Below are 57671 nucleotides of genomic sequence, written 5' to 3' on the forward strand. Positions count from 1 at the left end.
CGTATAAATAACATAAAATCTTTTTCAAGGCATCCTTTGGATGTCTGTTTTGTCATGCCTATTTTTAATAGATAAATTTTTTTCAACTTTTTTAATTTTACCTATTGACTTTTAATAGTTAGTCTTTTCGTCATTTTATCATAAGACGGATTTCCGGTCAATATGTTCCGAAAAATGTTAAAACAAATTTCATGGAACCGATAAAAATACGACAGCGCAATGCGCTGTCGTATTTTTCATCTGATTTTTAAGCGATATTAAAGTCCGCTATCCATGTATCTTTCAACGATCTGGTCAATAGATTTAAGAGCCTTGGACTCGTTCTTTGCGTACATAGAAGCGAAGTCCTTGGAGCCGGCAGTGAACAGATTGATGAAGCCGTTGTAGTATCCGCCCCAGTCATTGATGAAGCCAAGGTCGTATACACGGTTTGCGAAGATGATATCAAGCATCTCGGAAGAGCCGTCATCATAACGCAGGAACTTAGTGGTAAGAGAGGTGTCGTAGTAAGCCTTACGGAGAGTGTACTTGGACTCTGCGCAAAGGGCTTCCATGATAATACTGTTTCTCTCGGAATCGGTGATGGTAAGAGGAACGGAAATCATACAAGTGGTAGAGTGAACTACGCTGTAGTAATCCTTCTGGTCCTTATCATACTTAGGATGAGGAATAAGACCGAAGTCGGTATCCATTTCACGGAGTCTCTCAGCAAGCTGAAGAACTTCGCTCATGAACAGACCGCGTCCGCGCTCGAAAACTTCCTGAACGTCGGCAGGCTGCTGACCGCAGAATGCAATCTTGGAGTTAACGCTGCAGATTTCATCTATGTAGTTAACAATCTGGGACATCTTGGGGGTGTTCATGGTAAGTTCGGGGATATCATCGGAATTCTTGGTAGCAATCTGCTCGCCGAAGCCGTAGAAGAAGCCCATAGGAGCAAATGTGGTGGAAACCATACCGAAGGTATCTTCCTTGGTGTACAGACCGTCACCGTTGGTATCATCGGTAACTTCCTTGATCATTTCAATCTGCTTGTCGATGGTCCATTCGTTATTCTTAACAAGATCGAAGGGATTTTCAAGACCGTAGTCATCAATCATCTTCTTGTTGAAGAACTGAACCCAGGTAGCATCCTTATCCATGATCTGCATATCACCTACGATAAGGAAGTGAGCATCTGCAACGGAAAGAGATTCATAAGAGTTGTTATCCCACCAGGGCTTGGTAGGATCAAGGTATTCCATTTCATCCAGACGGTAGAGGTAACCGTTCTGAGCGAGAGTCATCTGGCTTCCGGAGGGAATAACGATAAGGTCGTATTCATCAAGACCGGATGCAATACTCTTTCTGGCAAGGTCAACCGCATTGGAAGCGGCAACTTCGCTGATTTCTATCTTGAGAAGCTCTTCAACAGCCTTATTTCTGGTAAAAACGCTGTCGTTGATGGGGTCTTCGTTAAGCTCTTCTGCGTACATATCTCTTACTGCCCACTCGTTGTTGGGGTCGTAAGAAAGGATTCTGAAGTTGTAGCCTTCAAAATCGGACTCGGGAATGTCGGGGTAAATTCTTTCTTCAGCATCGGCGTTAACCTGCTTGTCGTCGCCATTTGCGTTGGTAGGATTGGAAGTTGTGCCGGGTCTGGTTACCTGCTGGGGCTGCTGCTCGCCGCAGGAAACTACAAAAGGAACTATCATAGCAAACATCAGTACTACTGCCAAAACCTTGACTAAATTCTTGTTCATAGCTTTTTTGTTCGGTAAATCCGAACTCCTTTCTGAAAATTTTTATTCGCACAGCGCAAACTGTGCCACAAATCTCTAACATTATACAATAAATTCGAAAAATAAACAATGCATATATTGCACATATTTCCCGATAGAGTTTCGTGCACTTTTGACAAAGCTCTTCATTTATTGTCAATGCTTGCTGAAAAAGAGTCGGTACTCCCCCTTTCCGGTAATGTTGGTTCTACATAAATGATATTACAAAACTAAAATAAAATCAACCTGAAATTTTTAACTTTTATCACATATGTTGGTTTTTTTCGTAAATATATTGACATATATCTCTTATTCTAGTATAATATAAGAATAAACCAACACGGAGAAATTCACAATGAACACAACAACCGAAATATTCGACACCACCCTGCGAGACGGCGCACAGGCATCGGGTATCTCCTTTACCACCCGGGATAAAATTAAAATAATATCGCTTTTGGATGACTTTGGCGTTGATTTCATTGAAGCCGGAAACCCATCGGTAAATCCGAAGGATGCCGAGCTTTTTGAGCTTATTTCCGGCATGAAAATGAAAAATGCAAAAATATGCGCCTTCACCTCCACCTGTAAGCCGGGTGAAAATGCGAGTCAGTGTGAATCGCTTATAAAAACTGCCGCTCTGGACGTGGTATACGTTTCCATAGTGGGAAAAAGCTCTTCGTTCCATGTGGAAAACGTGCTTCGTACAGACCGCGAGGAAAACCTGAGAATAATACGCGACAGCATTTCTTACCTCATTTCCCACGGTAAAAAGGTTATATTTTACGCAGAACACTTTTTTGACGGCATAAAAAACGACTCTGATTATACCCTCCGTGTCATCACCACAGCAGCAAATGCAGGATGCGACTGCATCGTTCTGTGCGATACCAACGGCGGTACATTGCCCCACGACATTGCAGTCACAGTCGCAACAGCAAGCAGACTTACAGACTGCAAGCTGGGTATACACTGTCACAACGACTCGGGAATGGCGGTTGCCTCCACCGTAAGTGCCATGAGTGCAGGTGCAACTCAACTTCACGGAACCTTTCTGGGCATAGGTGAACGTTGCGGAAACACTGCGCTCACTACTCTGATTCCCACCGTGTTTTACAAAATGAATGTGCCTCTCACCTGTGCGGACAAAATCCCGCAGATGTACGATACGGCGCGTAAAATAGCGGATATCTCAAACATAACCATTGACAATGCATCACCTTACATAGGTGCATACGCATTTACACATAAGGCAGGAATGCACATCGACGCTGTTATGAAGGATGCCGCAAGCTTTGAACATATAAATCCGGTACTTGTCGGCAACAGCCGTCACAAAGTGATTTCGGAGTTTTCAGGCAAAAGCACACTATACGAGAGATTTTCCGAAATATCCCCCGGAATTACCAAAGATGCACCTCAGATAGCAAGCGCTCTGGCGAAAATAAAGCAATATGAGCACGAGGGCTACCATTACGAAAATGCGGATGCTTCGCTTGACCTGCTTATACTTGAAGAATTGGGAAAAAGAAAAAAGTTTTTTGAGCTTAAAAACTTCAAGCTGGTACTCAGCGAGCCTGATATTCAACGCGGAAGCGATTCAAAAGCTGCGGTACTTATGAAAATTGCCGTTGGCGATGCCGAGGAAATAACCGCTGCCGAGGGAAACGGTCCTGTGGATGCAATGGATGCCGCACTGAGAAAGGCACTCAGGCATTTTTATCCCTCTCTTTCCAAAATGCGTCTTATCGACTACAAGGTACGTGTACTGGATTCGGACGCCACTGCCGGCGCGAGGGTACGGGTTCTTATCGAATCCGGCGACACAGAGCATTCCTGGCATACAGTAGGGGTTTCCACCGATATTATGGAAGCAAGCTGGAAAGCACTAATCGATTCTGTTGAATACAAACTTTCCATTGACGAAAAAATAATTTTACCAAGATAAAACACTTATGAGGAGAACAATATGAACGTACTTGTCACCGGCGGAATGGGTTACATCGGATCTCACACCTGCGTTGAGCTTATCAACGAAAAACACACACCAATAATTATAGACAACCTGTCAAACTCCAAGCCGGAGGTCCTTGACAAAATCCAAATGATAACGGGAGTAAAGCCCGCATTTTACGAAGGCGATGTTGCAAACGAGGCTTTGCTTGAAAAGATATTTACAGAGAATAAAATAGACGCGGTAATACATTTTGCGGGCTACAAAGCAGTCGGTGAATCCGTACTGAAGCCTGTTATGTATTATCAGAACAACATCGGCTGCACTCTTGTACTGTGCAATGTGATGGCAAAATACGGGTGCAAAAATATAGTTTTCTCTTCTTCCGCCACTGTTTACGGCGTACCCAAATCGGTCCCCATAACAGAGGATATGGAGCTTCATTCAACCAGTCCTTACGGAAGAACCAAGCTAATGATAGAAGAAATACTGCGTGATGTATATGTTTCCGACAACGAGTGGAACATTGTTCTTCTGCGATACTTCAACCCTATCGGCGCACATTCCTCGGGACTTATAGGCGAAGAGCCCCAGGGTATCCCGAACAATCTCATGCCTTACATTATGAAGGTTGCCGTGGGCGAACTCCCGCATCTTAATGTATTCGGCAACGATTACGACACTCACGACGGCACGGGTGTGCGCGACTACATCCATGTAGTGGACCTTGCAAAAGGTCATCTGAGAGCGCTGGAGCACCTTGATGGTGCAAAGGCATACAATCTCGGAACCGGCATCGGTTACAGTGTTCTTGACATTGTAAAAGCTTTTGAAAAGGTAAACGGCATAAAGATTCCTTATGAAATAAAAGAACGCCGTCCGGGAGACATTTCGGAATACTACGCAAATCCCGAAAAAGCTCTGAAGGAGCTTAACTGGAAAGCAGAGCTTACCATTGAAGACATGTGCTCCAGTGTATGGAAATATGCACAGAACTATATAAAGGGCTGATTATGATAAAACTGCGCGGTTTTTTAAAGCCATACCTCAGGGAATGTATCATAGGGCCTGTATTCAAGCTGGCGGAAGCGGTTTTCGAACTGCTTCTGCCTACCATTATGGCTTACATGGTCAATAACGGAGTTGAAAAAAACGACAGCGGGTATATAATACGCTGCGGTATAATTATGCTGGTGATGGCGGTGCTGGGCTTCGGGTGTTCCTGTGTGTGCCAGTATTTTGCCGCACGTGCTTCACAGGGATTCGGTACAGACCTCAGGAATGCAATGTTTTGCCACATAGGTACACTTTCAAGCTCGCAAACCGATAATTTCGGTACTTCCTCACTTTCTTCCCGGCTTGTAACAGATGTAAACAATCTTCAGACCGGTGTAAATATGATGATACGTCTGGCCATACGCGCACCATTCATCTGCATCGGCTCGGTAATTATGGCGATGTTTCTAAACATGCGCCTCGCGCTCATTCTTCTGGCACTTATCCCTATATTTGCACTTATGCTTTTACTGATAGTAAAATTCAGTTCTCCGCTTTACACATCGGTACTTAAAACACTGGATGACATGACCTCAAAAGTGCGCGAAAACCTGTTGGGAATAAGAGTTATAAGTGCATTCTGTACCTTTGAAAGAGAAAAAAATGCTTTCGAGGACATAAACAATCATTACACAAGAGAGCTTAATCGCGTGGGACGCATTTCGGCACTTCTTTCACCATTCACAACCGTAATTGTCAACTTCGCCATAATGGTGGTTTTGTGGCGTGGCGGTCTCATGCTCACCGGCGGAGATTTTCTTATCGGAGACATTGTAGCTTTCGTAAACTATGCTTCGCAAATACTGCTTGCCATGATAGTGGTTTCAAACCTCATCGGCATCTTTACCCGCGCCGCCGCGAGTGCAGTGCGCGTGCGTGAAATTCTGAACACCGTAAATGAGCTTACTCACGGCAATATAATACCTCAGCACAACGAAGTGGCAGTCGAAATGGAAAATGTTTCATTTTCCTACAACAAAGGCGCCGACACTGCGGTCAAGGACATAAGTCTGAAAATTTCAAGCGGAGAGCAAATAGGCATAATAGGCGGTACGGGAAGCGGAAAGACAACACTTATCCGTCTCATGATGTACGATTACGCCGCCGACACCGGCACAGTCAAGGTGATGGGAGAAAGAGTCGAATCCATCGATGAAAACAAGCTTTGTGACATCATCTCCTGTGTCCCCCAGAAAACCTCTCTTATCAGCGGGACGATAAAAAGCAATATCGGCATGGGCAAGGCGCTTTCGGATGAAGAAATAAAAAAAGCATGCCGGATTGCTCAGATAGACAGCTATATTGAATCCCTGCCGCAAAAATACGATACTCCCGTATTGAGAGACGGCAAAAACTTTTCGGGCGGTCAACGTCAGCGTCTTGCCATTGCAAGAGCTGTTGCAAAAGAATCAGACATTCTCATTCTTGACGACAGTGCAAGTGCGCTGGATTTCAAAACAGAAAAAAAACTGCGCGACGCCATCAGGGACTCCTTTGATAACAAAACAGTAATTATCGTTTCACAACGTGTTTCCTCCATACGTCACTGTGACAGAATCATGGTTATGGCAGACGGGGAAATTGTGGGTACAGGAAATCACAAAGAGCTGTTTAATAACTGCGAAATGTACCGCAGTATTTGCTTCCATCAGCTTTCCGCAAACGAATTGGAGGTGCTGAAACAATGAAAAATCGATTGCTTCCGCTTGTTTTTTCCTCCAAGCTGACCATAGCATTTATATTCATTCTTGCTGTGATTTCGGTAGTCACTTCCCTTTTGGGACCGTATTTTATAAGTGCGTCGGTGGACTGTATAGACCCTGCACTGAATCCCGTCACTGATTATGGCGGGTTATATAAAAATCTGGCTTTTATAGGCATTTCTTATGTTGCTAATGCCGCTTCTCTGTGGTTTTTAAATGTACTGTCAAACAAAACCGCGTATAACGTTTCTCTTTCGCTGAGAAACAGAATGTTTGACAAGCTGAGACGGCTTCCGCTGAGTTTTTACGACCGTACGCCGCACGGAAACACTCTTTCCAGGTTTACTTCTGACGCTGATGCTTTGGCAAACGGGCTTGTGCAATGCTTTTCGGTACTGATAAGCGGTATTATAACCATTATCGGAGCCGTTATTATAATGCTGAAAATCGACATTTTTATGGCGTTGGTTGTTATTTTCTCTGCGCCGCTTGCTTACTTTGTCGCCCGCTTTGTAACGCTCAGGACCAAATCCTATTTCAAGGAGCAGGTAGAGCTTGCAGGTGAACTGAACGGATACTCGGAGGAAATGATTTCAAACAAGAGAATACTTAATGCTTTTTCCTCTTATGACAGTGCCGTACTTCGATACAAAGAGAAGAACGCCATGCTATATAAAGCCGGCGTTAATGCACTGTTTTTCTCCTCGCTTGCCAACCCTTCCACCCGTCTTGTGAACAATATTTCGTATGCGGTTGTGGGAATACTGGGCTGTTTTGCAATTCTTAACGGCTCGGACACAGTAAGCGTGGGTGTGCTTTCAGGATTTCTCATTTACGCAAACATTTTTGCAAAACCTTTCAACGAAATAACCGGGGTTATAACCAACTTTCAAGAGGCTCTTGCCTGCTCCGACAGGATTTTCACACTGCTTGAAAGCGATGAAATATCAGACGAGTCGCTCATAAAAGCCGCTCCCGCGGAATTTGCGGGAGAGGTGGAATTCAAAAATGTCAGCTTTTCTTACTCTGCCGACAAGCCTCTGATAAAGAATTTCAATCTCAAGGTTTCCCCCGGTATGCGCTGTGCCATCGTGGGTGGAACAGGTGCGGGTAAAACAACACTTGTGAATCTGCTTATGCGTTTTTATGATGTGAACGATGGCGATATCCTCATAGACAACCAAAGCATTTATTCCATGACACGCGATTCGCTTCGTTCCAATTTCGGCATGGTACTTCAGGACAGTGTGCTTTTTGAGGGTACAATTGCACAGAATATAGCTTACGGCAATCCCGATGCGGATCCGGAAGCGATTAAGAACGCCGCCAAAAGAAGCGGTGCGCACAGCTTTATCAGACGTCTGGAGCTGGGCTATGACACTCCCGTAAGCGAAAGCGCAAAAAACCTTTCAGAGGGGCAAAAGCAGCTTCTTGCAATCACAAGAGTCATGCTTTTCAATCCTGAAATTCTCATTCTTGACGAAGCTACAAGTTCCGTTGACACAGTTACCGAAACACATATCCAGCGTGCGTTCGACGAAATAACCAAGAACAAAACAAGCTTCATAATTGCCCACCGGCTTTCCACGATACGAGATGCAGACATAATTCTTGTCATGCAGAACGGAAATGTAGTAGAAAGCGGAAAGCACGACGAGCTTTTGCGAAAGAACGGAATTTATCACTCGCTTTACCATGCGCAATTTGACGATTCGCAGATATAACCAGAAAACGAGGTAATACAAGTGGATTCCATCACCCAAACAGATTTTCTTATACTCGATTTTATACACAACAACCTGACCTGTCGTTTTTTTGACCTTTTGCTGACTTTTTTCACACATCTGGGAAACGGCGGGATTATATGGTTCATAGCGGGATTTGCGCTTATCTTGTCAAAAAAATACAGAAAAAGCGGTATTACCATGCTATGTGCCATGGCATTCGGTTTTCTGACGGGAAATATGATACTAAAAAATCTTATTGCCCGTCCGCGCCCCTGCTGGATAAATACGGATGTTTTATTGCTTATAGAAAACCCCTCCGACTACTCCTTTCCGTCGGGGCACACACTTTCATCCGTTATATGTGCCACAGTGCTCACCTTGACCGACCGAAAATTCGGATTTGCTGCCATACCCGCAGCACTTCTCATTGCTTTTTCAAGGCTGTATCTGTATGTCCATTTTCCCAGTGACGTGGTATTCTCGGTGGTGTACGGAATATGCATAGGCATTGTTGCCTGTCGTATTGCAGGTAAATTTTTCGGTTGTAAAAGCAATTGACACAAACGAACAAATGTGGTAAAATTATAAGATAAACCATTCCACAAGAAAGGCGGTTGTTATGAAGGACGATTTCTGGGATATTGACAAGCTTCTCCCGCGCAAGCCCCATTATCAAAATTCACCGCCAAGAACTCACGAAAGCACCGGTTCACCCGATCCGGTACTTATAAGAAACGGAAAAAGCAACGATAAATCGGTTTCGCTGGATGATATTTTAAAAACTGTTCTTCCTCCCGCAAACAAGACCGAAATCGATTATTCCTCGAAAAGCTCGGTAATTCTGGGGGCCGTGGTAAGCGACATTGCAAATTCATATTCATACAGCAACGATTTTTCGGGTAACGCGCACAGAGTACACATGCAATCTCCAAATAAACAGGCGGATTTTGTTCCTTTCTTCTCGTATATGCCTCAGTACTCAGATCTTTCAGCCATGCAGTATCAAAGATATCTATGGTGGAGAGAATGCGCCAGAAAAAACGAATACCTGCAAACAGATGTGTCGTATATTTTCTTGTACATTTATGAACTCATCTCGCTGGACGACGTTATCAAGCCCGAAAACGTGCTTAGTGCCATCATTTCGTTGTGGGTTGCTTATTATCAAAAGCACACAGAGCTGAATAAATACCTGTGCGACTGGATAACGGATTACGCTATCATTCATAATATACGCATTCCCTTTGAAATGCTGGAAAAAGTAATCCCCTACGCAGAAACAAAGCAGCAATCCATACTTTTCAACATGTATCTGTTTGACTATGTTTTGAGCGATATCGGGCATCTTACAGACGATAACATTTCGCTTGTGTGCAAAGTACTTTCCAATTACAGCCCTTACAAAAGCAAAAGCTATGAAATCGAGGAATACAGAAAAATATTTGACGGATGTATAAAAGCAATATTCCATAAGCTGTTTGAAATAGGTTTTTTCACACCAGACGGCAATTATCTTCATAAAAGCGAGTTGAAAGTAACCCGTTCATCGTACCTGGGCGCAGTTTGTTCGGCAAACACAAAAAAGAATATGGCAATCACTTACTATCCTTTCATTTCCAACGAGCTTATACGTACTTCGTTTTCAAATATAATAAAACACACCGAAAACAAAATACGTGCGTCTCTCGGCATGAGAAACAGGCTTCCGAATATCATTCTTGCCGACGAAATACGCGGTGTTATCGACAGCTTTATGGAGCTTAATTATCCTGTCATTTCAAAAACAAAGGCCGCGATTGAAAAAAAGACCGCACCGCCGCGTGAAATCAAAAAAATAGAAGTAAACCTGGCCAAAGCCAAACGAATAGAAGACATTTCTTGGCAAACCACCGAAAAGCTGACCGACGGATTGATCAGGGAAGATGACGAAACCGCAATCCCCATCATCGAGGCATCTGTACCAACGGAATCCGTAAACAGCGAACAAAACGATTTTCCGTCCGCTCTTACAGAGTGTGAAAAAGCAATATTGCATCTCATACTGAATAACGCTGCACCGAGTGAAACGGAAAAAGCCGCACGTAATGCAGGGCTTCTTGCAGATGCGGTCATTGACAGTATAAACGAAAAAGCACTTGAATATATCGGGGACACCGTAATCGACCCATCGGATTACACAGTAATACCAGAATATATTGACGAATTATCAGCTTTCAACATATGAAAGGAAACCATAATGTCTGAAAAGAATATACCTATCAAAATCCCAAAAAGAATACTCGGTACTGTTCTGAACTCTGCCGCCGCAGGTGTCGTTCCGCGTTTCGGACTTGAGTACATGGCAATCGGCAGAAATGACGAAGTAACCGCTCTGTTGGGCGGACTTGAAAACGTTGCGGACGGCATGGGCGACTGTCGGTTTATAATAGGAAAATACGGAAGCGGCAAAAGCTTTCTTATAGGACTTATACGCTGTAACGCACTTGAAAAAGGCTTTGTTACCGCAGATACCGACCTTTCTCCCGAGCGACGTTTTATCGGAACAAGAGGTCAAGGAATTGCCACTTACCGCGAGCTTATGAAGAATCTTGCCTGCAAGACCTCTCCCGACGGCGGAGCTCTTCCCGTAATACTCACAAAATGGCTGTCGGCGCTTCAAGCGGAAACGGTTACAAAAGACGGCATTTCACAGGATGACCCTGCGTTCACCCTTACAATGGACAAAAAAATAATGGAGGTTGCCGCTTCTCTTGAAGGTCTTGTTAACGGCTTTGATTTTGCAAGCGTGCTTTCCATATACTACCGTGCCGTAAAAAGCGGTGACGATGAAAAGAAATCCTGCGCCCTGCGCTGGCTGAGAGGTGAATACTCCAACAAGCTCGAGGTGCGCGGTACGCTGGGTATAAACTCCCTTATCGACGACTCCAACTGGTATGATTACGTCAAGCTTTTTGCCGTGTTCTTCCGTAAAATAGGATACAAAGGCTTTGTTGTTTTCTTTGACGAGTGTGTCAATCTTTATAAAATCCCTCACAAAATGTCACGTGAAAACAATTACGAAAAAATCCTTTCCATGTTCAACGATACCCTCCAGGGCAAAGCGGAAGGGCTCGGGCTGATTCTGGGTGGCACACCTCAGTTTTTGGAAGACGAGCGCCGCGGACTTTTCAGCTACGATGCGCTTAAATCCCGTCTTTCGGGAAGCCGTGTAGCCAAGGGAAATTATAAAAACTTTATGGGACCGGTTATATACCTTGACCGTCTCAGCGATGATGAGCTTTACGCACTTATTATGCGTATGCTCATACTGCACAAGCAGTATTACGCATGGGAACCTGAGATTGCGGACAGTGAGATACTTGAATTCTTACAGCTTTGTTTCAATAAAATGGGTGCTGACACACTGCTCACTCCACGTGAAATAATACGTGATTTTCTGGGTGTCCTCAACATTATGTACCAAAACAGCGGTGTCACCTTCTCCAAAGTCATTTCCGACGGCAATGTAACTCTGAAAAGCGATGCAGAATCCGGAGACGATGATGATATATTTGATTTGGGCAGTATTGAAATATGAATTATCGTGAAAAAGCCGCACGAGTCTATAACTCCTTTTCTCCTTTTATTCGTGATTTCATATACCGAAATGAATGGGACACCATACGCGAGGTACAGATAGAAGCTGCAGATGTCATTTTTTCAACAGAAAACAATCTGCTCATATGCTCATCCACGGCTTCGGGAAAAACAGAAGCGGCATTTTTCCCCATTTTGTCCCATATGTATGACAATCCCCCATCGTCGGTGGGCGTTTTATACATTGCACCACTGAAGGCACTTATAAATGACCAATTCGAGCGCTTGGAAACGCTGATGGAAGAAAGCGGTATATCGGTATTTCACTGGCACGGAGATGTGCCCTCGGCACAAAAATCTAAATTTCTCAAAAAGCCGACAGCTGTTTTGCAGATAACTCCGGAATCGCTGGAAAGCATGTTGATAAACAGAAAAAACGATATTCCCCGCCTTTTCGGTGACTTGCAATATGTTGTCATTGACGAAATTCACACACTCATGGGCTTTGACAGAGGAAGCCAGGTATGCTGTCTTATTGAGCGTCTTTCTGCGCTCATCGGACATTCGCCCCGAAGAATAGGTTTATCCGCTACGGTGGGAGATACGCGTCTTGCTGCCGAATGGCTAAGTGAAAATACCAACCGCAGATGCTCTGTTGTGAATATCAAATCTTCGGGCATCAAATGGCGGCTCGCCATGCAACATTTTTACTTGCAAAACGAGAATTCAGACAAACCGACGTCAATCGACGGCGATGTTGCAGACCCAGGGTATGATTTTGTTTATAAATGCGCAAGACAGAAAAAAAGTCTTGTATTCTCAAATTCACGCGAAGAAACCGAAATAATAACTGCCACATTGCGACAGATAGCGGAAAGCAGAAATGAAGATGACATATTCTATATCCATCACGGAAATCTTTCCGCCGCTCTGCGCGAAACAGCAGAATCGGTTATGAAGGATGATACAAAGCATGCTGTGACATGTGCCACAGTAACGCTTGAATTGGGCGTGGATATAGGACGTTTGGAACGTATAATCAATATCGGTGCTCCAAATACGGTATCAAGCTTCCTTCAGCGCATCGGACGTTCGGGACGAAGAGAAACACCGCCCGAAATGATTATGGTGTTCCGCGAAGAAAATGCGCTGCCAAACACACCTGTTTATGAGCTTATCCCCTGGAATTTTCTGCAGGGAATCGCCATTATACAGCTTTATATTGAGGAGCGCTGGCTGGAGCCGCCCTTCAGAAAATCCTTACCCTTCAGCCTTTTATATCATCAGACAATGTCTGTTTTGGCCTCATCGGGAGAACTTACTCCTGCATCACTGGCACAAAAGGTTCTGTCTCTTGCTCCCTTCAAAGACATTGAGAAAGAAGACTACCGAGATTTACTGGTGCATCTGATAAAAAACGAGCACATTCAGCAGACCGAAGAAAAGGGTCTTATTATTGGACTCAAGGGCGAAAAGATAATAAACAGCTTTAAGTTTTATGCAGTGTTCAAAGACAGCGAGGATTTTACCGTACGATGCAAATCAGAGGAAATAGGCACCATAACCACACCTCCCCCCGTAGGCGAAAGATTTGCGCTTGCAGGCCGTGTATGGGAAGTGGAAGAGCTGGAAATCCAACGAAAGCTTATATATGTAAAAGCTGTAAAAGGAAAAATGGCGGTGTCATGGCCGGGTGACAAGGGTGAAATACACACAAAAATACTAAAACGAATGAAAAAAATACTTGAAGAGGATACCGTTTATCCTTACCTTAAGCCCGAAGCAATAAAACGACTGGAAAAAGCACGCTCTGTGGCTCGCAATACAGGTATCTTGGAAACGGGACTTGTGTGTCTGGGCGGCGTAAATTATTGTCTTTTTCCCTGGCTCGGAACACGATCTGTACGTTCGCTCAAGCGCTTTATTCAGTACAAATGCGCCGCTGCGCTGGGTATCACCGCCCTTGAATATGATTCCTGCTATTATATCACCTTCAAAATGGAGCGTTATGACCGGGAAAGCTTTGTAAACTATCTGAATGACACAATAGCGCGTCAAGGTGTAACACTATCCGAGTTGGTAGGACAGAACGAACTTCCCGTATTTGAAAAATACGACGAATATATACCGCGTGAGCTTCTTCAAAAGTCTTACTGCACCGACAAGCTTTGCAGTGAAGAGCTTATCGCGCGTGTAAAGGAACTTAAAAACGAAATTGAAAAAGCTAAGGAGAATTAACCATGAGCTCAATGATTAAAATCCTGTCATTCAATATATCACATTACAATTACAGCATGTGTGTAAACAATGTTCCGCTGATAAAATCACTGCTTTTTGAGGTATCCCCTCAGGAAAATGCATCCGATTTTTACGGAAAAGACCTTTACGTAACAATAAAAGCCACCCCGGAAATATTCCATTCCTACCACCGCAGTATCACCATCAGCGCTGACGGAAAATGTGATATATCGGGAATAGAGCCCGAAATGCGTCCGCGCATTATCCAGGCAGTCACCGAGCCTCAGAAATGTACTATTGACATCACCGTAAGAGACCGACACGATGTATGCGGAAGCCTTTCGTACAATGTGGATCTTCAGCCCTACTATTGCTGGAGCGGTTTTTCCTGTATGCCCGAATATCTGTGTTCTCTGGTTACTCCCTCACAGCCACAGGTTCAAAAAATCGTTTCCTCTGCATATGAATTACTTCGCAACCAGGGTGAGTTGCCAATAAACGACGGCTACGAAAAGAAGAACATAAAAAAGGTTTTTGCAATAAACCGGGCTATATACGACTCAATACGCAGTCTCAAAATAACCTACAACATCACAAAAACCGACTATCTTTCAAAATGCGTATCTCTCCAGACCGCCGAAATGCTTATGCACCGCATGATAGGAAGCTCGCTTGACATTTCGCTGGTTTTCGCCGCGTGCCTGGAAAATCTGGGGCTCAATCCCTTTATAACCGTATTCAGAAATCATGTGCTTATAGGTTGTTTTTTGAGTGATTTGAACTTCACCAACCCTGTCACCGAAAACTTTGACGAGCTTATGGCGATGGGACGCGGTCCACGCCGTGTGCTTTTCCTCATGGAACCAACCTCAATGGCAAACGGCATGAGCATCGACTTTGAAAATTCCTGTCGCATGGCAAAGGAATATTGCGAAAAAAATGCTGCACATTTTACCGCAATTGTCGATATTAAAGCGGCACGCATTGCAGGCATAAAACCCATCCCAAACCGCATTGTAGAAAACGGCAAGCTGGTTTTTGACGGTGGTGCATATGAAAACGATGACTTCTTCAGTGATTGGGTAGACATCAATGATGAAAATATTGATGCGGCAGAGCGTGAAATAAACAAATTAAAGAGTGAAATTTTCGACTTTTCTGAAAATAATCCCCTCATAAACGCCGATTTTAAAAATGTTGTCGGACTTGCATACACTTCAAGCGTGGAAGCCTTCGCTTCAAAGCTTAAAAATCCCACGACACTCACACCCTCTCCTTTCAGTGAGAATACAGAAAGTGTTTTTCTTCCCGACCAGAGATGTGCCGTGATGGAAAGATGCATTAACGAGCTTAATGAAAAACCGGGTGAAACAGCCACATTCTGTACCGAAGCAAAGCTGAAAAAGCGTATACACTCCATTTACAATATTACAAGCTGTGACAGATATTACAGATACTACACATATGTCACATTCTACTACGCAAAATGGAAATCCCCTGATTCAGCCAACACCATCTACACTCCAATGTTCCTGGTCCCCTGCGAACTCAGCGGGTCACCTGACGGATGCAAATTGAGACTGCTTACCGACAATGCCATTCTCAATCCAATTTTCCTGGAAAAAATCAAGCGGCTTTTCACAGTAAATTTTGTTACATTGTCAAAAATCCCGGCACGGGAGATACTTACACGTCGCGAATATATCTTTTCTCTTATTTCGTCTGCCGTCAGCGGAAGACTTGATATCAAGTTCATACCATACGTTTCTCTCAGTGCACATGATCTTTCTTCCTTTTCGGACTACACACATTTAAATAAAAATTCCGTTTCCTCTCCCCTTTCACGCGCTCTTCTCATGGGAACGGAGACCCCGCCCGAATCCCGTACATACGGCGATATAGATGTTGATTCCATTTTTCCGCTTAATATGCCTTGTCCTCTTGAACCCGACCGTTTCCAGAAAAGCGCTGTATATCATGCAACCGAGGATAAATCTACTTTTATAAGCGGTAATATAAACTCCGGCAAAACAAGAACGGCAGCAAACATCATTTTCAACACACTTTACAAATCCAAAACCGTTCTTTACGTCGGCGGCACGCCCGGTGCATGCAGTGATTTGGAAAAATACCTGGGTAAACTAAGCCTTAACGATTACACACTTTATCTCCGTCCGTACGCCCCCGACCTGACAGGTGCGTTCAACACTGAAAAGTTACCGGAAAAGCGTCCCAGCGAGCTTTACATAAAAGCTCAGCGTATGATGCAGAAAAAATCCGAGCTTTCCAATTACTACAAAGCACTCCACAAAAAGCAGAAAACCGGATTTGATCTGTACCAGAACGTAATGCAGTACGAAAAATACAAAAATTCAAAATACTGTGTTGCCTTTTCTCCCGCTTTTATAAAGGAGTTGGACGAGGACAAGGTCATCGCTTCCCTCCGCCAGATATCCGAGCTTACCAAGGCTGTAAAGCTCAGCGGACAGCCCTACCGCCACCCTCTTGCAAAAATCGGAAGAAAAACTTTTTCTTATGAAATAAAGGCTCAGGCTGTAACTCTTATCAATTCATACAAGGCGGCGCTCGAAAGCTTTCTGGATTGTCAGGATGAGTTGTGCGAGCTGATGTGCTTTGATTTCGAGTTTTTACGCGAGGATCAATCCAATTCCTTGGAAAAGCTTGCATACATATTACAGAACTGCTCCGACGTTCTCACTTCCTCAATTTTTGATACCAAGTGCAAAAACACCCTGAACCGACTGCACGGTGTTATTGATCTGGCAGAAAAGCGCCTTTCAAGCTCGGAAAAAATATTCGGAATTTTTGAAGAACATGTATTGGATATTGATGCGGCTCAGATGCTTGAGGAATACAAGGCTTCTCTTTCCACATTCTTTATAAAGCGTAACGGAATACAGAAAAAGCTGTTGACAATGCTCAAAAATCATCTTATCGATGACAAAGTCATCTCTGTTGATGAGCTTCCGGACACGCTTTATTCACTGGTGCATTATGCCGAAAACACCGCAAAAATAGCGGCAGAAGCTTCGGATTTCAAGGAGCTGTTCGGTATTGATATGTTCACACGTAATATTGAGATGGAACGCGAAGCTCTCGAAAAATTAAAGAAAATATATTCTGTTTGCGAAGAATATGTGCTTCACCTCGACAACATCTGTCGCCGCGAATGCAATCCTGAGGATGTTATTCCTTCCCAGGCGTCCGTTATAACCGACTTCGTTCAGAATCCTGATATTTACAAGACAAAATTTGCGGAATATAAAAAGCTTCGCGCCACCTTTACGGAAGCGGAAAACACACTGGTTAAATATCTTTCAGTGGATATATACTCCCTGAAGGACAAAATGGCAATTAAGTGGTATGAATACGTATATGCCTGGATAACCGAATTGGAGCAGTCAATTGACGGGCTCAAAAGCTGGTGTGAATATCTTAACGCCCGTGACAATGCTCTTGCCATCGGACTTGACAGTGCAGTAGCTCTTCTCGAAAACACCGACATGACTCAAGACGAATTCCGTCAGGCATTTCTGAAAGGCTTCTTCAAGGCTTCCTGCGAGTATATTCTTGCCAATGAACAGGTTTTTGCTTCCTTCAGCAGCGAAAGCTGTGCCGATGCTTGCAATGGGCTCAGCGAGCTGATTTTACAGCTTGACGAAATGATAATCGAAGATCTGGGAATTAAGCTCCGTACCGATTACCGTGATTACCACAATCGCTACATCAGTGATAACGAGGAAAAGACATACCTGGACTCCAAGGATATGGGTGAGCTGTTTGCTTCGAATCTTAAGCTTCTGCAAAAGCGTTTTCCCGTAACAGTATCTTACGGAAGTGCCATAAATGCATATCTTGCCGAAGATACGATGTTTGATTGTCTGATAATCGACGACGTGCACGCAATTCCATATTACTCACTGCTGGGTCTTATTTCCCGCGCTGAAAAAACAGTGTTCCTTGGTATGGATACAACCAAAGAAAACACACTGTTCAGCGCACCGGCGGCGTATTCACTGATAGGACGCGGTGCGGCATACTCTCCCGCTTCGCTGTATTCCCGTCTTATAAAAGCAGATGTCCCGCTGTGTAAGCTGGAATACAAATACGACACACGCCGCGACCTTGCTTCACTGGTAAGCGAAATTTTCTCGTTCCATAACGAGCATGTAATACCGTGGGCAACCGAAATGGCCGACATAAGCATTATCCCCGTAAACGGTGTATTTGAGCGGCGCGGCACTTTGGTTAACTACGCCGAGGCAAACTGCGTAGTGGAAACCCTGAAAAATCTTGTTACTGACGAGTCAATTGCCGTATGTGCATTCACACGTCCTCAGGCGGCGCTTATACGCCAGCTGTGGGATCAGAGCGGAAGCATACTTGACAATCTCAAAATTTACGCAATTGAAGACTATCCCTCCGCCTGCTTTGACAGAGTGATTGTTTCAACCACCTTTTCTTCAGGTAACAACACAGGTATACTGCCGTTTAATCCGGCACAGCTTGCGGGAGACAATTACAGATTGCGCTTCAATTCGCTGATGTCCTCGCTGCGCAATTCGCTTACAGTGATAACCGCCCTTAACGAAAATTCCCTTGACGAGCTGGAACCATACACCGACAGCCTTTACGCCTTCAAGAGATTTATCAAATTCATTTACGACCGCTATACATATTTTGCACCTGCCAAGCCGGGCGAATTTGACAAGTGCAGTATACGCGGCGAAATATGCGATTTCCTTCAGAAGCTTGGCTATGATACCGTTCAGAATCTGGGAACTTCGGAGCTTAAAATAGACGTTGCCGTGCGCAGTAAAGAGAACAACGGATACATTCTGGGCGTTCTTTTGGACAATTACTGCGGACAAACCAACGATGTGTATACATCCGAGGTGCTCATGCCCACGCTTCTGAAAAAGAACGGCTGGAACGTAATACGCATTTTCACAAACGAATGGTATGAGAATTACAACAAACAGCTTGAAGCTATATCCGAAAAGCTTGCGACATTGAAATAACAAACCATTGTAATAAAATTATCCCTCCCGTAATACACTTGTATCGGGAGGGTGATTTTTTTGAACAAACAAACAGCCGGAAACACACCGACAGCATTAAACTTTATAGTCAACTGCCTTACCGCCTCGCTTGCAGCATCCGTAATAATGACGATACTTCTTGGTATAAGTGCGGTAATTCTCAACACATTTCAAAACCCTGAAAGTCTATACGGAATGTTTTCAATTGTCGTATACATCATAACTTCCGTGATTTGCGGTATTATAGCAAAGCGAAAAAACAGTCATTCGGCACTTCTGTGCGGACTTATAAGCACGATATTTCTGGTACTTATTCTGCTGGCAGTATCAAGTATAATTCCGGGTTTTGAAGTATCTGCACCTGTATGGCAGCCTGTAATACTCCTGATCGGTGCAATACTCGGAGCATTTATAACAAAATAAGATTACAAAGTTTTTACATGCATTTAACTGTTATATGCTTTTAAAACGACCTTAAATGTGATAAAATAAATGTGAATTTTTATATTTCTTCACATTTGCAGAAAGGTCAGAATATGCGTAAAACTAAAATTGTATGTACTATCGGTCCCGCAAGCCGTAATGAAAAAATTCTTAAAGAAATGATAACAAGCGGTATGAATGTTGCCCGCTTGAATTTTTCACACGGCTCGCATGAGTATCATTTAGAAACTATTGAGCTTATAAAAAAGGTGCGAAGCGAAATGGGTGTTCCGCTGGCTATTATGCTGGATACCAAGGGGCCCGAAATCAGAATAAAAAGCTTTAAAAATTCCGTAGCTAAGCTCGAAGAGGGAAATCTTTTCACATTATATGCCGACGAGCGCGACGGCGATGAAAACGGTGTGTCGGTAACTTATCCGTCGCTTGCTTCGTACATCAGGGGCGGAGAAACACTGCTGGTCGATGACGGAAATATCCGTCTTGAAGCTCTGAAACCCGAGGGCGACGATATTGTCTGTCGCGTTATAACAGGCGGTGAGCTGAGCGACAAAAAGGGTATAAATATCCCATGTGTCAATATTGATATGCCGTATCTTTCAGAACGCGACAAGGAAGATATACGCTTTGGTATAGAAAACGATGTGGACTTCATTGCCGCATCCTTTGTAAGAAGTGCGGAGGATGTAAAGGCGCTGAGAAAATTCAAGGATTATCACGGCGGACACGACATACGCATAATTTCAAAGATAGAGAATATGCAGGGCGTAGAAAATTTTGACGAAATACTTAAAAATTCCGACGGAATAATGGTTGCGCGCGGAGATATGGGTGTAGAGGTATCATTTGAAAAGCTTCCCGGGCTTCAGAAGCGTTTCATAAACCGTTGCTATCAGGCAGGAAAAATGGCTATATGTGCGACTCAGATGCTGGAATCGATGATAAGCCATCCCAACCCCACCAGAGCAGAAATAACCGACGTAGCCAATGCCGTATTCGACGGCACCTCCGCCGTCATGCTTTCGGGCGAAACCGCTATGGGAAATTATCCTGTACTCACGGTACAGGTCATGGCGCGTATTGCGGAGCAGGCTGAAAGCGATGCCTTTGAAATGGGATATTACTCCGGCAAAAAGTACGACATGGACACTGATACAACCAACGCTATGTGTGATGCTGCCTGCACTACTGCACGGGATATCAATGCAAAGGCTATAATCGCGCTGACAAAATGCGGTCATACCGCACGCAGAATGTCAAAATTCCGCCCTTTCGAACCGATTGTTGCCGCAACTCCGCTGGAAAAGACATTCCATCAGCTTTCATTGTCTTGGGGAGTTTATCCTGTTGTCGCACGTTATCAGCAAGACAGTGAAAGCCTGTTCAGACACGCAATAGACTGTGCAAAACAAATTGATCTGGTGGAAAACGGTGACATTGTAGTAATAGCTGCAGGTGTTCCGCTGGATACCACGGGAAGTACAAATCTGTTAAAAGTTTCTGTTGTGGGTGCAAAGTATTAACAACAAAAAACGTCTTATATGCTTACTGCATATAAGACGTTTTCTTATTATCTGAAATTATTTTGTGAGCATCCAGACAGCCATTTTGCTTTCTTCTGTCCAAAGCTTACCTGCAGAGGAATAGTCGGTAACGAGCATTGTTTTGCCGTCGGTAAGGGGAACAAGAGCTTCGATTATATTCTTGTAAGACGCCTTGCCCTCGGTGAGAGCAACGTCAACATAACCATCTGCATTAACCTTTACGCTTACAGCCTCATCTACGCTGTAACCGAGTCTGTTATCCTGTGCGAACATAACGGGACCGCGGCGCAGAGCAATGTGATTCTTTGCGATGGGGTCTTCTCTGTCGAAAGTGGGGATTACATACTGATGTTCCCAGATAACCTTATTCATAAGTATATCGGTACCGTAAGGGATGGGGTATATTGCCTCAGTTCTCATATCGAGAGCGAGAGAAACCACATCTCCGTCCTTCCACTCACGATCAATTGCGACGTAGCCTTCCTTAACCGAAACAGCCTGTCCGTTTACGCTGAGAGCAGTGTTCTTGCTCCAGTAAGGATTTCTGATGAGAAGCTCGAACTTTTCAGCCTTTTCAAGCTTTACTGTAATATCTACATTGCCATTCTTGGGGTAGTCTGTCTTCGTTTCAAAAACAACCTTGTTATCAGCGGGGGTTGCGGAAGAAACAGTGCCGTTTATATAGAGATTGAATGCAAATCCGTTTTTAGTAGTGAGAATCTGCATTTTGGGAACAAGACCCAAACCTGCGGAGCCAATACATGCACAGCAACCGTAGTAGTGATTATCGCTCATTATCTGCAGACCGCCGATTCCGTTTCCGCGTGTTCCGGCGGTAAGAGGGCTGTAACTGTCAAAGGGCAGGGGCTCAATATTCAGCTGAGGGAATTTTTCCTTTATAGTGGGCTCAATAACCTTTTCTGTATTGAACGCGCCGAGATAAGCATTGTAGAGCGATATTTCAAAAGCGTCTACATATTTGGGGTCACCTGTGAGAAGTGTTACCTGGTAGAAGAACTTCATAAGAGTTACGGTAACGCATGTTTCCTGCTGGATTATACCGTTAGTAGTGTTAGCCTGACGTACAGTGGAGTGGTCAAACAACTCATGGGTACATCCACAGCAACCGATAACAGTGAAGTCACTTTCAAGAACTCTGTTTGCAAAGTTAAGTATTGCGGTTCTGTACTTTTCATCTCCGGTGTGTCTGTAAAATTCCAGAAGTCCCTCAAAGCAGGAGGTCATTTCATATGCCTTTGTAAGAGGATACTGGTAAGGATAAAAATCATTCTGGTAAGCCAATTCAAAGATGTTTGCAACAGATGTACCGCCATTATCAACTATGTACTTGGCAAAATCGAAATATCTCTGCTCACCGGTGATAGTGTAAAGGCGTACAACAGGCTCGAGAATAGAGGAAGAATTTAGACCTCTCCAATGACGGTTACAGGTGTTGATGGGCTTCTTTCCTTCGTACGCGGAACCTATTTTGTAAATTATGTAGTCTGTATGCTTGCACATAGCATCAACGATTCTCTTGCTCAGTGCCTCATCCTCACAAATTTCCAAGAAATACTGCATTCCGAGAAGAACATATTTACGGCTCCACATATCCCAGCCGTCGAACTCATGGTCTGCGCCATAGCTGCTTATTCTTCCGTTTTCGTCAGCGCTTTCAATCATGTCGCAAACGGTTTTTTCAAGTATATCATAAAGTTCCTTGCTCTTACCGTAGGAGTAAACGAGGCATGCACCGCGCATCATTTTGCCCCAGTACTCGCCTCTCCAGCCTGCGTCAAAATCGGCATCCTGACGGAACTGCTGAACAAATCTTCTCCACAGTTCGGGATTATTGAGCTGAAAACTTTCAACAAAATCGAAAGCCTCGTTCATAAAGCCGTTGTAGCTGAAGTTGTTACGATAATCAACAAAAAGCTTATCTGTCTTTAATCTGGGAAAATTAGCGGTGTTTTCTGCATAAAAGTTATTCTTCATAAAGCACGCTCCTGTGACTGTAATAATTTATTTTTAATAGTATACCATATTATTCCGTATTAATCAAGGGAAAAATCAATCATTATTTTATATTTTTAGTTTTCATTGCTTAATATTGCCAAAACAGACAAAACAAAAAAGGACTGTCCAAAAAGACAATCCTTTATGACCCGTACGGGAATCGAACCCATGTTTTCGCCGTGAGAGGGCGATGTCTTAGCCGCTTGACCAACGGGCCGTTTATCCGACCTTTGTATTATATCATGATTTTTCAAAAATGTCAATAGTTTTTAAAGATTTTTTATAGTTTTTTCGGGAAAGTGATTTTTCACTTTCCCGAAAATTGATTTAAAATCCACTTGCAAGTTTCAATCCCGATTATTTGTGTGCCTTAACCACCTGTGAAATGAGGTTATAGTCGTTAGTGAGTATGACGTCAATGCCCATATCCAGGAATTCGGTGGTCTCATTCGGGTCATCAGACCAGAAAACATTGCAGATTATTCCGTTTTCGTGGGCACGGTCGATATCTTTTTTTGTGAAATACGGTTTGAAAAGCTGTATTTTTTGACATCCGTACTTTATGGCGCGGTCAATCATAACATCTGCACCGCCGCTTGAATTATATCCCACACAAAGAGCTATATCGGGAGCAATTTCCTTTGCCATCTCAAATATGCTGTCATTTGTGCACATAAGGTAAACGTACTTACGGCAATCGTATTTATCGATAAGTGAAATTATCTTTTCAAGATGTCTGCGGTCGTAGTCGGCAAAATCATTCACATTTTTTATATGAATATTCATTATCACGTGGCAGGAGAATTTTTGCAATATTTCCTCGAAACGCAAAATTTTCATTCCTTTAAAACGTTCGCCGTATTTCACTCCGAAATCAAGATTCAAAAGCTCTTCGTAAGTATGCTCATAAACGTAGCCGTTTCCGTCCGACACTCTTTCAAGCGTAGGGTCGTGAATGGATACTATCTCCCCGTCCTTGGTATACCACAGGTCAAATTCTATCTCCTGAGCTCCCATGGCAACTGCGGCACCAAAAGCAGGCAGGCTGTTTTCCGGTGCAATTGTATTGAAGCCTCTGTGTGCACACACCCTGGGATAAGGCATTATCGAATCGTTTCTGACAATAGCACTTCCGGCCGGACGATACTGCCAGGGGTTTCTGCCAAATTCGATATATTCATAGTGAGGTGCGGGAGGATTTCCGAAGCCGGCAGGCTTATAGTATTTTTTATTTATATCTATTTCAGCCGTTGCAATTCCGGTTTCACTCTTCATATTAACCAGCATATCTCCGTTGGGCGCAACAATCATGCTGGCACCGCAGATGTTGGATTTTTTATCCATACTCACGGAAGAACGCACTACATAGGCATTGGTATTATACGCAAGAAAACGCCCCATTATTTCAAGTGCCTCGTGCGTATCGCTTCTCTGAAGGGAACAGCCGATGATTATATCAACATTCTGACGTGCAATGGCGGGAAACGCTTCGTAAAAATAGAAGTCGTAGCAGGTAAGAAACGCATATCTGACGCCGTCTATCTCCAGAACATACGGCTCGGAAAACTCACGTGTGTAGTCGCTGTCCAGCTTGACTGTATAAAGCTCGGAGGGCGGAAGATGCTTTTTATAATACTTACCCACCAGTTCCCCCTTTGTATTATAGGCATAGGTGGTGTTTCGGTAACCCGTTTCGGTGAGACAAAGCGCATTGACAAACAGCACAGCTTTACATCTTTTGGCTGTCTCGGAAGCGGTACTAAGCAAAGTATCTATATACTTATCATGATAGAACAGATTCTCCTCGCGGGTAACTGCGGCACAGGGGACATCACTGTACTCCGGCAGAACGATTATATCCATCGATTCATCGCACTGTGCCATATATTCGAGCTTTATCCGGAAATATTCGTCGCACAGCGAACAGTCCATCGAATACGGCGGTTGTATAACACAAGCCTTCATAGCAACACACTCCTTCAAAATTATTATTTTATATTGAGTATTCTTTTTGCATTGAGCGAGAATATCTTTTCTTTTTCGCTGTCACTCAGAAGCGGATCGAGAAGAACCGAGCCTACAAACATTGCCGGGCTGCAGGTCGGAAAATCCGAGCCGAAAAGTATTCTGTCCGCACCAACGGTATCAATGGCACGGCGCAGAACTCCATAGCGAAAAACTCCTGTTCCCGATATGTCAAGATAGAAATTTTCGCTCATTTTAAAGCGTTCAAGCTGACGCATAAAGGTGTCATATTCTCCGGGATGTGCGGCAACAAACACCACATCCTTATGCTTTTTCACCATCTCGTCCATAGCTTCGTCGCCCTGACTGTGATAGCTTACCACCATATTGCGTCTTGCCGCTTCGTCCAGCAGAATTGAAAAATTCTCGTCGGAATAATCACTCCAGCCGTCGTAATATGGCACCAATTCCCCTATCATCTTGACACCCAGATTATCCATACGCTCCATTTCCTTGAGCGACCAGTCCACAAAGGACGGATGTATATGAAAACCGGGGACGTAGAAGTCACCGTAAATATCACGCAATTTCAGGGCGGTATCGTTGGTGTACTTCAGACTTTCAAGGTCCTCGCCCACTTTTCTTGCGTGAATAACCGAGCCGCATATTTTGGATACTCCCAGCGAAGCGAATATTTCGCGGGTGTTTTCAACTCCCATTCCGCAAAAATCGCGGTGGTTTGCTATATTTTCGTCTTCCGTCAAAAACGGATGTGTGTGAAAGTCAATAATTTCAAAACTCATATTTACCTCCGAATAAAAAACGTCCTGACAATATTATACATCAAATGTACATAATGTCAAGACATTGTTTTTCATATTTTATTGATAAATCCCCGATATATTATTTTTCGAGGATATCGTCCAAAAAATATGCATTTGTGTAAGCGCGTTTTCCGTCGGCTCCAACGACAGTTATACGGAAATACCCGTCATCATCTTCCACGGCAAAGGTTGCCTCGGTGATAAATTCTCCGTCAGGTGCACTTACTTTTGAAATATTGCGTGTCATTTTATTTGTAAACACCAGTTTAGCAGGTTCAAAGGTTATATGAACCATTCCGTCCTCGTACCACAATTCGTCTATAACCGGCCCCTCGGAAGAATAATACTCTCCACGCAGAAGTGCGTTGGTTATCGTCTCATATTCAAGCTTTTCCGCTTTAATGACAGTGAATCCGCCGAAAGAGTCATCTTCACCGTATTTGTTGTGGTTATCATCCGTAGCGGTACACAAAAGTCTTTTGCCCGATTTGAGCATTTCCTCATAAATACGGGTGTTGTGCTCATCATTGCCGCTCGCAACACAGCCGTAATTGCAGATTTCCATAGCGTGCATACCGTTGTAATTAATATAATCGGTGTATTCCTCATTCGACCAGGTGGGATGGTTATAGGTAACGAAAAATCCGCTGTCTACACCCTCTTTTATCATGCGGTTAATACATTCGGGAGTGTAGATCCTTTCAAAATCCGGCTTTGATTCATCAAATCTTACAAACGGTTTAAAATTAAGGGTGCAGCCGGGTGTCATATATTTTTTTCTGTGCCAGCAGGGCTGAATAACCGTATCATGTTTTAATGCTATCATGCCGATATCGCAGTTTTTTGAAAGCTTTTTAGGCAAAACACCGTTGTTGAAGCCATACTCTATGCCGTTGAGTGCAAGGAATTCTTTATCAGTAAGCTCGTTATGCAGAATAAACACATCGTGGTCGGTATACGCAACTATGGAATAACCTTTCTCCATATATCGCTTTTTTATTTCCTCAGGCGACCATCTGCCGTCAGAAACGGTTGAATGACAATGAAGGTTTGCTTTGTAAAAACGTCCGCTCTGAGGCAACAAATACTTTTTCATACATACTATCCTTTCGCAAAAACTAACACGAGTATATATTAGCATATTTGATATATATTGTCAATATTAAAAATAGCGAGCATTTTTAGCAATATTTTATTTTTCCGACAAATTGATACCATTATTTTATTTCAAATATCAAGCGTGCAGAGATTTTTTCAAAATAAAAAGAAAACCGTTGATTTCCAAGGAAATCAACGGTTTATATGACCCATCGGAGAATCGAACTCCGGACACCTTGATTAAAAGTCAAGTGCTCTACCGGCTGAGCTAATGGATCACATTCGTCTGTCGACGACTTTTACATTATAACACAAAAATAACAATTTGTCAATAGCTTTTGAACAAAAAAATATTTTTTTCTGCGAATCCAATAACACGCCGGATATTATATAATCCGGCTGTGTATCCGATTCATGCTGCAGACGGCTTTATTCCGCGTCGTCCTGCCCCTCGAGCACCTTTATATCGGCAAGCTCGCAAAGCTTAAGAACTATTTTTTTGAAGCTTTTATTGTCGCACAACTGATCGCGGCGTCCGAAGTTATAAAGCACGCGATGCTTTGTTGTACCGTTTTCGCCGCGGTAGGATTCTACGAGATTTATATACTCGTAATCTTTAACTTTCGTGGATTTAATAAACATAGTATGACACCGTAAAACATGTATTTATTCGCGAAACGCAAACGCTGTCTTATTCCGCGTTGCTATATTGTATCACAATTTTTATTTTTTTGCAATAGTAATTTTGTATTTTTTCAAAAAAATGTTATACCACATTTTACCCAACTTAAAAAAATATTTTTTCATCACTCACAAAACACAACCTATTGATGTTTTTGACATCATTTAATCAACCCGCTGTGCTTTTATACATTTTTCACGTCGTTTTCAGTCGGTAAACTTTCTGTATATTTGAAACCAATGCGAAATAACATTTCTTTATTTTTTGCCATTTGTAACTTTTTACGAAGAAAATTACCCGTCAAGTTGTACTGTTTTCATGTCATATCACATCATCATTGAAGAATTCGCAGAATAATTTGTGGTATAACTGTCAAAAGCAACAATTTTATTTTTACCTATTGACAAAAACGTTTTTTTGTGATACATCAAAAAACAATGCCGGCGCAGAATACGCCGGCATTATCCTAAAAGCATTGACAATATATCACAAAAGCTGTTTAAATAGCTGTGCGCTTTGTCTGATTCTGGGCTCCAGTTCGTCCTCTATAAAGGATTCCACTGTTACTCTGCCATCATAGCCCGCTTTTCTCATAGACTCGATAAACAGCTCGTAGCGGTGTCCGTCTCCTATTTTAGGATACTCTCTTTCAACGGGGTTGGCTGTATGAGCGTGTACAATCTTATCTCCCATAGTCTCAAGAACATTATAACCCTCTCCGGTGAGAGCGATATGGAAAGAGTCACACACTATTCCGATTTCGGGTTTATTGATAAGCTTTGCGATATCATATGCCTGGGTGACATAGTTCATAAAATTGGTTTCACCGCCGTTCAGTTCTTCAAGCGCAACCTTGAAACCATACTTCTTTGCCAGCGGCACAAGAAATTCGGAGCATATGTATGCAGTCTGCTCAACGCCCTTTTCATAGGGGAAGTCTTCGGAAATATGTCTTGACAGTCCCGAGCCAAAAACAACAACCTCATATCCGTAAAGCGGAGCGGTTCTCGGAATAACCGTATTCAGATAATCCTCAACAACCTTCATATCGGCATCTGCACCGATAACCTTCATTGTCTTGGGGAACAGGCAGTTTACCGCTTCACATTTATAGTCATACTTTTTCAATTCCGCACAAAAAGCATCAAGCTCGCCATCCGTCATGTCATAAAATTGATTGATACGCGATTCGACAAAATCATATCCCGATTCTTTCATTACTTTTATAAGATGAAGATCCTTTGCCGAGATTGAACATCCGAGTCTCATATTATTTTCCTCCATCGAAATCTGCATTTTAATTTTTTCGAAAATTCACACCGTGAAAGCACATTAGTTTTGTTTTACAGCTAAATTATACCATATTGAAATTACAAAGTCAACTATTTTTGCAAAACGTATTGACAAAAGCATCTATTTCAGATAAAATCTAAAAAAAGCGAAAGGAGCAATGTAATGAACACATCATATACAGCTTATTACAAAAAGCCCGCCGACGAATGGTTCCAGGCTATGCCTTTGGGTTGCGGAAGCCGCGGCGCAATGGTACTCGGGCAATGTGACAAAGAAGATATACTTCTGAACCAGGACACACTCTGGGCAGGACTTCCGGGACACAACACTAAATGCGAAAACAAAAGATTTATAGCACCCGCACGTGAGCTTATAAACGCAGGCAAGTATGCTGAAGCCAGTGAATTTGTTGAGAATTTCATGATAGGCGAACGCATGAACGGATATTCACCGCTGGGACACATCAAAATCAATTTTTCTCATACTGATTATTCGGATTACATCCGCGCCCTTGACCTTTCAAATGCTATCTATACCTGCGATTATATCTGCCAAAACGCAAAATACCACCGCGAGGGATTTGTTTCCCACCCTCACATGACCTTTGCGCAGAAATTCACCTGTGAGGGTGGAAAATTGAATTTCACCGTTACCGTTGACAGTGAAACAATGTCGGACACATGTATTGAAAACGGATACATCAAGCTCAAAGGACGTGCTCCCGTCAGCAATCTCAGCCGCCCCACCGATCCCGTGATCTATGATACTTCCCATGATGCGGACTGTGTGAAATTTCAGGCATGGCTCCATGTGGACACCGACGGCGAAAAAGTATACGGTGAAAAAGAAATAACCGTAAATGGTGCTTCATATGCCGTGCTGTATCTGGTAAGCGACACATCGTACATCGACTGGAAAACAATGCCGCGCAAAGACCCTGCCATTGACTGCGAACGTTTTATGAACCGCGCACGTCTTGATGGCTACGACAAGATGAAGCAAATGCACATCGACGATTACAAAGAGCTTTTTGACCGTGTTGAAATCACTCTCGACAAGGGCACAAACAGCCATCTTCCCACCGATGAACGTCTGGCGAAATTTGCCGAAGACATGAGCGATGCCGAACTTTGCGCTTTATATTACAATTTCGGACGTTATCTGACCATTTGTGCTGAGCGCGAGGATAGTATGCCCGGAAACCTTCAGGGGATCTGGAGCTGGAAGCCCAAGGCTGAATGGGGCTCCGATATGCATCTTAATATAAACCTTCAGATGAACTACTGGCCTGCGGAAAACGCAAACCTTTCCGAGTGCAGAATGTCATTGCTCCGTTGGCTCAAGGGACTTCACGAAAGCGGCAAGCAAACGGCGTACGAGTTGCATGGTTGCCGCGGCTCCTGCGCATATCATATCAGTAATATATGGTGCAAAACCACTCCTGCAACCGGCTGTCCCGAATGGTCCTACTGGCCATTTGGCGAAGCATGGCTGGCAATGGATATTTTCGACCACTACGAATACACAAAAGATATAAAATTCCTTGCCGAGTATTTTGACATTCTCAAGGACAATGCACTGTTCCTGTACGACTGGCTTTACTTTGACGAGGAACTGGGCTGCTTCGTAACCTCCCCTGCAACAACTCCCGAAAACCAGTTCTTCTATGTTGATGAAAACGGCGAGAAAAAGCAGTCTTCGGTTTCCAAGGCAACTACCTGCGATCTTGCAATAACACGCGAAATTTTCTGTGATTTTATAAAGGCAAGCGAAATTCTTGGACGTGATGAAGATTTTGCCGCTTCAGTTGCCGAAAAGCTGGATCTTATATATCCTTATCAGATTGGCGAAAAGGGCGATCTGCTTGAATGGTTCAAGGATTTCGAGCAGCGTGAATTGGGACACCGCCACATGTCACACATGCTGGGGGTTTATCCCGGAAGCTTCATAAACGAATACGATACTCCCGAGTTATTCAAAGCAGTTGAAAAGTCGCTTGAAATACGTCTTGACAACGGAAGCGGTTACACCGGATGGAGCTGTGCGTGGGCGCTTGCTTTCCTTGCAAAATTCCGCAACACCTCACGTGCCTGTGAGTACATTAAGCGTCTCTTCCGCGACTCCACTTCGCCTAACCTTCTGGACCTTCATCCGCCGCACATTTTCCAGATAGACGGTAACTTCGGCGTTACAGCAGCTATCGGAGAAATGCTGGTTCAATCAAACAATGACATTATTGAGCTGTTCCCCTGCATTCCGGACATTATCAAAAACGGTAAATTCAAAGGTCTGCGTGCCAAGGGTGCTGTTACCGTTAACGCCGAATGGCAGAACGGTGAGCTCAAAAGTGCGGAAATTATCCCGGATTTCTATGGCGAATACAGTCTGAGATACAGAGATAAGATTATAACCGTTACTGCCAAAGCCGGAGAAACAGTAAAAGTTTTCTGCTGACAAAAAGCGTAATAAAAAAAGGACACATCGGTGTCCTTTTTTTATTACGTTCAATCATCACAGAATTTCTGCCAGCATTTCTTCAAGAACCTCTTGCGGAATATCGGAAACGGCCACCTTTTCAAATATTCGCTTTGCCTCCTGCTCATTTCTCGAAACATCATTTATGTATTCACTGTCCGTAACGGTGTTGTTCTTAAGCGAATTTATCATAATGGAATAGCATGTTAAATGTGTATCACTCTCCAATTCTATTATATCATTCCTTATAAGCTGATAATTACGGGTGATACAGCTATCCTGTCCATGTGGCAGATTGCGGTTAATAACCTTAGGCTTGGTATCCATCTTAACACCTCTTTCCTTTACAGGATAATTATATACCTTTCTCTGTTTTTTAGCAATTACATCGGTTTTGTACATTCATACGTATAAAAGCCACATATTCAGCGGGAACATTCCGCTCTTTACGACGGTATAATTGCAAAATCTTGTCAAAATCAGAAAAACACATCTCGCTTTCCTGAAAAAAATAAATATATATCCACAAATCGAGCCCAAATAATCAAATATTGTTTTTTTGCCATGTGTATTATTATAATTATTCATTTTTTGCCAACAGAACAGAATAGCGCTCGTTTCACATCGTCAAGCAGTGATAAAATAATATAAATTTTACACAAAAAATGCCGTATGCTATTGACATATTGCCTTTTCAGATGTATAATATCAGCGTAATAAAATGAAAGGATTGCCGGTAAAACCGGCATGAGGTAACAAAATGAAAAAAGCCGATATAGGTATGATTGGTCTTGCCGTAATGGGAGAAAATCTTGTTATGAATATGATGGATAAGGGCTTCACTGTTGCTGTTTTCAACCGTACCGTTGAAGTTGTTGATAAGTTCGTCAACGGACGTGCGAAGGGCATGAACATCATTGGTGCACACACCATTGAAGAGCTTGTTGAAAACCTTGCAAAGCCCCGCAAAATCATGATGATGATAAAAGCCGGCAAGCCTGTTGACGATATGATTGACAGACTTATTCCTCTGCTTGAAGAGGGTGACATAATCATTGACGGCGGCAACTCTCACTTCCCGGATACCATCCGCCGCACAGAATACGTTGAATCCAAGGGTCTGCTTTACATTGGTACCGGTGTTTCAGGCGGTGAAGAAGGCGCTCTCAAAGGCCCCAGCATGATGCCCGGCGGTTCTCCTGCCGCATGGCAGTCCGTAAAGCCGATTTTCCAGTCTATCTGTGCAAAGGTTGAGGACGGCTCTCCCTGTTGCGACTGGGTCGGCGAAGGCGGTGCAGGTCACTTTGTTAAAATGGTACACAACGGTATCGAATACGGTGATATGCAGCTCATCTGCGAAGCATATCAGCTCATGCGCGACTACCTTGGTATGAGCGCAGATGAAATGCACGAAGTTTTCGCGGAATGGAACAAGGCAGAGCTGGACAGCTACCTTATTGAAATCACACGTGACATCCTCGCATACAAGGACACAGACGGTCAGCCTATTGTTGACAAAATTCTCGACACCGCAGGTCAGAAGGGCACCGGTAAATGGACCGGTATTGCAGCTCTTGACGAAGGTGTTCCGCTGACTCTTATCGGCGAAGCAGTTTTCTCACGTTGCCTGTCTGCCATCAAGGAAGAGCGCGTTGCAGCTTCCAAGGTAATCAAGGGACCCACTCCCAAGTTTGAAGGCGACAAAAAGGAATTCATCGAAAACATCCGCAAAGCTCTGTTTGCTTCCAAAATCGTTTCTTACGCTCAGGGCTACACCCTTATGCGTGCAGCAGCAAAGACCTACGGTTGGAACCTCAACTACGGCGGTATTGCTCTTATGTGGCGCGGTGGTTGTATCATCCGCAGTGTATTCCTCGGCAAAATCAAGGATGCATTCACCAAAAATCCCGAGCTTACAAACCTCATGCTTGACCCCTATTTCAACGAAGTTCTCTCCGCTTCTCAGGACGGTTGGAGAAAAGTTTGTGCGGCAGCCCTCATGAACGGTATACCCGTTCCCGCAATGACAACCGCTCTTGGTTACTTTGACGGCTACCGTTGTGAAAAGCTTCCTGCCAACCTGCTCCAGGCTCAGCGCGACTACTTCGGCGCTCACACCTATGAAAGACTTGACGCACCCCGCGGTCAGTTCTTCCACACCAACTGGACCGGTGAGGGCGGAAACACCTCTGCCGGTGTCTACAACGCATAAAGGAGTTTACTATGACAAACGTCATTAAACTGGCAAACACCTCTGCCGGAATCAGCGACCCTGAACTGTATGCGGCTCTGGATGCTTCTTTGGGAAGCAACTATCAGAAGCTCAAAAAAGTACTTATTCTCCCACCGGATTTCACGAGGTTTCATTCCTGTGCAGGAAAGATAACCAAATATTACTACGACAAACTCAAGGATATTTGTGAAATAGACATTCTGCCGGCTTTGGGAACTCATGTTGCCATGACCAGAGAAGAATGCAAAGAAATGTTCGGTGATATTCCTTACGAAAAGTTCATCGTGCACGACTGGAGAAACGACGTAGTAAAAGTGGGCGAAGTGCCTGCGGAATATGTCACCGAGGTTTCCGAAGGTCTTGTTACCAATGCCATTGATGTTGAAGTAAACAAGCTTCTCATGGATCCTTCATATGACCTCATCCTGTCCATCGGTCAGGTAGTACCTCACGAAGTTGTAGGCATGGCGAACCGCAACAAAAATATATTTGTTGGTTGCGGCGGAAGCCAGATGATAAACAACTCCCATATGCTGGGTGCATTCTATGGAATGGAGCGCATTATGGGCAAAGACCACTCCCCCGTCCGCAAGGTATTTGACTATGCCGAAGAACATTTTCTCATGCAGATACCCTTGAAATATGTTCTGACCGTAACAACACAGGACGCAGGCGTTATCAGCATGCACGGTCTTTTCATCGGACGTGAAAGGGTTTATTTTGAAAAAGCTGTAAGGCTTGCTCAGGAAAAGAATCTTACATTCGTTGATAAGCCCTTTAAAAAGGTAGTTGTAATGCTGGACGAGAAGGAATTCAAGAGTACCTGGCTGGGCAACAAAGCAGTTTACCGTACACGCATGGCCATTGCTGACGGCGGTGAGCTTATCGTTCTTGCTCCCGGTGTTGACAAGTTCGGCGAGGACGCAGCAAACGATGCGCTTATCCGCAAGTATGGCTACGTTGGCAGAGAAAACGTTCTCAAGCTTTGCAAAGAAAACGACGACTTGAAAGAAAATCTTTCCGCCGCCGCGCATCTTATCCACGGTTCCTCCGACGGACGCTTCAGCATCACCTACTGCACAGCACATCTTACAGAAGAAGAAGTACGCGGTGCGGCATTCAACTATATGCCATACTCCGAAGCAGTTAAGCTTTATGACCCGAAGGTCCTCAAGGATGGCTACAATACACTTGCAAACGGCGAAGAAATATACTACATCAGCAACCCCGCTCTTGGTCTGTGGGCTGACCGTTCCAAGTTTTAAAAACAAAAAATGCAGTGATTTTCCAATCACTGCATTTTTCTTTTCTAGCCGAGTTCTATCATTTTGTCTATGCATTTTCTTGCATTTTCTATCGTACGGTCATCCATTATTATTTCCGTTCCGCCACCCGTCAGTGCACGGTATATATCGGGAAGAGTTGTAAGTTTCATATCGGGACAAATAAGCTTTTTGGAAAGATAATAAAAATTCTTGTCGGGGCAGGCAAACTGCAAATGCTCGGCGATGCTGATTTCAGTGCCTATAATAAAATTCTTTTTGTCACTCTTCTGTGCGTAATCGATTATACCCACAGTAGAGCCGGCATAATCGGCATGCTTTGTGACATCGGGCGTACACTCAGGATGTACAAGAAGAAGTGCGTCAGGGTACAGCTTTTTGGCTGCAAGTACTTCTTCCTCCGTAACTGAAGAATGAACGGGGCACCCGCCCTGCATAAGCTTTATATTTTTGCCTGGAATATTCTTAGCCACATATGCGCCCAAGTTGCAGTCAGGAATGAAAAGAATGTCGTCATCGGGAAGTGCGCTGATAATTTTCAGGGCGGAAGAGGATGTCACGCACACATCGCATACCGTTTTCAGCTCAGCAGTAGTGTTGATGTAGCAAACCACCTTATATGAGGGGTTGTTTTTTTTGAATTCCAGTATCTCAGCCTTGCTCAACTGCTCTGCCATAGGACAGCCCGCCGACGGATGAGAAAGATAAACGTTTTTTTGCGGAGAAAGAAGCTTTACGCTTTCAGCCATAAAGCGGACACCGCACATTAAAAGGTTTTTATTGGCAACCTTGCTTGCCATTACGCTGAGCTGGAAGGAATCACCTACGAAATCAGCCACTTCGGTAATGGCTTTGTTTTGATAGCTGTGGGCAAGAATACAAAAATCCTTTTCCTTTTTGAGCTTTATAATTTCCTGTTGTAATTTATTTATCATTTTATTCCCTCATTTTGCAAGTTTATGTATTCATTATACCATTTTACATTGGATATGTCAAGTAAAATAAAAGCAATGCTGTCGGAAAGACCGCCGACCGCATTGCTTCTGTTCAATATCTGCAAATATGATATTTATCCATTATTCTTTATATGTACATCAAGCTGGTTAAATGGTATACTTATATTGTTTTTGTCAAACTCAGCCCGAACCTGCTCAATAAGGTCAAAATATACTGTCCAGTAATCAGAATTGTTGCACCAGGTGCGTGATACAATATTCACAGCGCTTTCACCATAGCTATGTACGCGTACAAATGGTGCATTTGTGTCGGTCAGAGCAAGAGGATGCTGTGACACCTTATCAAGTATTATGGATTTTGCTTTTTCCGTATCGGAATCGTATGCTATCTGGAAAGTGATATCAACACGACGCTGGGGCTCACGGGAATAGTTTGTAATGTGACTGTTTAAAAGTGCACCGTTGGGAATGCTTATCTGGCGTCCGTCAACCGAACGGATGAGAGTATGCAAAAGATCCACATCCAGAACAACGCCCTCATCTCCGCCTGCGGCAATATAATCGCCCGTCTTGAAGCGAGGCGCAATAAGAAGAAGCACACCGCCCGCAACGTTATTCAGCGAATCCTTGAGTGCCAGCGCAACAGCGGCAGCAGCAGCAGAAAGTGCAGCAACAGCTCCTGTCGTGGAAACACCTATGGCACTGAGTGCGGAAATAATGACAAGAACATGCAATACCACATTAAGTACTTTTGCGATAAACTTATCCAGTGCTTTGTCAAGCTTTGATTTTTCCAGAGAATCCTTGACAATTTTGAGAATGATACGAATAAGCAAATGACCCACAACAAGTATAAGAAGCATCTTGATAATTGGTGCCAAAAACACCCATATAGCTGCCCAAGAAACAACAATCGGCATAAAAAAACCTCCGTTTATAAATTTGTTATGTATATATTGTAGCACAAAAAAACTGATTTGTAAACCATTACACAAAATATTTTTTTGTAAAAACAAAACACGCTTTTTTGTAAAAATATATAGAAAAATTCATAAAATCATGTTATAATGATACATGTTTTTTATTTTCCACGCAAAGGAGCAAAAAATGTTTAACTCGGAAAACCTCAACATTAATGAAAAGAATCACCTTACAATAGGCAATCACGATGCAGTAGAACTTGCAAAGGAATTCGGAACTCCTCTTTACGTACTGGACGAAAACCTTATGCGCAAAAACTGCCGCGAATATAAAGAGGCAATAGACACCTATTACAACGGAAACGGACTTGTCCTTTTCGCCAGCAAGGCACTGTGTACCATGTACACTGCAAAAGTCGTACAGAGTGAAGGCTTGGGAGCAGATGTCGTATCGGGCGGGGAGCTTTACACCTATCATAAGGCAGAATTCCCCATGGACAAGGTTTTTTTCCACGGCAACAACAAAACCCCGGAAGAAATCGAGCTTGCCTTAAACTACGGTGTAGGTCATATAGTTGTTGACAACATATTCGAGCTGGAGCTTATAAATGACATTGCGGCAAAGCGCGGCATTGTGCAAAAAATACTGTTCCGCATAAAGCCGGGCGTTGATGCTCACACTCATGATTTTGTAAAAACCGGACAAATAGATTCCAAATTCGGTGTTGCATTGGAAAACGGCGAGGCTTTTGAAATACACAAGCATGCCGTCACTTTGAAAAATGTAATGGTAGACGGAATACACTGCCATATCGGTTCTCAGATATTCGATACCGAGCCCTTTGATCGTGCAGCGGAAGTTATGATGGATTTCATCACACTGCTTCATGACAAATTATCTCTTAAAATAAACATTCTAAATCTTGGTGGCGGATTCGGTATAAAATACGTCAGCGGGGACGACCCACTGCCACACGGCGAATATATCAAAAATGCCGCTCTCGCAGTAAAGCGCATTGCAAAAGAAAAGGGACTGCCACTTCCCTATCTGGTATTCGAGCCCGGACGTTCGATAGTAGCAAGTGCAGGCGTCACACTGTACACCGTAGGATGTGTCAAGGACATCAAGGATGTGAGAACATATGTATCGGTTGACGGCGGCATGGCAGATAACCCCAGATATATTCTTTACGGTGCAAAATACACCGCACTCCTTGCCAACAAGGCAGGCGACAAGCCCACCTCACCCGTAACCATAGCGGGAAAATGCTGTGAATCCGGCGATCTTATTCAGGAAAACGTAATGATGCCAAAGGTTAATGTAGGCGACACTCTGGCAGTGCTTGCAACAGGTGCTTACAATTATTCCATGGCAAGCAACTACAACCGTATCCCCCGTCCTCCGATTGTTGCACTTAACGGAAACGAAAAGAAGATTATTGTAAAACGTGAAACCTACGAGGATATAATCAAGAATGACGTTTTGTAATTTCTAATTCCTGCAAACACAAAAAAGAGCAGTATATACTGCTCTTTTTTTATTTTAAATCAACGTATTTCCTGATCCAGATCATCAAACAACTCAGAATCGAAAAAATCCCGTATTCCGATTTCAAGGCCATCACAAATTTTTTTGATAGTAGAAATGGTGGCGCTCTGATTGGGATTGTCTTCTTTTCAAACACTGATGTTTTATATTTTGATCATTCCCATGATAATAGTCGTGCTTGTGATTTATCACAAAATGTTTGATGTTTACTATTTCGGCAGTAAAGGCTGTGTAACAGAAATAATGGTTGGCGGATTAATTGGTGTAATACTGGCATTTCTTATTACGAAATTCTGGTACATTTCAATCCCTGTTGCTATACTGTTTGTAGTTGCGTTAGCAAAAGGCGACTGACTAAAATCTGTTTTCTATCATGTATAACATACAAAAACAACACAGCACCATACATTTTTGTACAGTGCTGTGTTGTTTTTTAATTATCACTGCTTTGCAATAAGTGCTATGGCGTCATGCTTTTCGCCGGTTATCCAGTCCACGTCATCAGTGAGCCAGTCCATTATTTCAAGCTGGCGGGTTTCCCATGCGATAGTAGAAGCTTTTTCTTCCTCGGTCATGTCGTGATCAAATGATTTGACAAGCTCGCAGTAACCGAATATGTAACCATTGGCATTCCATATGGTAAAGTTACTTTCGGGACCCTCTTTCACAGCATCTCCGCGTGCCTCTACAAGCGCATCGTGACGGCGCTTATATTCCTCTGCACAACCTTCCTTAAGCTTTGTGGCAAAAACGCGGTGGCGTATAAGGGATTTATCCTCACGCACAATGCCTATATCGTGATACATAAGAGGCAGTGTGCCGGGAGCAGCAAACAGCTCGGTATCGACCGACACAAGCTTATCGGCAATCAATTTTGCCGATGTATCATCCTTATATTCACCGTAGCAGAACAGAAAATCTTCTATTCCCCACACGGAAAAATTGTTTACACCGTTAAGTTCAAGTTCTTTTTTAGCTTCGTCCCATTTAGCTGTGATGGCACCGATTGCTTTTTCCTTACAACCATTCTTGCATTTTAAAACAAAAGGCATTCTTTGCATTTATCTTTACCTCTTTCAAAAGTAATATTTTTCTTTTAGTATATCAGTTTTTAAGCTATAAGTCAAGATAAAAACAACAATTTTCCCGATACAGCCTCGCATAATATTAAACTTTTTTTAACTTTTGAAAAACCGCTTTACATTTCCTGCAAATTCTGATATAATAAGGTATTGTAATGTAATTAATTTAATTTCAGGGGTGTATTAAAATGGCAAAAAGCATTCAGGATATTCTCAATATTATCGAAGAAAACGACATAAGAATGGTAGACTTCAAGATGGTTGACATCAACGGTCAGTACCGTCACGTTACCATTCCCGCAGAAAACTTTTCTGAAGACACTATGAAAAGCGGTATCGGCTTTGACGCATCCAACTACGGTTATGCCGTTGTTGAAAAGAGCGACATGGTATTCATTCCCGACCCCGACACCGCGGTAATTGATCCCTTCTGTCAGATTCCCACTCTCTCCATGACCGGTAATGCAATGATTATCGACGCAAAGGAAAACCGTCCTCTGGCTCAGTACCCTAGAAACATAGTTCTTGCTGCAGAAAAATACATGCAGGATTCCGGAATTGCAGACACAATGATGATTCTTCCCGAATTTGAGTTCTATCTTTTCGATCAGGTAGGCTGGGAAGTTCAGCCCAACAGCATCGGCGTTTCCATGGATACTCAGCAGTCCTACTGGAACAGCGCTACCGAGGGTCGTGGCTGTGTCGTTGCAAAGCAGAAGGCTTACCACATTGCAAAGCCATTTGACGCAGCTTACGAGTGCCGCAGCGAAATGTGCATGCACATGAAGGATGCAGGTATCGAAATCAACTATCATCATCCCGAGGTTGCCGCTTCCGGACAGTTTGAAATTGAGCCTCAGCTGGGTCAGATGTCCAAAATGGCAGACGCAACCATGATGATTAAGTATATCATCCACAATACCGCTATGCAGTACGGCAAAACCGCAACCTTTATGCCCAAGCCGATTTATGGCGAAGCGGGAAGCGGAATGCACGTTCATATGCTTCTCATGAAAGACGGTAAGCCCGTTTTCTCGGATGACAACGGTTATGCACGTCTTAGCGAAACCGCGCACTACTTCATGGGCGGACTTCTGAAGCACATTGCTTCTCTTTGCGCTCTCACCAACCCCAGCACCAACTCCTTCAAGAGACTTGTTCCCGGCTTCGAAGCGCCCGTTACCGTTGGTTATGCAACTTCCAACAGAAGTGCGGTAATACGTATTCCCGCATACGCAAAGAGCCCCGAGAAGCGCCGTTTCGAGCTTCGTAACCCAGATGCCACCTGCAATCCTTACTTCTGTTATGCAGCTATTCTTATGGCAGGACTTGATGGTGTTAAAAACAAGATTGACCCTCATGCAAACGGTTGGGGCCCTTACGATGTTAACCTTTACCACCTCAGTGATGAAGAAAAAGCAAAGCTTCACCATCTGCCCACATCTCTTGATCAGGCACTGGATGCACTGGAGGCGGATAACGATTATCTCACCGCAGGCGGTGTGTTCCCCAAGGAGCTTCTTGACAATTTCATCAAGGCTAAGCGCGAGGAGTGCCGTCAGCTCGCCGCTATTCCCCACCCTGCAGAATTCGATAAATACTATAATCTTTAATTTATTATTAAAGGGCAGGTTTAAACCTGCCCTTTAAGTTATGGTGTATAATGAGAGTTTTTGATTTCGACAACACAATTTACGACGGAGAAAGCGTTATTGATTTTTATATTTTCAGCATTAAGTATAATCCGCGTGTTATAAAATATGCTTTCATTGTGTTTTACAATGCGCTGAAGTACAAGCTTGGTAAAACCACCATGGAAAGTCTGGAAAAGGTGATCTCGCGTTATGCCGAGGGTTATCTCACATCACTCCCGGACATAAATTCCATTGTAAAGGCCTTCTGGGATAAAAACATGAAAAAAATCAAGCCCTGGTACAAGCCGCAAAGTGACGATGTCATTCTCACGGCATCATTTAATGTGACGATGGACGAAGCTTTCAGACGTCTGGGACTTGAAAAGTCTGTATGCTCGGTGTTTGATATGGACACCATGAAAACGGTATACCTCAATTTCAGCGATAACAAGCCCGCCAGATTCCGACAGCTTTTCGGGGAAAACGTCTTTCCGGACGAGTTTTATACCGACAGTGAATTTGACACTCCCATGATAGACATTTCAAAAAGTGCTTATGTAGTAAAGAAAAACAAAATAACAAGAATAAAATAACAGATTACGTATGCCGAGTGTTCTCAGGAACACCCGGCATATGATTTGTATAGTTCAAAAAAACTGTTAAAACCTTCGACTGATTTGGGGTCGGGCAACAAAACTGTTTTTTCAATGTTTCCAAAAACTTTTGCATCAAGCCAATCTCCAAGTGAGTGATTTTCACTTTTTATCATATAGGCAGCGAGCAAAGCCATACCCCAGGCACCGCCTTCTCCCGATGTTCCAGAAACAGAGACAGCGGTATTGAGTGCGTTGGCAAGAATTTGCTGAGCTACTCCTTTAACTTTAAAGAGTCCGCCATGAGCATTGAAGCAATCTGCAGAAATATTTTCATTTTCAACAAGTATATCCATACCTATTTTTAACACTGCAACCGTAGCATATAGCTGTGAACGGAAGAAGTTTGCCAAATTCATTTTGCTCTGAGGCATACGTAAATACATGGGAAATCCGTTTTTTATGCCGGCAACAGGTTCACTTGCAAGGAAATTGTATGATATTACCCCACCGCAGTCAGAATCTCCCGATAACGTATTTTCATACAGCAGTTTATAAATTTTTGATTTATCAATTTCCGCACCAATCATCAGTGCAAACTCTCCAAATATTTTCACCCATACATCAATCTCGGAACAGCCGTTGTTGCTATGCACCATTGCAACGGGAAACGCATCGGGCGTTGTTACAACATCAATTTTCTCGTACTTGCCTTTTAGCTGTTTTTCCAATACAAGCATTGAAAATACAGATGTCCCGGCGGAAATATTACCGGTTTTGGGTTTTACACTGTTGGTTGCAACCATACCCGTTCCGGCATCGCCTTCGGGAGGGCAAACCGGTATACCGGCTGATAATTTTCCGGAAATATCGAGGAAATCTGCTCCGGATTGTATCAGCATTGCGCCTGCTTCGCCACAAACCTTCACTTTGGGAAGAATATCGCGTATATTCCATGTCAAATCGTACTTGCTTATTAAACGTTCAAATTTATCAAGCATTTCCGGATTATACTCATTGCCGAGAATCGGAAACATTCCCGAAGCTTCGCAAACGCCTACTTCCCATCTGCCGGTCAGCAAATAGTGAATATATCCCGACAACGTGGTAATATGTGCAATTCGATTTACATGCTCTTCTCCATTTAAAATTGCCTGATACAGATGAGCGATACTCCAACGCTGCGGAATATTAAAATTGAATAAATCTGTAAGTTCTGACGCCGCCTTTTCTGTTGTTGTATTTCTCCATGTTCTGAAAGGAACAAGAAGCTTATCTTCATCATCAAACGCAAGATAACCATGCATCATTCCCGAAATACCTATACCACCCATCTTTGTCAGGTTGATATTATATTTCTCCAGAACATCTTTGCACAAAGAAGCATAGCTCTCTTTTGTCCCTTTAAAAATTTCATCTATGGAATACGTCCAATAACCGTTTTCAAACTTGTTTTCCCACTCATAACAGCCACTGGCTATCGGCATATAACTGTCATCAATCAAACAGGATTTTATTCTGGTCGATCCAAGCTCTATACCAAGAAATGTATATCCTTGTGCTATTTTTTCCTTGATCATATATTACAATCCTTTAATTATATAATTTCAAGTTCATCTGTCGAAGGAAATTTGGGGAAATTTTTACATATGCTATCCTGATACCAGAATGCCACAGATGATATATCATCCTGCAAAGGAAGGAAGCGCGGTCCGTTTCTCCAACCCAATGCCTGTATGGTTACTTTTATATCTTTTTTGAAGTAGATAGGGTCAGTTATATGCCATCTGTAAAGAGAAAATCTCTGCTGAGAGCTGTAAAGGCCGTCAGGTCTTATTATTTTTGAAAGACCGGAGTAAGGCGTACAGAATTCTTGATATTTTCCGCCGATATCGAAATTCCACGACCCACAGAAATAATCCTCAGTGCCGGTTCCGCAGATAGTCGGGTATTCTTTGTCGCCGTCAAGGTAGAATTTTATTTCACCTTCACCCCACCAACCGGTATTGTTTACGCCCCAGAACATATATGTTCCTACGTAATGGCCGTTTCCTTCAACATTGTCAAGAATTGTATAACATTCTTTATACGGCAAAGGATTTGTTCTTCTGAATTGAGCATGAAAATAGCCGTGTCCTTCGGGAATATTTCCTACAAGATAATCAATCTGGTAATAAGCCACAGCATCTTCAAAATTAAGATTTTCAAGTGTTATTCTGCATTTTTTGTAAAAAGGCATATCCCAGTAACAATTAAAAGCTCTTTTGGGATTTACACATACCGGCAAGGATGTAAGCTGTGCATAATTCTGGTATTCTGCAGAAGCAAAAAAATCCCCAAGCGGTACTTCCACAGATGGAGTGTCGCTTCCGTCCCAGTACATTCTGATAATAAGCATTCTGTTTTTTGGGCAACTGTCGGTAATCCATATGTGCTTTATAATGCCGGAGCCATCTATATTTGCCAACTCAACTGTTTTACCTGCGGGTACTACAACAGAGGGAGATATTTTCCATCCTTTCCCCAGATCTTTTGCATAACGCTCTGCTGTTCCATGTTCTGCCATTCCGCCTTTGCCTTTTTCACCGGTAAAGTTTTCGGCAGAAATTGACCTTGTTTCAAAGTTTTGCATTTTTGATAAACACATCATTTTAGTATTCCTCCTTGAAATTATACTGTGATTATAGTATAATATAGCATAGTCACCAATAAAATTAAATAGCATTTCGTGTCAATAAATTTATCATTTATTGACGTGATGTTGTTCAGAAGGAGTCAAATATATGAATAAAAACGAATTTTCTCCATATATAAGAGTTGCGGTGCACTCTACCATTATTGCCCCATTTACTATAAACGACAGGGTGATATTTGATTACGAGATAATTCTGGTAGCTGACGGTAAGTGTAAAATTACCGTAGATAATATAGAATATCTGTGCAAAAAAATGATGTTGTATTTTTGAGACCCGGTATTCGCCATAAATTTGAGTGTGTTGATAACATTGATTTCGTGCAGCCTCATATTCATTTTGACGTATCATACAGTGATATGAGTGACAAAAGATTCGTATCCTTTAAGTCAAAAGAAAAAATGTCAGATGAAGAACTTTTGCTGATTCAAAAAGATGTTTTCGAAGATATACCTATTCCAAATGTATTTACGCCGTTTGACCACAGTAATTTTCAAAATATTTTTTTTGAAATCATTGAGATTTTTGAAAAGAAGGATTACAATTATGAGTTATTATACAAAGCCAAAATGCTGGAGCTTCTTAACTGCATTTTGGCACAGTTTGACCACAATTCAACAAACAAATATAACACAACCGACAATCCTGTTGTAATGGTTAAAAACTATATAGACAGCAACTACGCATCTGTTATAACATTAAATTCTCTTTCAAAGCAGTTTTATATTAATAAATACACTTTGCTGAGGGGGTTTAAGTCTAAGTACGGAAAAAGCATTATTTCATATTATCATGACAAGAGAATTGAATATATTAAAAAAACTTTAAAGACAACCAAGGTTACGATATCCGCTTTATCCGAGCATCTGAATTTTTCAAGCATTTATTCCTTTAGCAGGTTTTTTAAAAAATACACAGGATGTTCTCCGACAGATTGGCGGAATAATCATTTTGTTAATTGAAGTATATCCTCGCCCGCTATAGCCGAAAAGATGTGTATCATTTCCGGCGATTTTAAGCTATAGCCGAAAAGAGCCGAACTCATGTCGGTTTCGAGGACGATTTTCGCCCCTTTCGGCGTTATTTTTTCTTGTAATATGTATATATAACTGCGCAAAAATGCCTTGAAAGAAACAAAAATCGTTCCTTGAAACTTCCCTCGAACCGAGGAAAGATAATTTTCGAGCAGAAATGCATTCTGCGCACAAAGATGTATTTATGCCGGAAAGAAATTTTCTCGGCGGCATTAGTTCGACTCTTTTCGGCTATTACAATCCTTATACGACAAAAACCCGAGACAAAAAATTTTGTCTCGGGTTTAAAACTATTTTCAAAAACGGTGTTATTATTTTTTCGTTTACTGTTCTTTAATTTTTATGAGCAGGTCGGCATAAGGGAGTTTATCGATGTAGTCACAGAAAACGTGCCATTCGTCCAGCTTGTGCAAGCGGCGGGAATAATAAATATTTATGAGATTTTCATAGTTAAGCGTACAGGTACGCATCTGGTTATAGCTGGAGGGAAGAAGCTGAATAAGGTCGTACCAATCCGCCTTGTCCTTGGTTTCCAAGTAACGTTGACGTACCTGTTCCATTTCTCCTACATAATTCTCAAATATTTTAAGAGAGTTTTCAGTCAGCTTATCACATGAAAAATCGCTCAGTTCAAAGGGCTTTGAATGAATTTTATGCATTGTGCTTGTGGAATTGGCAACAGTGGCAACCTTATATGTATCATACTCTTTCCACCAGTAAAGAGGCGCGGTGATGTCCATGCTCACAAAAATCTGGCGCAAGAATTTTCGATGGTCGGCACTGCCCGCATGGCACAGCTTTGTTGCAAGCTTGATGTCGTTTTCACCCAGTACATAGTTACCCTTGTCGTCATAATAACTATCCATTCTGTCCCAGCTGTTCATGGGATTGCGAGCTCCGCGAATGGCGTTCTCAAGGTTCATTACAGAGATTCTTTCGATTTTTAACATAACATCACCCCGTTTATAATAATTATCAGTTTCTTTCTTTTATGAATTCGGCAATAAATTCAGCCTGTTTTTCCTCTACTTCGGGGAAATAATGAACGTGGTCTCTTACCGCTTTTGTGCCGAATTCCTTGGTAAAGCCGTAAAGATCAATAACTAATATGCCGTTTTCGCCCATAACCTTGTGTGCCGTACTATTATACTTTTCTATATCGTTGGGACGGCGGACAAAATCGACATTTGAAATAATATGTTGCGAGGAATTGTGTATTTCGTCGTACACGGGAGTCGAATTGACGAAATATACGGTTTTGCATGAGGCTTTAAGAATCGCACAAATTCTTCTTAGATTCATTTCATATTCATCAATTTCAACCTGTATTTTTTCTGTCATCCAGTTGTATTTAATATCATGAAGACCGCAGTTAAAAACAGCAATATCAAAATTCAGTCTTTCGTGCAGACTTTCGTCCTTGAGGTACGACAGCAACATACGGCTGTCTCCGCAGTTTGCTCCCACGGGATAGTTAAGATTCTTTGCCGCTTCCTCTTCGCCGTCTTTAGCGAAAATTTCGTAATCATTGCCAAGATATTTATCAAGTGTTTTACGATAACCGATAGATATACTATCGCCTAACGAAAGAAGTCTTTTCATTTTATTTATCCTTAAATATAATATCTTTAATAACCTCTCCTGCGCATATAAAGCCTGCAACGGGCGGCACGAAAGACATACTGCCCACAACCTTATTCCCGTCGGTGATTCCAGAGGGTTTGACAGGCTCGTGCGGAGAATATACAACCTTAAGACTGTCTATCCCGCGCTTTTTCAGTTCACGCCTCATAACCCGTGCTAACGGGCAGTAGGAAGTTTTTTTAATATCGGCAACTTCAAAGCCGGTTGCATCCAGCTTATTTGCCGTTCCCATACAGCTTATAACGGGAATACCGAGCTTTTTGCATTGCTCGATTATAATCAGCTTTGCACTTACCATATCAATGGCATCCACCACATAATCCACATCAGAAAAATCAAACTGTTCCTCGGAGGTATAGAAAAACGGGTATTTTTCTACAATGCAATTTGGATTTATGTCTTTCAAGCGGGCATAAGCCGCATCGGTTTTAAGCATACCGACAGTGGAGTGAGTTGCGATAAGCTGACGGTTTATGTTTGTAATATTTACAGTATCGCCGTCAATTATACTCAGTTTTCCCACGCCTCCGCGGCAAAGCGCTTCAATTACAGAAGCACCCACGCCGCCAATTCCGAAGACGGCGACGTGGATACCATTCAGCTTTTCGAGTGCTTCACTGCCTGTAAGCAGGGAAATGCGGGAAAATTGTTCATTCATCTTTCGATGTACTGTTCTCTGTCGGGACCTACACCAATCATTGATACCTTGCATCCTATAAGCTTTTCAACAGTCAGAATGTAGTTCTGAGCAGCCTTGGGAAGTTCTTCGAATTTACGGCATGCCGTAACATCCTCATCCCAACCCTCAAGCTCGGTATAGATAGGCTTGCAATCCGCCAGTTCATCAATGGTAGCGGGGAAATCGGTAATGATTTCGCCGTTCTTTTCATAGCTGTTGCACACCTTGAGTGTTCCGACACCGGTGAGAGTGTCCAGCTTATTTATGCAGATATCGGTAAGACCGTTGAGTCTCACTGCAAGACGGAGAATAAGAAGGTCAAGCCATCCGCAACGGCGGGGACGTCCGGTTGTAGTTCCGAACTCATGACCAAGTTCTCTTATCTTATCGCCGGTAGCATCAAACAGCTCTGTGGGGAAAGGTCCTTTACCCACACGTGTTGTATATGCCTTGGCAACGCCGAAGCAGGTATCTATAAGAGTGGGACCGATGCCGCAGCCTACGCACACACCACCGGATGTAGGGTGAGATGATGTGACATAGGGATAGCTTCCCATGTCAATATCGAGAAGAGCACCCTGTGCGCCCTCAAAAAGTACCTGTTTGTTTTCTTTGATTGCGTTATAGGTAAGAACAGAAACATCCGCAACAAAGGGACGGAGCTGCTCAGCGTATTCGCTGTATTCCTGTGCAATTTTTTCTGCACAGAAGGCTTCACCGCCGTATACCTTTTCTATTATGGCGTTTTTAATTTTAAGAACGCCCTTGAGCTTTTCGGTAAGCGTTTCTTTATCAAGAAGATCGCATATTCTCAAGCCGCTTCTTTCCACCTTATCGGTATAGCAGGGGCCGATACCGCGTTTTGTGGTACCTATATCCTCTTTGCCGCGTGCTTTTTCCTGCAGCTCGTCCAGTGCAAGATGATACGGCATGATAACATGCGCGCGTTTATCAATGCGCAGATTTTCAACGGTGACACCCTGAGCCTTGAGCTGTGCAATTTCTTCAAGAAGTGCCTTGGGGTCGATAACCACACCGTTTGCAATGTAGCACATTGTGTTTTTGTAAAGTATACCGGAAGGAACAAGGTGAAGCTTATAAACATTACCGCCTCTTACAACGGTATGGCCTGCGTTGTTACCGCCCTGTGTTCTTACAACAACATCAGCGCGCTCTGCCATTATGTCTATTATTTTGCCTTTTCCTTCGTCGCCCCACTGGGAGCCTGTGATGATAGAAACCATAAATATATACCTTCTTTACATCTGAATTTTCTTAACATTACTATTATACAATATAATTCGACAAAAGTAAATACCAAAATTAAAAATTTACAACATTACAAGTCATCTGTTTTTGCAAAAACCGAACGTAAAATATCACTCGGAGAAATTACCGCCGCTCACACGGTCATATGACAGTATTTTAAGCACCTTTGTTCCCTCGGAAGCTATAACGGGGGAATACACGGGGCAGGCATCCATCTGTGAAAGTATCGCCTGGTAAAAGCTGTCGTCAATTCCAACTTCCCGGGCAATAACACACGGCAGATAGTAGGATGAAACAAGCGGAAGCTCGTTAAAATCAATACCCGCATTATTCCAGATAAGATATTTCTGCTTGTAAAGCCCCTCGCAGTTTTCATCGCTTATGCCCAAGCGCTTGTACAGATTTTCAGCATCCGAGAAGAAAGGATAATGGTCGCCCACATAAAGAACCACCGTAGGTTCATCAAGCTGTTTTATGCCTTCTATGAAGTTGTACAAGGCTTGCGTACTGTTTTTTATTCCTTCAAAGTAGTTTGCTTCTTCCTGTGCACCGTCTCCGTACGGCATATGATTCTGCATGGTAGTTATATGGATATAATCCGCACTGTCAGTATATTCCATACGTGTCAACGCATCATTAAATACGGATTCGTCACTCACAAAATTGTGATAATACCCTACACTTTCTATTCCCTCGCTCTTTTCCATACGCAAAAGCTCGGGAGTAAGGTAAACCGACATATCCTCTTCAAAAACCAGGGCATCAAATCCAAAACCGCTGTAATAGTCAATACGTTCGTAAAAATCAGCGCTGAAAGGATGCATATATGCCGTGGAATAACCGTTATCACGGTAAAGCGACGGAATGCTGGCATATTCTTCGCCCTTATCAAAAAGGGAAAGCGGAACACTGGGATTCCCCTGCGCTTCCATAGGCAGTCCAAACAAAAGCTCAAACTCACTCTTTACCGTTCCGCCGCCAAAAGTAGGAACAACGCACATACCCGACATACTTTCGGAAAGCAATTCATCAAACACATCGTATGTACCCTCCGGAATCGTTTCGGTAACCGAATATGTGCTGAGAAAATCACGAAAATCGGCAAACGACTCGCTCATGATCGTAATGACATTGATTTTCGGCGTGCCAACATCCTTTTCATTTTCCGCGCCATTGTCCTGTATAATGGCTTCAACAACCTCTTCGCTGTACTCCTGAGGACGGGAGGGCTTGGAATTTATCATCTGATTGACGTTGACCGCCAGATTGGCAGTAAGAAGGTTTTGGGCGAATCTTTCGTTATCCTGAAAAGTATTTTTGGTATAATCGCAATCAACGCCCGATGCCGTGCAGATAACACCGAAGCAGGGTGTTATTATCATTACACTCATTACAAGAATCACACCCAAAAATGCCGCAATCCTTACGGGTTTAGTAAGCGGCATCTTTTGATCGAAGTACCACATTGCAACAATATACAACGCCAAAAAAAGCCCTATCGCCACAAGCATGCCGTTGAACTTAAGGTCAGCAAAAAGCGCCACATCCGATATGTTTTGGGTCAGTGCAAGATCAGAGAGCAAAAAATGTGATCCGCTTATATTGAATTTATAGTATTCGATACCGGAAAACGTAAAGAAAACTATTGAACAGATAAGTGCACCCAGCCACAGCTTTTTCAGCAGCATTGACAGAGAAACAAAAATCATTCCTATGAGAAATATATCAAATATAAACACACCGGGGTTATGTACAACAAATGACCAAGCACCGGAAAAACTCTGTATATGACCCATTTCAATGACAAATGCAAGAAGTACAGGAAAAAGCACTCCGATTATGACATCAGCCCACAGCGGAAGTTGTATTCTCTTTATCTTTATCGTTTTCACCGTCCTTTCACAATGCTTATTTATTATATCAAAAATAGTAACAAATGTCAACAATAAATTGTCCGCAAGCAATATTGACAAAACTCGAAAAAAGTGATATATTAAACTCATAACACAAAAAGGAGCACGAAATGAAACAAAAAGTAATTTTATTTGCCGCATGTTTGTGTGTATTTCTCTCATCCGGCGTTTTTGCCGGAGAGGACTACATGAAATATTTCTGGGCGTACACCTCTGCCATGTCGGGCGGAAATCCATCTGAAATATGTGCCTCGGTTGATGCTTTGGATGCTGCATTGCCGGATCCGTCAAACGCAGACGAATACAATAAGCTCATCTGGGCAGTTCAGACTGCCGCCTCAGAATACGAAAAAGCCGGCAACTACGACAAGGCACTTTATTACTATCAAAAATTTGTTGACTATGCCGCATGGCTTCAGGAAAACGACGGTCAAAATCATGCCGAAAACATCAAGCTTTCAAAAGCGGTGATAAACCATCTCACATTACAGCCGGAAATATATATTGCAACCAAAAACCCTGCAGATGCAGTTTATTACGGCACGAAAAACGAGCCGCATTACGGTGTTTTCAATGGTACCTGTGACGGCTTTAATCCGGAAAGTGAAAATGCACATTTATTGTATGTACGCTTTTTTGACGAAACTGTTGAATCATTCTTCTACATGCTTCCCGACACCCCGTCATATCTGTTGGTAGCATGGAATGTTCCCAACGAAAACAAGGCTGACCTTGACCGCATAAACAGCGGCACAAGTGATGAATATATAATCGAAAACCTTAAATACATAAACACGCTCCCCCACAAGGTGCTCATACGCTTCGGCGCTGAAATAAACTGCTGGGATATGCCTGCCGACAAGGCACAGCGTGATGAGTACATCCAAAGCTTCAAATCGGCTTTCATACGCATTTCAAAGCTGGCAAAGAAATATGCACCTGATGCGGCGATGGTTTATTCTCCCAACGACGTTTCAAACATGTATGTTACCGCAGAGGATTTTTATCCGGGAGATGAATATGTCGACTGGGTTGGAATGTCCACCTATTCGGTGTTGGACTCCAATGCCTCAAATCTACCCGCTGACAGAGTAGATGCATACTATTTCAGAGGGCTTTACGATAATCCTATTGTAAAAATAAGAAGTATTGTCAATTCTTTCGGTGACCGCAAGCCCATACTTATCAGTGAATGCGGTTTTGCTTATTCAAGCGAAGACGGTCAGACACACGAGCATGCCATGCGCAAGATGAAGGAATTTTATACTTACGTCAACATGGTTTATCCGCAGATCAAGGGTATTCTTTATTTCAATGCAGATTACGAACGTAAGTTTAAATTGGACAACACACCCGATGTGTCAGAGGTTTACCGCGAAAGCTTAAAATCGAATATCGGAATCCAAGCAATGCTCAGCAACACCTCCGAAGGATATGCGCGTTTTTCATCATTTGAGGGCAAAAAACAACCCATCGAGCTGTACGCTTATGCAATGTACCCCTCGGATAAAGCGATTTCCGTAAGCTACACTTTGGACGGACAGCCTCTTCAAAGTCAACCCGAGATCCCATATAAAGCTACAATGGATACCGGTTTGCTCAACGATGGAAAGCATGTTCTTACGTTGACCGTAACCTGCGGTGATTTTGTAAAAACACGCGACTATATCTTTTACACAGAGGGCGACACACTGACGCAAACAGCCCCCGAGCCTCTCCCGTTCCCCGACGTAACACAGAATGACTGGTTTTACAACGACATTAAAATTGCTTACAGAAACAAGCTTATCAACGGTAAAAACGGAATTTATGCCCCCTACGAAAAAATGACCTATGCCGAAGCCGTAAAGCTTGCCGCCTGCATGCATCAGCTTTATCATGAAAAAGCCGTGACACTTACTAACGGACATAACAACTGGTATGACAGCTACGACGAATACGCTGTAAAAAACAGTATTGTTCCTCAAAGCATCTCAGGTAAAGCAGACGTATTCATAAACCGAAAGGCATTTGTGAGTATTTTCCACGAAGCATTGCCCTGCGAGGAATACATAGAGATAAACAACGTTGAAAGCAACGATATTCCGGATGTACAATACAACGCGGATGACTTTGAATGCCTGTGTATATATGATTTTTACCGTGCGGGAATTCTCACCGGCTCTGACGGCGGATATTTCCACCCGGACGACAGCATTCTGCGTTGCGAGGTTGCCGCAATACTTACAAGAATGTTCGAAAGAACTGCAAGAAAAAAGATTGGTTAAATATAAAAATCACCTGTTTTCATTGAGAAAACAGGTGATTTTTATACTTTATCTCATTTCATCAATATGTCGCTCCACAGACGGTTCATATACTCAATGGTCTCATTGGGGAGGTGTCTGAGGGATTGAGTGTTTGCGGCAACATCCTCGGAGGGATAGGTTATTTCATCCTCGAAGAGAGAATACTCGGGGTTTTCAACGACGGTTTTATTGGGAGATGCGTAATAAATATATTCCGCATTTGCCAATGCCACATCACTTTCGAGCAGGAAATTGATGTATTTTTCCGCGTTTTCCTTATTACGTGCGTTGGTCAGAACACAAGCGGAATCCACAAATCTGTTGGTTCCCTCCTTGGGATAAACAATAGCAAGATCGGGGTTGTTTTCGGACATGGTGAAATAGTCTCCGGCATAGTAGGGTGCCAGAACTGCCTCACCCGTTTCCATCTTATTGAACACTTCATCCATTACATACATCTGAAGAACAGGCTTCTGCTCGGCAAGCTTTATAGCTGCCGCGTCCCAGTCCGCCTTATCGGTGGTATTCAAATCCTGACCTAAAAGGAACTGTGCGATAGCAAAAGCATCACGGGGATTTTTAAAGTTGAGAATCTTGCCTGCGTACTTTTCATCCCACAGTATTTCCCAGCTGTCGGGAGTTTCGGTAACATACTTGGTATTGTAGATAAGTCCCACCATACCTACGTTGTAGGGTACGGAGTACTCATTGTTGGGATCAAAGGGAAGATTTTTGTATTCATCGGAAATATTAACGTAGTTGGGGATATTATCGAAATTAAGCTTTTGAACAAGGCCCTCTGCAATAAGACGCTCTATCATATAATCCGACGGAATAACAACGTCGTACTGTGCTCCGCCACCTTTTATCTTGGCGTACATATCTTCGTTGGAGGTGAAGTTGTCGTATACAACCTTGATTCCGGTTCGTTTGGTAAACTCTTCATTTACGTCCATGGAACCGTCAAGACCTGTGGAAATATACTCGCCCCAGTTAAAAACATATACGGTAGGCTGATCTGAACCGCAGGAAGAGAAAATGGGAATAACAAGAAGCACAAGCAATAAAACAGCTATTTTTTTCATTTTTTTGAACCTTTCACATTATCAATTTAGAATTTTTTGTTTTCACGCTCGCGTTTTTCACTGCGTGACTGAAGTAAATTTATGACCACAAGCAATACCAGCACCACTACAAATATAATGGTGGAAAGTGCGTTTATAGACGGACGCACACGCTTCTTAGTCATTGAATAAATAAGTATTGGAAGCGTCTGGAAGTTACTTCCGTTTACAAAATAGCTTATGACAAAATCATCCAGTGAAAGAGTAAACGCCATCATCATACCGGTAAGAACACCGGGTGCGATAAAGGGAAACACAACTTTGGTGAATGCCTGAAGAGGTGTACAGCCCAAATCAAGCGCCGCTTCTGTCAGCTTGGGATCCATCTGACGAAGCTTGGGAAGTATAGAAAGCACAACATACGGTAAATTGAATGTAATATGTGCTACAAGAAGGCTTCCGAAGCCCAGCATTCCGTTTCCTGCCACCATTCTTCCGACAAATACAAAAAGCAGCATCATGGAAATACCGGTAACAATATCTGGGTTCATCATGGGAATGTTGGTAAGCATCATGGTAGAACCTTTAAGCCATCCGTTTCTCATACTGTTTATGCCAACCGCCGCCGCAGTTCCCAGAATTGTGGAGATTATGGAAGAAAGAACTGCAAGTATAAGTGTGTTTTTAAGTGCTGAAAGCACCTCGTCGTTGTCGAAAAGCTCTGCATACCAACGGAAGGAAAAGCCTTCCATAAGGCCGGTACTGTTTATACCGTTGAAGGAAAATACCGCCATAACAATTATTGGGGCGTACAGGAACAAAAATACTATTATCATGTATATACGGGAGAATGTTTTCATACGATAATACCTCCCCCGCCATCATCATCGGAAAACCGATTCATTATTGCCATACAGATAAATATAAGCACCATAAGGACAAGCGAAATTGCCGCACCAACATTATAGTTTGTTTCGGTCAGGAAGGTGCGTTCAATAACGTCTCCGATAAGCTCATTGGTTCCGCCGCCAAGCTTCTGTGAAATATAGAATGTACTCACCGAAGGTACGAACACCATGGTTATACCCGACACAACGCCTCCCATGCTTAAGGGAAGTATTACCTTTGCAAACACTTTGAATCGGTTACAGCCAAGATCCTGTGCCGCCTCGATAAGACTGTTATCCATTTTGGACATTACGGAATAAATGGGAAGTATCATATACGGCAAAAAGTTATACACCATACCAAGTATGACCGCAAAAGGTGTGTTTATCATATGGATAACGGGAATTCCCAGCTTTGTAAGGGCTGTGTTGATTATTCCCGTATCCTCCAGCAGCTTCATAAGCGCATACGTGCGGAGAATAAAATTCATCCACATCGGAAGCATAAGAAGCGTAATAATGACATTCTGTCGGTTTTCTGCCTTCTGTGATATAAAATACGCCAGAGGGTATGCTATCACAAGACATATAACAGTAGCCACAACACCATACCACATAGAACGCCAAAAAATCTTGATAAAATCCAGTCGTATGAATGTGCCGGTTTGGATTACATTAGTAACCTCACCCTCCATACCGACAAGAGTTTTGACATTATTAAGCGTAAAATGCCCTGAGGGATCGGTAAAAGCATAATAAACTACAAAAATCAACGGAATAAGCGTAAAAAGCACCATCCACAAAAGATACGGAGATGAGATGCCGAAAGCACGGGCATCCTGCTTGCGGCGACGCTTTTTCTCAACCGGCGAAGCCTTTACCGCAGGTTCAAACTTTTTCACTTTCCGTTTCACCTCCGTTTTCATCGAAGGAATTTTTCAAAACGGAATATTCCGATTTTTTCATGATATGTATATCTTCGGGAGTTATCTCCATACCGATAACCGATTCGGGTTCTGCGGCTTTTGTGGAATGAATCATCCACTTCACACCCGAAACATTAACTATCATTTCGTAATGAACACCTTTGAATGTGGTGGTCTCCACAACGCCTGTCATGATATTATCACTTTTTTCTCTGATTTTAATATCCTCCGGGCGAACAACCACGTCAACCGGCTCATTGGGCTCAAAGCCGCTGTCAACGCACTCGTACTCTCTGCCCATGAAGGACACACATCTGTCCTTTATCATGATACCGTCAACTATATTGCTCTCACCTATGAAGCGGGCAACAAAGGCGTTTTTGGGCTCATTATATATATCCTGAGGCGAACCTATCTGCTGAATTGTTCCCTTATCCATTACCACAACGGTGTCCGACATTGTCAAAGCCTCTTCCTGGTCGTGGGTTACGTATACAAAGGTAATATTCAGCTGTTGCTGCATCTTTTTAAGTTCAATCTGCATTTCCTTGCGCAGTTTAAGGTCAAGAGCTCCCAAGGGCTCATCCAGAAGCAATACACGCGGATAATTCACAACCGCACGCGCTATGGCAACACGCTGTTGCTGACCGCCCGAAAGCTGTGTGATTTTACGCTTCTGATAACCTGCAAGATCCACAAAATCAAGCGCAGAAAAAACCCTGCTGGATATTTCTTCTTTCGGGATTTTATTAATGCGCAGACCGAATGCGATATTATCATATACATTCAAGTTCGGGAAAAGCGCATAACGCTGAAAAACAGTATTCACCTGACGTTTATACGCAGGTAAATCATTGATTTTCGCTCCGTCAAAATAAACATCGCCTTCATCCGGCTCGGCAAAACCGCCTATTATACGAAGTGTAGTGGTTTTTCCGCAGCCCGAAGGACCAAGCAGAGTCACAAATTCCTTATCTTTAATATCGAGATTGATGCCTTTCAATACAGGTTCACCATCATAATTGACAACTATATTTTTAAGCTCAATTATGTTGCGAGTTTCGGACATCTATCTACCCCCAATCCGTTCATTTAAAATTACTGTAAAACACAGTCTTGCAAAGGACATATTTTACGTGATATATAATAGATTATTTTTCACTAAAAGTCAATAGTTTTATAAAAAATTAAATATAATTTTTATTTTATTTCCGCAAAGCACGGCAGCGGTAAATATATCATAATTGCACTCGTTCACAAAAACGCATACATTCGTTGTGAATTGGAATATTAATTAACAACAGCGTTTTCACGACTTTGCATATCTTTTGTTACAATTATTCATTTTTTACACGTTTTTTACCCTAAAATCGCTTTTTTGGAGGCAAAAATGTGAATTTTTGAAGTATCTATTTGCAATTTCATCAAAACAACTTGCAAATTCATTCCATATATGGTATAATGTAAAATGATAAATTTATAACAATCTCATCGGGAGGTAATCAATGTCTGTTTTTGCCGTAAACGAAATCAGAAAAGCGGAGGAAGAGGCGCGCAAAATAAAAGAAGCTGCCGCTTCCCAAAGCAAAACCATACTTTCGGATGCCGT

Annotated in this window: 44 protein-coding genes, 2 tRNA genes and 1 pseudogene (1 of these 47 running past the window's edge); 22 read left to right on the forward strand and 25 right to left on the reverse strand. The window is 42.8% G+C overall.

All coding sequences use genetic code 11. The annotated features are described in order from the left end of the window. Positions 1 to 257: 257 nt before the first annotated feature. Positions 258 to 1742: an extracellular solute-binding protein gene (locus tag E7588_04420; protein ID MBE6688510.1), complete on the reverse strand. Its 1485-nt coding sequence runs from the start codon at positions 1740 to 1742 to the stop codon at positions 258 to 260. A gap of 373 nt (positions 1743 to 2115) precedes the next feature. On the opposite strand from E7588_04420, the gene E7588_04425 reads away from it, so the two are divergent. The 11 genes from E7588_04425 (at position 2116) to pyk (ending at position 21041) form a co-directional block, all read left to right on the forward strand. Further along, positions 2116 to 3708 carry a citramalate synthase gene (locus tag E7588_04425; protein MBE6688511.1) on the forward strand — a complete coding sequence of 531 codons (1593 nt, stop codon included), beginning with the start codon at positions 2116 to 2118 and terminating at the stop codon, positions 3706 to 3708. A gap of 21 nt (positions 3709 to 3729) precedes the next feature. Next, entirely contained in the window at positions 3730 to 4725 is a 996-nt protein-coding gene (galE, locus tag E7588_04430; GenBank protein ID MBE6688512.1) for a UDP-glucose 4-epimerase GalE, read from the forward strand. 2 nt (positions 4726 to 4727) lie between these two features. Further along, positions 4728 to 6458, forward strand: coding sequence for an ABC transporter ATP-binding protein (locus E7588_04435; GenBank protein ID MBE6688513.1), 1731 nt, complete (start codon positions 4728 to 4730; stop codon positions 6456 to 6458). Then, positions 6455 to 8197, forward strand: coding sequence for an ABC transporter ATP-binding protein (locus E7588_04440; protein ID MBE6688514.1), 1743 nt, complete (start codon positions 6455 to 6457; stop codon positions 8195 to 8197). The genes E7588_04435 and E7588_04440 overlap by 4 nt, the downstream gene beginning before the upstream one ends. 21 nt (positions 8198 to 8218) lie before the next feature. After that, entirely contained in the window at positions 8219 to 8758 is a 540-nt protein-coding gene (locus E7588_04445) for a phosphatase PAP2 family protein (protein MBE6688515.1), read from the forward strand. A gap of 61 nt (positions 8759 to 8819) precedes the next feature. Then, complete coding sequence (locus tag E7588_04450) at positions 8820 to 10424, forward strand: hypothetical protein (protein ID MBE6688516.1); 1605 nt, start codon at positions 8820 to 8822, stop codon at positions 10422 to 10424. Positions 10425 to 10436: 12 nt separating this feature from the next. Continuing rightward, a complete protein-coding gene (locus E7588_04455) occupies positions 10437 to 11777 on the forward strand; it encodes a biotin carboxylase (protein MBE6688517.1) in 1341 nt (446 codons plus the stop codon). Beyond that, complete coding sequence (locus tag E7588_04460; protein MBE6688518.1) at positions 11774 to 14014, forward strand: DEAD/DEAH box helicase; 2241 nt, start codon at positions 11774 to 11776, stop codon at positions 14012 to 14014. Before E7588_04455 ends, E7588_04460 begins: the two co-directional genes overlap by 4 nt. 2 nt (positions 14015 to 14016) lie before the next feature. Beyond that, positions 14017 to 19056, forward strand: coding sequence for a hypothetical protein (locus tag E7588_04465; GenBank protein MBE6688519.1), 5040 nt, complete (start codon positions 14017 to 14019; stop codon positions 19054 to 19056). Positions 19057 to 19116: 60 nt separating this feature from the next. Next, positions 19117 to 19500: a TIGR04086 family membrane protein gene (locus E7588_04470; GenBank protein MBE6688520.1), complete on the forward strand. Its 384-nt coding sequence runs from the start codon at positions 19117 to 19119 to the stop codon at positions 19498 to 19500. Between the two features lie 113 nt (positions 19501 to 19613). Then, the gene (gene pyk, locus E7588_04475) at positions 19614 to 21041 is read left to right on the forward strand and encodes a pyruvate kinase (protein ID MBE6688521.1); all 1428 of its coding nucleotides are present in this window, start codon (positions 19614 to 19616) and stop codon (positions 21039 to 21041) included. A 57-nt stretch (positions 21042 to 21098) separates the two neighbouring features. Here the strand turns inward: pyk and E7588_04480 are convergent, their stop codons facing one another. The 8 genes from E7588_04480 to E7588_04515 form a co-directional block, all read right to left on the reverse strand. Continuing rightward, positions 21099 to 23057 carry a hypothetical protein gene (locus tag E7588_04480; protein ID MBE6688522.1) on the reverse strand — a complete coding sequence of 653 codons (1959 nt, stop codon included), beginning with the start codon at positions 23055 to 23057 and terminating at the stop codon, positions 21099 to 21101. Positions 23058 to 23223: 166 nt separating this feature from the next. After that, a tRNA-Glu gene (locus E7588_04485) sits at positions 23224 to 23295 on the reverse strand. A gap of 140 nt (positions 23296 to 23435) precedes the next feature. Beyond that, positions 23436 to 25043 carry a hypothetical protein gene (locus E7588_04490; GenBank protein ID MBE6688523.1) on the reverse strand — a complete coding sequence of 536 codons (1608 nt, stop codon included), beginning with the start codon at positions 25041 to 25043 and terminating at the stop codon, positions 23436 to 23438. A gap of 23 nt (positions 25044 to 25066) precedes the next feature. After that, positions 25067 to 25846 (reverse strand): amidohydrolase, encoded by a 780-nt coding sequence (locus E7588_04495; GenBank protein ID MBE6688524.1) that lies wholly within the window; start codon positions 25844 to 25846, stop codon positions 25067 to 25069. 100 nt (positions 25847 to 25946) lie between these two features. Then, entirely contained in the window at positions 25947 to 26963 is a 1017-nt protein-coding gene (locus E7588_04500; GenBank protein ID MBE6688525.1) for a PHP domain-containing protein, read from the reverse strand. A 207-nt stretch (positions 26964 to 27170) separates the two neighbouring features. Continuing rightward, positions 27171 to 27243 (reverse strand) — tRNA-Lys (locus tag E7588_04505). Positions 27244 to 27394: 151 nt separating this feature from the next. Further along, the gene (locus tag E7588_04510) at positions 27395 to 27607 is read right to left on the reverse strand and encodes a hypothetical protein (protein ID MBE6688526.1); all 213 of its coding nucleotides are present in this window, start codon (positions 27605 to 27607) and stop codon (positions 27395 to 27397) included. 526 nt (positions 27608 to 28133) lie between these two features. Next, a complete protein-coding gene (locus E7588_04515; protein MBE6688527.1) occupies positions 28134 to 28943 on the reverse strand; it encodes a sugar phosphate isomerase/epimerase in 810 nt (269 codons plus the stop codon). Positions 28944 to 29102: 159 nt separating this feature from the next. Here E7588_04515 and E7588_04520 point away from each other — a divergent pair, with 159 nt between their 5' ends. Further along, complete coding sequence (locus E7588_04520; GenBank protein MBE6688528.1) at positions 29103 to 31394, forward strand: glycoside hydrolase family 95 protein; 2292 nt, start codon at positions 29103 to 29105, stop codon at positions 31392 to 31394. Positions 31395 to 31451: 57 nt separating this feature from the next. On the opposite strand, the gene E7588_04525 is transcribed toward E7588_04520, so the two are convergent. Then, positions 31452 to 31742 (reverse strand): hypothetical protein, encoded by a 291-nt coding sequence (locus E7588_04525; GenBank protein MBE6688529.1) that lies wholly within the window; start codon positions 31740 to 31742, stop codon positions 31452 to 31454. 433 nt (positions 31743 to 32175) lie between these two features. Between E7588_04525 and gnd the strand changes: the two genes are divergently transcribed. Further along, positions 32176 to 33627: a decarboxylating NADP(+)-dependent phosphogluconate dehydrogenase gene (gene gnd / locus E7588_04530; GenBank protein MBE6688530.1), complete on the forward strand. Its 1452-nt coding sequence runs from the start codon at positions 32176 to 32178 to the stop codon at positions 33625 to 33627. Between the two features lie 11 nt (positions 33628 to 33638). Next, entirely contained in the window at positions 33639 to 34913 is a 1275-nt protein-coding gene (locus tag E7588_04535; GenBank protein ID MBE6688531.1) for a DUF2088 domain-containing protein, read from the forward strand. 44 nt (positions 34914 to 34957) lie between these two features. Here the strand turns inward: E7588_04535 and nadA are convergent, their stop codons facing one another. Both nadA and E7588_04545 read right to left on the reverse strand, forming a co-directional pair. Then, positions 34958 to 35866, reverse strand: a complete 909-nt coding sequence (gene nadA, locus E7588_04540; GenBank protein ID MBE6688532.1) for a quinolinate synthase NadA — start codon at positions 35864 to 35866, stop codon at positions 34958 to 34960. Between the two features lie 134 nt (positions 35867 to 36000). Further along, positions 36001 to 36807, reverse strand: a complete 807-nt coding sequence (locus tag E7588_04545) for a mechanosensitive ion channel (GenBank protein ID MBE6688533.1) — start codon at positions 36805 to 36807, stop codon at positions 36001 to 36003. A gap of 187 nt (positions 36808 to 36994) precedes the next feature. On the opposite strand from E7588_04545, the gene lysA reads away from it, so the two are divergent. Continuing rightward, entirely contained in the window at positions 36995 to 38296 is a 1302-nt protein-coding gene (gene lysA, locus E7588_04550; GenBank protein MBE6688534.1) for a diaminopimelate decarboxylase, read from the forward strand. A 59-nt stretch (positions 38297 to 38355) separates the two neighbouring features. Here lysA and E7588_04555 read toward each other — a convergent pair. Continuing rightward, positions 38356 to 38469, reverse strand: a pseudogene (locus E7588_04555) (XRE family transcriptional regulator). A gap of 4 nt (positions 38470 to 38473) precedes the next feature. Here E7588_04555 and E7588_04560 point away from each other — a divergent pair. Then, a complete protein-coding gene (locus E7588_04560) occupies positions 38474 to 38710 on the forward strand; it encodes a hypothetical protein (GenBank protein MBE6688535.1) in 237 nt (78 codons plus the stop codon). Between the two features lie 86 nt (positions 38711 to 38796). Here E7588_04560 and E7588_04565 read toward each other — a convergent pair whose 3' ends face one another. Next, positions 38797 to 39417, reverse strand: coding sequence for an L-rhamnose mutarotase (locus tag E7588_04565; GenBank protein ID MBE6688536.1), 621 nt, complete (start codon positions 39415 to 39417; stop codon positions 38797 to 38799). Positions 39418 to 39626: 209 nt separating this feature from the next. Between E7588_04565 and glnA the strand changes: the two genes are divergently transcribed. Continuing rightward, the gene (gene glnA / locus E7588_04570; protein ID MBE6688537.1) at positions 39627 to 41051 is read left to right on the forward strand and encodes a type I glutamate--ammonia ligase; all 1425 of its coding nucleotides are present in this window, start codon (positions 39627 to 39629) and stop codon (positions 41049 to 41051) included. A gap of 50 nt (positions 41052 to 41101) precedes the next feature. Further along, a complete protein-coding gene (locus E7588_04575; GenBank protein MBE6688538.1) occupies positions 41102 to 41665 on the forward strand; it encodes an HAD family hydrolase in 564 nt (187 codons plus the stop codon). A 23-nt stretch (positions 41666 to 41688) separates the two neighbouring features. On the opposite strand, the gene E7588_04580 is transcribed toward E7588_04575, so the two are convergent. Together E7588_04580 and E7588_04585 are read right to left on the reverse strand one after the other, a co-directional pair. After that, a complete protein-coding gene (locus tag E7588_04580) occupies positions 41689 to 43245 on the reverse strand; it encodes an ATPase (GenBank protein MBE6688539.1) in 1557 nt (518 codons plus the stop codon). Between the two features lie 17 nt (positions 43246 to 43262). Continuing rightward, complete coding sequence (locus E7588_04585; GenBank protein ID MBE6688540.1) at positions 43263 to 44315, reverse strand: DUF2961 domain-containing protein; 1053 nt, start codon at positions 44313 to 44315, stop codon at positions 43263 to 43265. A gap of 133 nt (positions 44316 to 44448) precedes the next feature. Here E7588_04585 and E7588_04590 point away from each other — a divergent pair, with 133 nt between their 5' ends. Both E7588_04590 and E7588_04595 read left to right on the forward strand, forming a co-directional pair. Further along, entirely contained in the window at positions 44449 to 44631 is a 183-nt protein-coding gene (locus E7588_04590) for a hypothetical protein (protein MBE6688541.1), read from the forward strand. 86 nt (positions 44632 to 44717) lie between these two features. Then, a complete protein-coding gene (locus tag E7588_04595; protein ID MBE6688542.1) occupies positions 44718 to 45320 on the forward strand; it encodes a helix-turn-helix transcriptional regulator in 603 nt (200 codons plus the stop codon). 395 nt (positions 45321 to 45715) lie between these two features. On the opposite strand, the gene E7588_04600 is transcribed toward E7588_04595, so the two are convergent. From E7588_04600 to E7588_04620, 5 genes are all read right to left on the reverse strand, one after another. Continuing rightward, the gene (locus E7588_04600) at positions 45716 to 46342 is read right to left on the reverse strand and encodes a hypothetical protein (protein MBE6688543.1); all 627 of its coding nucleotides are present in this window, start codon (positions 46340 to 46342) and stop codon (positions 45716 to 45718) included. A 25-nt stretch (positions 46343 to 46367) separates the two neighbouring features. Continuing rightward, on the reverse strand, positions 46368 to 46994 hold the full coding sequence (locus E7588_04605) for an SGNH/GDSL hydrolase family protein (GenBank protein MBE6688544.1): 627 nt from the start codon (positions 46992 to 46994) through the stop codon (positions 46368 to 46370). A gap of 1 nt (position 46995) precedes the next feature. Beyond that, on the reverse strand, positions 46996 to 47694 hold the full coding sequence (locus tag E7588_04610; protein ID MBE6688545.1) for a tRNA threonylcarbamoyladenosine dehydratase: 699 nt from the start codon (positions 47692 to 47694) through the stop codon (positions 46996 to 46998). Next, a complete protein-coding gene (locus tag E7588_04615; GenBank protein MBE6688546.1) occupies positions 47691 to 48959 on the reverse strand; it encodes an adenylosuccinate synthase in 1269 nt (422 codons plus the stop codon). Before E7588_04615 ends, E7588_04610 begins: the two co-directional genes overlap by 4 nt. Positions 48960 to 49094: 135 nt before the next feature. Further along, complete coding sequence (locus E7588_04620; protein MBE6688547.1) at positions 49095 to 51173, reverse strand: hypothetical protein; 2079 nt, start codon at positions 51171 to 51173, stop codon at positions 49095 to 49097. On the opposite strand from E7588_04620, the gene E7588_04625 reads away from it, so the two are divergent. Next, complete coding sequence (locus tag E7588_04625; GenBank protein MBE6688548.1) at positions 51008 to 53164, forward strand: hypothetical protein; 2157 nt, start codon at positions 51008 to 51010, stop codon at positions 53162 to 53164. The genes E7588_04620 and E7588_04625 overlap by 166 nt on opposite strands. A gap of 53 nt (positions 53165 to 53217) precedes the next feature. Here E7588_04625 and E7588_04630 read toward each other — a convergent pair whose 3' ends face one another. From E7588_04630 to E7588_04645, 4 genes are read right to left on the reverse strand one after another with little or no spacing between them, the layout of a single operon-like run. Beyond that, the gene (locus E7588_04630) at positions 53218 to 54270 is read right to left on the reverse strand and encodes a spermidine/putrescine ABC transporter substrate-binding protein (GenBank protein ID MBE6688549.1); all 1053 of its coding nucleotides are present in this window, start codon (positions 54268 to 54270) and stop codon (positions 53218 to 53220) included. A 26-nt stretch (positions 54271 to 54296) separates the two neighbouring features. Beyond that, positions 54297 to 55109 carry an ABC transporter permease gene (locus E7588_04635; protein MBE6688550.1) on the reverse strand — a complete coding sequence of 271 codons (813 nt, stop codon included), beginning with the start codon at positions 55107 to 55109 and terminating at the stop codon, positions 54297 to 54299. Beyond that, positions 55106 to 56062 carry an ABC transporter permease gene (locus tag E7588_04640; GenBank protein ID MBE6688551.1) on the reverse strand — a complete coding sequence of 319 codons (957 nt, stop codon included), beginning with the start codon at positions 56060 to 56062 and terminating at the stop codon, positions 55106 to 55108. The genes E7588_04635 and E7588_04640 overlap by 4 nt, the downstream gene beginning before the upstream one ends. Further along, positions 56025 to 57131 carry an ABC transporter ATP-binding protein gene (locus tag E7588_04645; protein MBE6688552.1) on the reverse strand — a complete coding sequence of 369 codons (1107 nt, stop codon included), beginning with the start codon at positions 57129 to 57131 and terminating at the stop codon, positions 56025 to 56027. Before E7588_04645 ends, E7588_04640 begins: the two co-directional genes overlap by 38 nt. 436 nt (positions 57132 to 57567) lie before the next feature. On the opposite strand from E7588_04645, the gene E7588_04650 reads away from it, so the two are divergent. Further along, on the forward strand, positions 57568 to 57671 hold the beginning of the coding sequence (locus E7588_04650; protein MBE6688553.1) for a hypothetical protein. It continues 205 nt past the right edge of the window; only the first 104 of its 309 coding nucleotides appear in the window; the start codon lies at positions 57568 to 57570; its stop codon lies beyond the right edge, outside the window.

The organism is Oscillospiraceae bacterium (assembly GCA_015065085.1).
In the GTDB taxonomy this organism is placed as follows: Bacteria; Bacillota; Clostridia; order Oscillospirales; family SIG627; genus SIG627.

What these genes read in the sequence shown, in the direction of transcription:
- E7588_04510 (MBE6688526.1), bottom strand. Translation starts at nt 27,607, where the DNA reads ATGTTTATTAAATCCACGAAAGTTAAAGATTACGAGTATATAAATCTC.
- E7588_04500 (MBE6688525.1), bottom strand. Translation starts at nt 26,963, where the DNA reads ATGAAAAAGTATTTGTTGCCTCAGAGCGGACGTTTTTACAAAGCAAAC.
- E7588_04610 (MBE6688545.1), bottom strand. Translation starts at nt 47,694, where the DNA reads ATGAATGAACAATTTTCCCGCATTTCCCTGCTTACAGGCAGTGAAGCA.
- E7588_04575 (MBE6688538.1), top strand. Translation starts at nt 41,102, where the DNA reads ATGAGAGTTTTTGATTTCGACAACACAATTTACGACGGAGAAAGCGTT.
- E7588_04605 (MBE6688544.1), bottom strand. Translation starts at nt 46,994, where the DNA reads ATGAAAAGACTTCTTTCGTTAGGCGATAGTATATCTATCGGTTATCGT.
- E7588_04585 (MBE6688540.1), bottom strand. Translation starts at nt 44,315, where the DNA reads ATGATGTGTTTATCAAAAATGCAAAACTTTGAAACAAGGTCAATTTCT.
- pyk (MBE6688521.1), top strand. Translation starts at nt 19,614, where the DNA reads ATGCGTAAAACTAAAATTGTATGTACTATCGGTCCCGCAAGCCGTAAT.
- E7588_04565 (MBE6688536.1), bottom strand. Translation starts at nt 39,417, where the DNA reads ATGCAAAGAATGCCTTTTGTTTTAAAATGCAAGAATGGTTGTAAGGAA.
- galE (MBE6688512.1), top strand. Translation starts at nt 3,730, where the DNA reads ATGAACGTACTTGTCACCGGCGGAATGGGTTACATCGGATCTCACACC.
- E7588_04460 (MBE6688518.1), top strand. Translation starts at nt 11,774, where the DNA reads ATGAATTATCGTGAAAAAGCCGCACGAGTCTATAACTCCTTTTCTCCT.
- E7588_04645 (MBE6688552.1), bottom strand. Translation starts at nt 57,131, where the DNA reads ATGTCCGAAACTCGCAACATAATTGAGCTTAAAAATATAGTTGTCAAT.
- E7588_04625 (MBE6688548.1), top strand. Translation starts at nt 51,008, where the DNA reads ATGAAACAAAAAGTAATTTTATTTGCCGCATGTTTGTGTGTATTTCTC.
- E7588_04600 (MBE6688543.1), bottom strand. Translation starts at nt 46,342, where the DNA reads ATGTTAAAAATCGAAAGAATCTCTGTAATGAACCTTGAGAACGCCATT.
- E7588_04615 (MBE6688546.1), bottom strand. Translation starts at nt 48,959, where the DNA reads ATGGTTTCTATCATCACAGGCTCCCAGTGGGGCGACGAAGGAAAAGGC.
- E7588_04435 (MBE6688513.1), top strand. Translation starts at nt 4,728, where the DNA reads ATGATAAAACTGCGCGGTTTTTTAAAGCCATACCTCAGGGAATGTATC.
- E7588_04420 (MBE6688510.1), bottom strand. Translation starts at nt 1,742, where the DNA reads ATGAACAAGAATTTAGTCAAGGTTTTGGCAGTAGTACTGATGTTTGCT.
- E7588_04630 (MBE6688549.1), bottom strand. Translation starts at nt 54,270, where the DNA reads ATGAAAAAAATAGCTGTTTTATTGCTTGTGCTTCTTGTTATTCCCATT.
- glnA (MBE6688537.1), top strand. Translation starts at nt 39,627, where the DNA reads ATGGCAAAAAGCATTCAGGATATTCTCAATATTATCGAAGAAAACGAC.
- gnd (MBE6688530.1), top strand. Translation starts at nt 32,176, where the DNA reads ATGAAAAAAGCCGATATAGGTATGATTGGTCTTGCCGTAATGGGAGAA.
- E7588_04520 (MBE6688528.1), top strand. Translation starts at nt 29,103, where the DNA reads ATGAACACATCATATACAGCTTATTACAAAAAGCCCGCCGACGAATGG.
- E7588_04635 (MBE6688550.1), bottom strand. Translation starts at nt 55,109, where the DNA reads ATGAAAACATTCTCCCGTATATACATGATAATAGTATTTTTGTTCCTG.
- E7588_04525 (MBE6688529.1), bottom strand. Translation starts at nt 31,742, where the DNA reads ATGGATACCAAGCCTAAGGTTATTAACCGCAATCTGCCACATGGACAG.
- E7588_04620 (MBE6688547.1), bottom strand. Translation starts at nt 51,173, where the DNA reads ATGCAGCATCCAAAGCATCAACCGAGGCACATATTTCAGATGGATTTC.
- E7588_04545 (MBE6688533.1), bottom strand. Translation starts at nt 36,807, where the DNA reads ATGCCGATTGTTGTTTCTTGGGCAGCTATATGGGTGTTTTTGGCACCA.
- E7588_04495 (MBE6688524.1), bottom strand. Translation starts at nt 25,846, where the DNA reads ATGAGTTTTGAAATTATTGACTTTCACACACATCCGTTTTTGACGGAA.
- E7588_04580 (MBE6688539.1), bottom strand. Translation starts at nt 43,245, where the DNA reads ATGATCAAGGAAAAAATAGCACAAGGATATACATTTCTTGGTATAGAG.
- E7588_04490 (MBE6688523.1), bottom strand. Translation starts at nt 25,043, where the DNA reads ATGAAGGCTTGTGTTATACAACCGCCGTATTCGATGGACTGTTCGCTG.
- E7588_04480 (MBE6688522.1), bottom strand. Translation starts at nt 23,057, where the DNA reads ATGAAGAATAACTTTTATGCAGAAAACACCGCTAATTTTCCCAGATTA.
- E7588_04595 (MBE6688542.1), top strand. Translation starts at nt 44,718, where the DNA reads ATGAGTGACAAAAGATTCGTATCCTTTAAGTCAAAAGAAAAAATGTCA.
- E7588_04640 (MBE6688551.1), bottom strand. Translation starts at nt 56,062, where the DNA reads ATGAAAACGGAGGTGAAACGGAAAGTGAAAAAGTTTGAACCTGCGGTA.
- nadA (MBE6688532.1), bottom strand. Translation starts at nt 35,866, where the DNA reads ATGATAAATAAATTACAACAGGAAATTATAAAGCTCAAAAAGGAAAAG.
- E7588_04450 (MBE6688516.1), top strand. Translation starts at nt 8,820, where the DNA reads ATGAAGGACGATTTCTGGGATATTGACAAGCTTCTCCCGCGCAAGCCC.
- E7588_04465 (MBE6688519.1), top strand. Translation starts at nt 14,017, where the DNA reads ATGAGCTCAATGATTAAAATCCTGTCATTCAATATATCACATTACAAT.
- lysA (MBE6688534.1), top strand. Translation starts at nt 36,995, where the DNA reads ATGTTTAACTCGGAAAACCTCAACATTAATGAAAAGAATCACCTTACA.
- E7588_04535 (MBE6688531.1), top strand. Translation starts at nt 33,639, where the DNA reads ATGACAAACGTCATTAAACTGGCAAACACCTCTGCCGGAATCAGCGAC.
- E7588_04425 (MBE6688511.1), top strand. Translation starts at nt 2,116, where the DNA reads ATGAACACAACAACCGAAATATTCGACACCACCCTGCGAGACGGCGCA.
- E7588_04455 (MBE6688517.1), top strand. Translation starts at nt 10,437, where the DNA reads ATGTCTGAAAAGAATATACCTATCAAAATCCCAAAAAGAATACTCGGT.
- E7588_04440 (MBE6688514.1), top strand. Translation starts at nt 6,455, where the DNA reads ATGAAAAATCGATTGCTTCCGCTTGTTTTTTCCTCCAAGCTGACCATA.
- E7588_04590 (MBE6688541.1), top strand. Translation starts at nt 44,449, where the DNA reads ATGAATAAAAACGAATTTTCTCCATATATAAGAGTTGCGGTGCACTCT.
- E7588_04515 (MBE6688527.1), bottom strand. Translation starts at nt 28,943, where the DNA reads ATGCAGATTTCGATGGAGGAAAATAATATGAGACTCGGATGTTCAATC.